Annotated in this window: 67 protein-coding genes and 1 pseudogene (1 of these 68 running past the window's edge); 41 read left to right on the top strand and 27 right to left on the bottom strand. The window is 44.6% G+C overall.

What is annotated here, in order from left to right; all coding sequences use genetic code 11:
* From HF974_11765 to HF974_11750, 4 genes are all read left to right on the top strand, one after another.
* On the top strand, positions 1–23 hold the final stretch of the coding sequence (locus HF974_11765) for an aminopeptidase (GenBank protein MBC2698985.1). It extends 913 nt beyond the left edge of the window; the window shows 23 of its 936 coding nt (coding positions 914–936); its start codon lies beyond the left edge, outside the window; the stop codon is at positions 21–23.
* A gap of 258 nt (positions 24–281) precedes the next feature.
* A complete protein-coding gene (locus HF974_11760; protein MBC2698984.1) occupies positions 282–1,172 on the top strand; it encodes a diadenylate cyclase in 891 nt (296 codons plus the stop codon).
* A gap of 19 nt (positions 1,173–1,191) precedes the next feature.
* Entirely contained in the window at positions 1,192–1,995 is an 804-nt protein-coding gene (locus tag HF974_11755; GenBank protein ID MBC2698983.1) for a hypothetical protein, read from the top strand.
* 295 nt (positions 1,996–2,290) lie between these two features.
* Positions 2,291–3,625, top strand: coding sequence for an ATP-binding protein (locus tag HF974_11750; protein ID MBC2698982.1), 1,335 nt, complete (start codon positions 2,291–2,293; stop codon positions 3,623–3,625).
* A gap of 148 nt (positions 3,626–3,773) precedes the next feature.
* On the opposite strand, the gene HF974_11745 is transcribed toward HF974_11750, so the two are convergent.
* The 12 genes from HF974_11745 to ccsA form a co-directional block, all read right to left on the bottom strand.
* Entirely contained in the window at positions 3,774–3,977 is a 204-nt protein-coding gene (locus tag HF974_11745; GenBank protein ID MBC2698981.1) for a hypothetical protein, read from the bottom strand.
* Positions 3,978–4,044: 67 nt separating this feature from the next.
* Positions 4,045–4,653: a cysteine hydrolase gene (locus tag HF974_11740; protein MBC2698980.1), complete on the bottom strand. Its 609-nt coding sequence runs from the start codon at positions 4,651–4,653 to the stop codon at positions 4,045–4,047.
* Between the two features lie 261 nt (positions 4,654–4,914).
* Positions 4,915–5,151 carry a hypothetical protein gene (locus HF974_11735; GenBank protein ID MBC2698979.1) on the bottom strand — a complete coding sequence of 79 codons (237 nt, stop codon included), beginning with the start codon at positions 5,149–5,151 and terminating at the stop codon, positions 4,915–4,917.
* Between the two features lie 15 nt (positions 5,152–5,166).
* On the bottom strand, positions 5,167–6,240 hold the full coding sequence (locus HF974_11730; GenBank protein ID MBC2698978.1) for a threonylcarbamoyl-AMP synthase: 1,074 nt from the start codon (positions 6,238–6,240) through the stop codon (positions 5,167–5,169).
* A gap of 255 nt (positions 6,241–6,495) precedes the next feature.
* Positions 6,496–6,936, bottom strand: coding sequence for a HEPN domain-containing protein (locus tag HF974_11725; protein MBC2698977.1), 441 nt, complete (start codon positions 6,934–6,936; stop codon positions 6,496–6,498).
* A complete protein-coding gene (locus HF974_11720) occupies positions 6,908–7,267 on the bottom strand; it encodes a nucleotidyltransferase domain-containing protein (GenBank protein MBC2698976.1) in 360 nt (119 codons plus the stop codon). Before HF974_11720 ends, HF974_11725 begins: the two co-directional genes overlap by 29 nt.
* A gap of 423 nt (positions 7,268–7,690) precedes the next feature.
* The gene (locus HF974_11715) at positions 7,691–8,713 is read right to left on the bottom strand and encodes a type II glyceraldehyde-3-phosphate dehydrogenase (GenBank protein MBC2698975.1); all 1,023 of its coding nucleotides are present in this window, start codon (positions 8,711–8,713) and stop codon (positions 7,691–7,693) included.
* Positions 8,714–8,764: 51 nt separating this feature from the next.
* Complete coding sequence (locus HF974_11710; GenBank protein MBC2698974.1) at positions 8,765–8,956, bottom strand: CooT family nickel-binding protein; 192 nt, start codon at positions 8,954–8,956, stop codon at positions 8,765–8,767.
* A 596-nt stretch (positions 8,957–9,552) separates the two neighbouring features.
* On the bottom strand, positions 9,553–9,702 hold the full coding sequence (locus tag HF974_11705) for a hypothetical protein (GenBank protein MBC2698973.1): 150 nt from the start codon (positions 9,700–9,702) through the stop codon (positions 9,553–9,555).
* On the bottom strand, positions 9,692–10,417 hold the full coding sequence (locus HF974_11700; GenBank protein ID MBC2698972.1) for a glucose-6-phosphate isomerase: 726 nt from the start codon (positions 10,415–10,417) through the stop codon (positions 9,692–9,694). The genes HF974_11705 and HF974_11700 overlap by 11 nt, the downstream gene beginning before the upstream one ends.
* 74 nt (positions 10,418–10,491) lie before the next feature.
* Positions 10,492–11,133 (bottom strand): hypothetical protein, encoded by a 642-nt coding sequence (locus HF974_11695; GenBank protein MBC2698971.1) that lies wholly within the window; start codon positions 11,131–11,133, stop codon positions 10,492–10,494.
* Between the two features lie 75 nt (positions 11,134–11,208).
* Complete coding sequence (ccsA, locus tag HF974_11690) at positions 11,209–12,240, bottom strand: cytochrome c biogenesis protein CcsA (protein ID MBC2698970.1); 1,032 nt, start codon at positions 12,238–12,240, stop codon at positions 11,209–11,211.
* A 476-nt stretch (positions 12,241–12,716) separates the two neighbouring features.
* Here ccsA and HF974_11685 point away from each other — a divergent pair, with 476 nt between their 5' ends.
* The 3 genes from HF974_11685 to HF974_11675 all read left to right on the top strand — a co-directional run bounded on the left by HF974_11685 (position 12,717) and on the right by HF974_11675 (position 14,870).
* Positions 12,717–13,643 carry a hypothetical protein gene (locus HF974_11685; protein ID MBC2698969.1) on the top strand — a complete coding sequence of 309 codons (927 nt, stop codon included), beginning with the start codon at positions 12,717–12,719 and terminating at the stop codon, positions 13,641–13,643.
* 79 nt (positions 13,644–13,722) lie between these two features.
* Entirely contained in the window at positions 13,723–14,400 is a 678-nt protein-coding gene (radB, locus tag HF974_11680) for a DNA repair and recombination protein RadB (protein MBC2698968.1), read from the top strand.
* 8 nt (positions 14,401–14,408) lie between these two features.
* A complete protein-coding gene (locus HF974_11675) occupies positions 14,409–14,870 on the top strand; it encodes a DUF2240 family protein (protein ID MBC2698967.1) in 462 nt (153 codons plus the stop codon).
* 223 nt (positions 14,871–15,093) lie between these two features.
* Here HF974_11675 and HF974_11670 read toward each other — a convergent pair whose 3' ends face one another.
* On the bottom strand, positions 15,094–15,765 hold the full coding sequence (locus HF974_11670) for a radical SAM protein (protein ID MBC2698966.1): 672 nt from the start codon (positions 15,763–15,765) through the stop codon (positions 15,094–15,096).
* A gap of 191 nt (positions 15,766–15,956) precedes the next feature.
* Here HF974_11670 and HF974_11665 point away from each other — a divergent pair, with 191 nt between their 5' ends.
* From HF974_11665 to HF974_11655, 3 genes are all read left to right on the top strand, one after another.
* Positions 15,957–16,055: a hypothetical protein gene (locus HF974_11665; protein ID MBC2698965.1), complete on the top strand. Its 99-nt coding sequence runs from the start codon at positions 15,957–15,959 to the stop codon at positions 16,053–16,055.
* 70 nt (positions 16,056–16,125) lie between these two features.
* Complete coding sequence (locus HF974_11660) at positions 16,126–16,263, top strand: DUF2683 family protein (GenBank protein ID MBC2698964.1); 138 nt, start codon at positions 16,126–16,128, stop codon at positions 16,261–16,263.
* 106 nt (positions 16,264–16,369) lie between these two features.
* A complete protein-coding gene (locus tag HF974_11655; GenBank protein MBC2698963.1) occupies positions 16,370–17,602 on the top strand; it encodes a histidine--tRNA ligase in 1,233 nt (410 codons plus the stop codon).
* 1 nt (position 17,603) lies between these two features.
* Here the strand turns inward: HF974_11655 and HF974_11650 are convergent, their stop codons facing one another.
* Complete coding sequence (locus HF974_11650) at positions 17,604–18,302, bottom strand: phosphoribosylformimino-5-aminoimidazole carboxamide ribotide isomerase (GenBank protein MBC2698962.1); 699 nt, start codon at positions 18,300–18,302, stop codon at positions 17,604–17,606.
* 203 nt (positions 18,303–18,505) lie between these two features.
* On the opposite strand from HF974_11650, the gene HF974_11645 reads away from it, so the two are divergent.
* On the top strand, positions 18,506–19,207 hold the full coding sequence (locus tag HF974_11645) for a (5-formylfuran-3-yl)methyl phosphate synthase (GenBank protein MBC2698961.1): 702 nt from the start codon (positions 18,506–18,508) through the stop codon (positions 19,205–19,207).
* Between the two features lie 45 nt (positions 19,208–19,252).
* Here HF974_11645 and HF974_11640 read toward each other — a convergent pair whose 3' ends face one another.
* A complete protein-coding gene (locus tag HF974_11640) occupies positions 19,253–21,061 on the bottom strand; it encodes an aldehyde ferredoxin oxidoreductase family protein (protein ID MBC2698960.1) in 1,809 nt (602 codons plus the stop codon).
* Between the two features lie 164 nt (positions 21,062–21,225).
* On the opposite strand from HF974_11640, the gene HF974_11635 reads away from it, so the two are divergent.
* Positions 21,226–24,627: a S8 family serine peptidase gene (locus HF974_11635; protein ID MBC2698959.1), complete on the top strand. Its 3,402-nt coding sequence runs from the start codon at positions 21,226–21,228 to the stop codon at positions 24,625–24,627.
* A gap of 79 nt (positions 24,628–24,706) precedes the next feature.
* Here HF974_11635 and HF974_11630 read toward each other — a convergent pair whose 3' ends face one another.
* The 3 genes from HF974_11630 to HF974_11620 form a co-directional block, all read right to left on the bottom strand.
* Positions 24,707–25,993, bottom strand: a complete 1,287-nt coding sequence (locus tag HF974_11630; protein MBC2698958.1) for a hypothetical protein — start codon at positions 25,991–25,993, stop codon at positions 24,707–24,709.
* 74 nt (positions 25,994–26,067) lie between these two features.
* Entirely contained in the window at positions 26,068–27,372 is a 1,305-nt protein-coding gene (locus HF974_11625) for a TrpB-like pyridoxal phosphate-dependent enzyme (GenBank protein MBC2698957.1), read from the bottom strand.
* A gap of 522 nt (positions 27,373–27,894) precedes the next feature.
* Complete coding sequence (locus HF974_11620) at positions 27,895–28,605, bottom strand: hypothetical protein (GenBank protein MBC2698956.1); 711 nt, start codon at positions 28,603–28,605, stop codon at positions 27,895–27,897.
* A 145-nt stretch (positions 28,606–28,750) separates the two neighbouring features.
* Between HF974_11620 and HF974_11615 the strand changes: the two genes are divergently transcribed.
* The 23 genes from HF974_11615 to HF974_11505 all read left to right on the top strand — a co-directional run bounded on the left by HF974_11615 (position 28,751) and on the right by HF974_11505 (position 43,853).
* Positions 28,751–29,074 carry a cupin domain-containing protein gene (locus HF974_11615; protein MBC2698955.1) on the top strand — a complete coding sequence of 108 codons (324 nt, stop codon included), beginning with the start codon at positions 28,751–28,753 and terminating at the stop codon, positions 29,072–29,074.
* A gap of 16 nt (positions 29,075–29,090) precedes the next feature.
* Entirely contained in the window at positions 29,091–29,717 is a 627-nt protein-coding gene (locus HF974_11610; protein ID MBC2698954.1) for a hypothetical protein, read from the top strand.
* A 149-nt stretch (positions 29,718–29,866) separates the two neighbouring features.
* Complete coding sequence (locus HF974_11605) at positions 29,867–30,475, top strand: hypothetical protein (protein ID MBC2698953.1); 609 nt, start codon at positions 29,867–29,869, stop codon at positions 30,473–30,475.
* A 41-nt stretch (positions 30,476–30,516) separates the two neighbouring features.
* Positions 30,517–30,924, top strand: a complete 408-nt coding sequence (locus HF974_11600) for a hypothetical protein (GenBank protein ID MBC2698952.1) — start codon at positions 30,517–30,519, stop codon at positions 30,922–30,924.
* On the top strand, positions 30,917–32,662 hold the full coding sequence (locus HF974_11595) for a DUF4332 domain-containing protein (protein ID MBC2698951.1): 1,746 nt from the start codon (positions 30,917–30,919) through the stop codon (positions 32,660–32,662). The genes HF974_11600 and HF974_11595 overlap by 8 nt, the downstream gene beginning before the upstream one ends.
* A gap of 12 nt (positions 32,663–32,674) precedes the next feature.
* Positions 32,675–32,917, top strand: a complete 243-nt coding sequence (locus HF974_11590; GenBank protein ID MBC2698950.1) for a hypothetical protein — start codon at positions 32,675–32,677, stop codon at positions 32,915–32,917.
* Positions 32,918–32,969: 52 nt separating this feature from the next.
* Positions 32,970–34,247, top strand: coding sequence for a 3-isopropylmalate dehydratase large subunit (locus HF974_11585; protein MBC2698949.1), 1,278 nt, complete (start codon positions 32,970–32,972; stop codon positions 34,245–34,247).
* Positions 34,248–34,616: 369 nt separating this feature from the next.
* Complete coding sequence (locus HF974_11580; GenBank protein ID MBC2698948.1) at positions 34,617–34,913, top strand: hypothetical protein; 297 nt, start codon at positions 34,617–34,619, stop codon at positions 34,911–34,913.
* Between the two features lie 44 nt (positions 34,914–34,957).
* Entirely contained in the window at positions 34,958–35,686 is a 729-nt protein-coding gene (locus HF974_11575) for a hypothetical protein (protein ID MBC2698947.1), read from the top strand.
* A 291-nt stretch (positions 35,687–35,977) separates the two neighbouring features.
* The gene (locus HF974_11570) at positions 35,978–36,274 is read left to right on the top strand and encodes a hypothetical protein (GenBank protein ID MBC2698946.1); all 297 of its coding nucleotides are present in this window, start codon (positions 35,978–35,980) and stop codon (positions 36,272–36,274) included.
* A gap of 84 nt (positions 36,275–36,358) precedes the next feature.
* Positions 36,359–36,706 (top strand): hypothetical protein, encoded by a 348-nt coding sequence (locus HF974_11565; GenBank protein MBC2698945.1) that lies wholly within the window; start codon positions 36,359–36,361, stop codon positions 36,704–36,706.
* Between the two features lie 86 nt (positions 36,707–36,792).
* Positions 36,793–36,984: a hypothetical protein gene (locus HF974_11560; GenBank protein MBC2698944.1), complete on the top strand. Its 192-nt coding sequence runs from the start codon at positions 36,793–36,795 to the stop codon at positions 36,982–36,984.
* Between the two features lie 223 nt (positions 36,985–37,207).
* On the top strand, positions 37,208–37,378 hold the full coding sequence (locus HF974_11555; protein MBC2698943.1) for a hypothetical protein: 171 nt from the start codon (positions 37,208–37,210) through the stop codon (positions 37,376–37,378).
* A gap of 45 nt (positions 37,379–37,423) precedes the next feature.
* Positions 37,424–37,714, top strand: coding sequence for a lipoate--protein ligase family protein (locus HF974_11550; protein MBC2698942.1), 291 nt, complete (start codon positions 37,424–37,426; stop codon positions 37,712–37,714).
* 21 nt (positions 37,715–37,735) lie between these two features.
* The gene (locus tag HF974_11545; protein MBC2698941.1) at positions 37,736–38,710 is read left to right on the top strand and encodes a radical SAM protein; all 975 of its coding nucleotides are present in this window, start codon (positions 37,736–37,738) and stop codon (positions 38,708–38,710) included.
* Positions 38,711–38,768: 58 nt separating this feature from the next.
* Positions 38,769–39,056 carry a hypothetical protein gene (locus HF974_11540; protein MBC2698940.1) on the top strand — a complete coding sequence of 96 codons (288 nt, stop codon included), beginning with the start codon at positions 38,769–38,771 and terminating at the stop codon, positions 39,054–39,056.
* The gene (locus HF974_11535) at positions 39,043–39,312 is read left to right on the top strand and encodes a hypothetical protein (GenBank protein MBC2698939.1); all 270 of its coding nucleotides are present in this window, start codon (positions 39,043–39,045) and stop codon (positions 39,310–39,312) included. The genes HF974_11540 and HF974_11535 overlap by 14 nt, the downstream gene beginning before the upstream one ends.
* Entirely contained in the window at positions 39,281–39,670 is a 390-nt protein-coding gene (locus HF974_11530) for a type II toxin-antitoxin system PemK/MazF family toxin (GenBank protein ID MBC2698938.1), read from the top strand. The genes HF974_11535 and HF974_11530 overlap by 32 nt, the downstream gene beginning before the upstream one ends.
* Before the next feature lie 198 nt (positions 39,671–39,868).
* Positions 39,869–40,867 (top strand): radical SAM protein, encoded by a 999-nt coding sequence (locus HF974_11525; GenBank protein MBC2698937.1) that lies wholly within the window; start codon positions 39,869–39,871, stop codon positions 40,865–40,867.
* A 173-nt stretch (positions 40,868–41,040) separates the two neighbouring features.
* Positions 41,041–42,009 carry a radical SAM protein gene (locus HF974_11520; GenBank protein ID MBC2698936.1) on the top strand — a complete coding sequence of 323 codons (969 nt, stop codon included), beginning with the start codon at positions 41,041–41,043 and terminating at the stop codon, positions 42,007–42,009.
* Positions 42,010–42,020: 11 nt separating this feature from the next.
* Positions 42,021–42,917: a M23 family metallopeptidase gene (locus HF974_11515; GenBank protein ID MBC2698935.1), complete on the top strand. Its 897-nt coding sequence runs from the start codon at positions 42,021–42,023 to the stop codon at positions 42,915–42,917.
* 39 nt (positions 42,918–42,956) lie between these two features.
* Positions 42,957–43,379, top strand: a complete 423-nt coding sequence (locus HF974_11510) for a glycine cleavage system protein H (protein MBC2698934.1) — start codon at positions 42,957–42,959, stop codon at positions 43,377–43,379.
* Positions 43,380–43,457: 78 nt separating this feature from the next.
* Positions 43,458–43,853: a glycine cleavage system protein H gene (locus HF974_11505; protein ID MBC2698933.1), complete on the top strand. Its 396-nt coding sequence runs from the start codon at positions 43,458–43,460 to the stop codon at positions 43,851–43,853.
* A 112-nt stretch (positions 43,854–43,965) separates the two neighbouring features.
* Here the strand turns inward: HF974_11505 and HF974_11500 are convergent, their stop codons facing one another.
* Complete coding sequence (locus tag HF974_11500) at positions 43,966–44,712, bottom strand: lipoate--protein ligase family protein (protein ID MBC2698932.1); 747 nt, start codon at positions 44,710–44,712, stop codon at positions 43,966–43,968.
* Positions 44,713–45,288: 576 nt separating this feature from the next.
* Complete coding sequence (locus HF974_11495; protein MBC2698931.1) at positions 45,289–46,641, bottom strand: FAD-dependent oxidoreductase; 1,353 nt, start codon at positions 46,639–46,641, stop codon at positions 45,289–45,291.
* Positions 46,642–46,902: 261 nt separating this feature from the next.
* Here HF974_11495 and HF974_11490 point away from each other — a divergent pair, with 261 nt between their 5' ends.
* Positions 46,903–47,508, top strand: a complete 606-nt coding sequence (locus tag HF974_11490; protein ID MBC2698930.1) for a nucleoside deaminase — start codon at positions 46,903–46,905, stop codon at positions 47,506–47,508.
* A 50-nt stretch (positions 47,509–47,558) separates the two neighbouring features.
* On the opposite strand, the gene HF974_11485 is transcribed toward HF974_11490, so the two are convergent.
* On the bottom strand, positions 47,559–49,151 hold the full coding sequence (locus HF974_11485) for an FMN-binding glutamate synthase family protein (GenBank protein ID MBC2698929.1): 1,593 nt from the start codon (positions 49,149–49,151) through the stop codon (positions 47,559–47,561).
* Between the two features lie 636 nt (positions 49,152–49,787).
* On the opposite strand from HF974_11485, the gene nuoE reads away from it, so the two are divergent.
* From nuoE to HF974_11460, 5 genes are all read left to right on the top strand, one after another.
* Positions 49,788–50,243 (top strand): NADH-quinone oxidoreductase subunit NuoE, encoded by a 456-nt coding sequence (gene nuoE, locus HF974_11480; GenBank protein MBC2698928.1) that lies wholly within the window; start codon positions 49,788–49,790, stop codon positions 50,241–50,243.
* Between the two features lie 17 nt (positions 50,244–50,260).
* Positions 50,261–52,111: an NADH-quinone oxidoreductase subunit NuoF gene (locus tag HF974_11475; GenBank protein MBC2698927.1), complete on the top strand. Its 1,851-nt coding sequence runs from the start codon at positions 50,261–50,263 to the stop codon at positions 52,109–52,111.
* Positions 52,112–52,116: 5 nt separating this feature from the next.
* Complete coding sequence (locus tag HF974_11470; GenBank protein ID MBC2698926.1) at positions 52,117–52,488, top strand: 2Fe-2S iron-sulfur cluster binding domain-containing protein; 372 nt, start codon at positions 52,117–52,119, stop codon at positions 52,486–52,488.
* Positions 52,489–52,542: 54 nt separating this feature from the next.
* Entirely contained in the window at positions 52,543–52,830 is a 288-nt protein-coding gene (locus HF974_11465; protein MBC2698925.1) for a hypothetical protein, read from the top strand.
* Between the two features lie 86 nt (positions 52,831–52,916).
* Complete coding sequence (locus tag HF974_11460) at positions 52,917–54,497, top strand: FMN-binding glutamate synthase family protein (GenBank protein ID MBC2698924.1); 1,581 nt, start codon at positions 52,917–52,919, stop codon at positions 54,495–54,497.
* Positions 54,498–54,613: 116 nt separating this feature from the next.
* On the opposite strand, the gene HF974_11455 is transcribed toward HF974_11460, so the two are convergent.
* From HF974_11455 to HF974_11430, 6 genes and pseudogenes are all read right to left on the bottom strand, one after another.
* Positions 54,614–55,261, bottom strand: a complete 648-nt coding sequence (locus HF974_11455; protein MBC2698923.1) for a DUF4013 domain-containing protein — start codon at positions 55,259–55,261, stop codon at positions 54,614–54,616.
* 612 nt (positions 55,262–55,873) lie between these two features.
* Positions 55,874–56,263 (bottom strand): 5-(carboxyamino)imidazole ribonucleotide mutase, encoded by a 390-nt coding sequence (gene purE / locus HF974_11450; GenBank protein MBC2698922.1) that lies wholly within the window; start codon positions 56,261–56,263, stop codon positions 55,874–55,876.
* Positions 56,264–56,510: 247 nt separating this feature from the next.
* Positions 56,511–56,798: a hypothetical protein gene (locus HF974_11445; GenBank protein MBC2698921.1), complete on the bottom strand. Its 288-nt coding sequence runs from the start codon at positions 56,796–56,798 to the stop codon at positions 56,511–56,513.
* Between the two features lie 28 nt (positions 56,799–56,826).
* A complete protein-coding gene (locus HF974_11440; GenBank protein ID MBC2698920.1) occupies positions 56,827–56,964 on the bottom strand; it encodes a DUF5371 domain-containing protein in 138 nt (45 codons plus the stop codon).
* A 200-nt stretch (positions 56,965–57,164) separates the two neighbouring features.
* Positions 57,165–57,338, bottom strand: a pseudogene (locus HF974_11435) (ribonuclease P).
* Positions 57,339–57,379: 41 nt separating this feature from the next.
* Complete coding sequence (locus HF974_11430) at positions 57,380–57,601, bottom strand: hypothetical protein (protein MBC2698919.1); 222 nt, start codon at positions 57,599–57,601, stop codon at positions 57,380–57,382.
* Positions 57,602–57,671 lie beyond the last annotated feature (70 nt).

Here is a 57,671-nt window from a genome sequence, read left to right as displayed (position 1 = left end):
AACCCATGCAGCTTCCGATTTGATGTGACACTCGGGAAACAATTCGGCTGATATCTGAGCAGACCTTTATGCGTACATATCAGGGATAGTGGGCATATCAGTGACAATGGACATATCAGGAATAGTGGACATATCAGGAATAATTGATAGTGAATATAGGTATAAACCAGTGGTATATTCCTGTGTATTGATGTGGAAAAAACAAGATTTAGGATTAATATAAATAATTTAAAGTTGATAAGATGAGCATCAAATGAACGAACAAGCAGGGGCAATTACTTATGGTTGAAAAAAGCTTTTTAATCCAAAGCGCAGTAAATATCGCCGAAGAGATATCTGCGTCTGCCATAATAATAATGTCAAACGACCTGCCCCTTGAGATTGATACCCATATCCCTGTCATGCTTGCTTCCACATCTGCAATGATGGCGGCCGATCACCTCCTTGAAGCCAGTAATGTGGAAGAAGGAAAAGATTCCACAGGGCGGCTCCAGGCCATCTCCGAGACACTTTATTATAAAGGAACATTGGGGTCAGAACGCATAAGTGATGCTTCAGTTATTGCATTTATTGCTAATATGCTGGCAGCAGACCACGTAGTGGGCATCGTCTCACACGGCGAAACAACCAGTATTGTCGTGCATGACCTGAAAGCCAATCCTGTAGTTAAAGAACTAAGGGCATGCTCGGAGCGGGTCAACCTGAATATCCTAAAATCTGTCCTGATGATCGCCATGGACCTGGGCGCATATGGCAGGGAAGGAAAACCTGTGGGCACTGCTTTTATAATCGGTGACATGGAAGAGGTAATGAAACGTTCCCACCAGCTTGTGTTGAATCCCTTTTTTGGCCATCCTAAAGAAGAACTCAATATCCGCGATCCTGCAAAATGGGAGACTGTTAAGGAATTTGCCCAGCTGGACGGGATATTTGTCATGGACAGCCACGGATATATCCATGCAGCTGGCCGGTATCTTGATGTCAATGCAAGGGAAGTGGAGATGGTTAAAGGCCTGGGCGGTCGGCACGCTTCAGCCGCAGCCATCACACGGGACACGGAAGCAATAGCAGTCACTACATCTGAGAGCGATGGAATAGTCAGGGTCTACAGGGATGGTATCCAGATAATCGAGATCGATCCCAGGGCCTCAAAAGTATCTCGATACAAGTAGGGCCCGGTGTCAATATACCATGGTAAACAGAATACTAAAAATTCTACTCCTGATTGCCCTGATAATGATGGCATTCACCTCAAATGGATGTCTGGGAAGTAAAGACCCGGAACAAATTCAAATTGACCCGGGTGATTTTTCTGCATATGAATTCAGTGTGCAGGAAGGTAAATTCACCAATTCCTCTACATTTTTTTTGTATACGAACAAGACAGTGAGGGCTATCCACACTGTTGTGAACGTACCAAGACTGGATGTGGTTTTGCTAAAAGACATTTCAGGTGTCAAGTCTGAAAAGGGACCAGGGATCGATAATCTGGTGATCATTGGCAATACTGGCAGATCAACGGTTTTTTCAAATATCAATCAATTTTCAAATGTCTCGCACAATGTATCATATTATGAATCCAGTCGTAATAAAAATATACATTTCGAATTTGCAGACACCATCAGTGGTTATGTCGCTTACACTTATTACGTGGAACAAGGCCTGTTCTATCATATCCTTTCCAGGAACGGGACTGTTAACGTGGTGTTGCCCAGGGGTTATGATACAGGCAATATAATCTTTGGTTCTCCAAAACCAAAACCGGACACCAAACAATTAGACGACCAGAACAGGATGTGGCTAATATGGGATAATCCCAATCCAAACCATCAGTTCATCCATGTAAAATATTACAAGTCATCACTACCTACTATAATGGGATTCGTGGGCCTGGTGCTATTGGTGGCGTCTTTGGTCACGACAATATATTTTAAAAATGAGATACGTAAGTTACGGAAAAAAAGGGAAATTATAGATAAGGATAAGGATAATTAATCAGGAGACGTTCGAAACCGGTCTCTCCAACTAACCTTGCTTTTTTTACGATACAAGAAGATATATCTTCATGAATTGTTTCAAGTGTAACGGTCATGCTTGATACACCTTCTGGTTTTTCGAATTAGATCAGGGCTTAAAATCGAAAAAAAGTAAAAAAAATTCACTGAGAGTTATTGTTAGACAGCCTCTATCAGGTATAACCAGATGTACTCCAAGTAAATCCGATCGAAATGAGGATTTTGTGCATTGTAATACACAAAATCTTAAATATTCATGTGTCATAATACAAACTATGCGAAAAGATGATATCATTGCAGTTCTTTCAAGATGGAACTTCTGGACCAATATCCCTGAAACCGGCAAAGAGAGATCGCAGCTTCAGCAGGCTTTAAAATACCTTGGATCAAAAGCAAATAAGGTCGTTGTGATATCCGGTGTAAGAAGAGCTGGAAAAACAGTTCTCACACGGCAGGTCGTAAAGAGGCTCATCGAAGAAGGACACGATGAAAAAAGTACACTAATTATAAACTTTGAGGACCCCTCATTTTCAGAAGAGCTCGATCTGAAACATCTTCAGAGCACCTACGAAGCATACCTTGAGATCATGCAGCCGTCGATGCAGCCTGTGGTGATACTGGATGAAATACAGGATATCCCAAAATGGGAAAAGTTCGTCCGGAGCCTGCAGGAAAGGAACGAAGCCCGCATCATAGTCACAGGTTCCTCGTCTGCCTTGATGAGTGGTGAATTTTCAACAGTACTTACTGGCAGAACGCTTGAGATAAACATGTACCCCTTATCTTTCAGGGAGTTCCTGGACTTCTCAGGCATGGAACTGAGAACACCATCTGATATAATTCTCAGAAAAGATGAGATCATAAGAAGCTTGAAAGTATACGAGGAGTCAGGCGGTTTTCCTGAGGTTGTGATAGAGACAAGCAGTGAACTGAAATTATTAATTATCAGGAAGATATACGAGGACATATTATACAAGGATATTGTAAAGAGATGGTCGGTCAGGAACATCAATAAACTGGAGTTCCTTGGCACATATTATCTAACTAACATCTCGTCGCCTATCACATTCAATAAGATCTCGAAATTCATAAAAATGCCAGTAAAGACCGTTGAAACCTATTCCAAATACCTTGAAGCTTCAAACCTGGTATTTTTCATAAGACGTTTCTCGTTTTCCCTTAAGGAACAGGAGAACTCCCCGAGAAAAGTATATTCAATTGACACAGGTCTTGCAAATTCGGTAGGGTTCAGGTTCCAGGCGAACTACGGGAAGTTCATTGAAAATACAGTAGCTGCACAGTTGCTGCGCAAAAGACTGAAAAATCCTTTTATTGATGTTTATTACTGGAAAGACTACCAGCATCGAGAAGTTGATTTCGTTGTGAAGGAAGGACTGGCTGTCAGGCAGTTGATCCAGGTATGCTATGACATTGACAATTTTGACACAAAAGAACGGGAATTAAAAGCGATTCTGAAAGCATCAAAAGAACTTGAATGTGGCGACCTGCTTGTGATCACATGGGATTACGAGGGCGAGGAAGATTTTAAAGGTAAGACGATCGAGTTTGTGCCGCTGTGGAAGTGGCTGCTGGGTCAGGAAATACACTGATCAGGAATAGGGCGCGCAGAACCACACCTTTGTGTACGATGCGCCCAGGCGCGCTGGTCGGATGGGTCTGATCGGGAATGCGTGAAAGTGTTTGATAGGGAGGTGGGAGTGATATATGTGTTTTTTGAGTCCCACAGAATCTCAAAGGTCATAAGAATTCCTTTTCAACTTCTTCCTGGGTCCGCATCTCAAAAATTGGTGTTTTGCGGGAATCTTCTATCTGTTTTTTGATTTCAAATGAGAGTTCCATTTTGTCTTCTTCAAAATATGATACTACCCCGCCAAACTCTCTTTTGAACGATAATATATCTTCATGAATTGTTTCAAGTGTAAGGGTCATGCCTAGTCCCATCCTCGCCACTCCGCAATGAATTGCGGGGCATCCTTGCCATTCCAGGATTGTTTTCTATCTTCACAGATTATGATGTAATCTTAAGTTTCTCTGCCGTCGTAACCTCACCCAGCATAGGAAAGATTACATTTATGGGAAACTTTTGTAACTCTTCATTCATCGTAGCAACACAGTCGCTGAGCACTATGGTATTATATCCCCTATTAAAAGCACTTCTCACGGTAGTTTCGAGACAAAGGTTTGTTGCAACTCCTGTAAAGATCAGGGTGTCACATTTTAAAGCCTTTAGTATTTGCTCTAAATCTGTATTATGAAAGCCATCCATGGTATTGTAGTTAGTGACTATATAGTCCTCTGGGTGAGGGGCGAGTTCCTCCACTATTCCAAATTGAAATTCGACTTCGCTGGGGGTTATTTTAGTGAAGTCGATCTCCTTAACCTGTTTCCAGAAACCGATATTTGGTAAAACCTGTGGTCTTATATCCAATTTGATATAAATTATTGGGACCCTTGCTTCTCTTGCCTTTTCTATAGCTTTCTTTGTATTTTCTATCATCCTTGTTTCTTTGGCATACTTCCAAACACCCCAAGCTGTATTTAGTCCTTTTTCATCAAGCATAAAATTTTGTGCGTGTCCGACGATAAATGCCGTTCCTTCTCTCTTCATATCGCTCATTTCTTTACCTCCTTATTATTTTAACTCCTTGTTGCAATAACTATCCCTGTACTAATAGTACAGGGTCTTCATATACTTAAATAAAACGATTTGTTGCTTTGAATCCTGCTTAATGGTTATTTGTCAGAGAGCTTGTAAAACATTAAATTATTTTCGTTCCTTTAATGCTGGTAGCTCTTACACACATATCCAGTCATACTCCACACCATCCTCCAAGTTAAACATCATCATTATTGAGGGCAGGATTGTGATAATGAAACATCATTTACCCAGATTTCGTAATATCCGTTTTGCCGTAAGATTAGAAAACAGTGTAAATACGAATATTACAATACCCACCCACACGATCATACTTCCAATTTCCTCAAAATGCGCCAGCGTGAGCAGCAACCCACTGCCAAGAATTATAAGATTTATTTTGGTCAACTTCCTGTTTCGAGTAAGTATGGCAATATATTTCTGTCTCTCAATCATATTTTCCTTTTTATCAGCCTTCACAAAGGTCACATCCTTTTAATTTACTTCAATTAATTCATCAGCAGCTTTTTTCAATCTGTTAAGGACTGCAGTTCCAATCCCGTCAATCACAATCGAACCGTCTGCTATGATCACATCAACATCTTCCAGATCCAGATATCTCAGACCAGCAAAAAGATTGCTGGCAATTGCAGAGGCATCATACCTGCTTCCCAGCAAGAACACACCATCTGCCGGCACACACTCAGACATCTCTTCAACCCCGGCAGTCTCATCGGTCACCAGCAGCCCCACCCGGAGATTCCGATCCCGGCACTCCCTGGCCAGCTCACTTATCGTATCCACAACAGCACTGCTGTTCCCCATAACCAGCACCAGCCTGGTCTCAGGCGAATAATGGGTATATTTCAGGCCGGGCGACCTGACAGCTTCACCTGCACCTGCTGGCCTGTCAGTATAACCAATAAGCACCTCACCCACATATTCCCTTATCTCGTCAATACTGACCCTGCCCGGTCTTAGCAGCACAGGAATTTCCGGGGTCATGTCCACCACCGTAGATTCCACACCCACGCGCACGGCCCCGCCATCGATCACCGCATCTATCCTGCCCGAAAGATCAGCAATAACATGCTCTGCCGTGGTTGGGCTGGGCCTGCCTGAGAGGTTGGCACTGGGTGCGGCAATGGGCGTACCTGCCTCTTTTATCAATCCCAGGGCTATGGGATTGTCAGGCATCCTGATCGCCACTGTATCCAGGCCGCATGTGGTAACGTCAGGCACAATATCCTTACGTTTGAATATCATGGTAAGGGGGCCGGGCCAGAATGCATCCATTAAGACGTGGGCACTATCTGGTACTTCCATGGCAACCATACCAAGCTGCTCTTGGTCCGCAATGTGTACGATAAGGGGATTATCCAGGGGCCGCCCCTTTGCCTTGAATATCTTCCTGACCGCATCCGGGTTCAATGCATCTGCACCCAGACCGTATACGGTCTCAGTGGGAAACGCAACTGTGCCGCCCTGTTGTATGATGCGGGCGGCTGTTTTGATAACCTCTTCCAGGTTGCCGGTGCCTATCTTAAAGACCTGTGTGCTGCAGTTCATAATCTTCCAATAAGTAAATTCAATTACCCTGTTACCCCCATTTATCCAGTGCTGCTTTCAATTCAGTACGGGTTTTTGCATATTCCTCAAGAGATATGCCATCAAGTGATACATCAACTGCATGCATGCGGTTGCGCCAGATACTGTCCCCATAGGATAGGTATGTATCCCGCCGTCGAACTGCATGATAACATCTTTGTCAACTCAGGCACCATCGTGGGTTCCAGCCCGCATGAAGCAACAGGGAACACAGGCTCAATCCTGCCCCGGTCCTGCTCCAGCATATGCAAAGCGTGGTTCTGTGGCACCGAATTTATCGTCTTCAATTTTCCTGATCAATTCCAATGATTTATTGTAAATTCTCTCAACCTCTTCCCGACTTAGTTCACTGCCAAAAAAAGGATAGCGTTCAAAAAAATAAAACGCAGTAGCTTCCTGTGATAGTTCCCTAAACTCTTCAAAGGACAGGTCATATTCAACCATTTTATCAAGAAGTTCTTCAAGATCGTGGGTTCGTTTAAGTCTCCAATTTTTTGATGGCAAAAACCCTTTTATATATTTTTCCAGCATCTGCTGGATCAGATAGGATGAAACTGATACACTACCGCCATGCTTCAACAGGATTTCAACTGCTTTTTTATCCTCGTCGCCTTTTTCGAACCAGTCTTCAGGCAGGCTTGATTCCTTCTCTGACATAAAGTTTCTTTCCTTTTAGTAGAATATCCTCAAAAAACGTATCTCCTTTCTTAAGCTGCCTATCAAGTTCCGAAGGGGTAATGACAAGAGGTGAAAAAGCAAAACCCCATCTCAAGTCAGATACTAATTTCCGGACATTAATCCACCGCTTAAGTGGTGATTCACTGGTATCTTTGATTATCAGCAGATCGATATCACTGTCATCGGTCGGCACCCCGTATGCATAAGAACCGAACAGGATCATCTGTTCAGGTTCATAGTCTTGCCTGAGCCTGCTTACGATATCATCAAGGATTTTTCTTGCTTCTTCAATTCGATTTAGCTTATCCATAGTTTTGTCACATTAACAAAGGATTCAAATACATTATAAAACTTCTTTTTATTTATTGCTACCTTCAATGTATATTAGAAGTATGATATTGTTCCGCCTACTTCCAACACAATTCCTTTCTCCACTTGCATGTGCTGCCCCCCTACACTTACCCGGCCGCCAATCCCTGGTGCTGCTGCCCGCCTTCGCACCTGATATGCTGTAGGAGCACCCTGGGATGGTAGTACAGGGTAGCGGGCACCGCTATGGCTGCTAAAAAATATAGTCTAGAACTGTGCTTCAAAAAGCGAAGCATAGACCATTGGTTTCACATTAACACATTGTGTCATGGCCAACGATTGATTGTCAACCCATATTTATTTTATGGTTAACAACAATGGGGTGGATTAAAATAATTTTAAAAGAAAATAGGGGATAATAGGCCTATTTACCTATCCCCATGGCCTTGTTGGTACTTGCTATGGACTTTGCCCCATCTGATTCCAGTTCGCACATGGCCCGGATCGCATCCACATTCTCAGGCACCACATCTGACTCCTGGTGGATGGCCTGGAAGAAATACAGTTCGCCGTGGTACTTGCTGATACTGTCCTTCCATATCACGTTCTCGAACATGTCACTGCGGCTGCGTCCCAGGTCCCTTGCCAGTTCCATGACCTCTGCCGTACTATTTATGTTATCTTCACCCGATACGAACCTGATACGTGGCCTGCCGGCATACAGGTCAATGATATCCTGTGGCTCGAAATCTTTTTCCAGCTCAACATTCAGTGCATGGAAATGCATGATAGTAGTGGACAGTTTCACAGCCACCGTTGCAATTTCGAGATACGGCATGATGGAATTTACATCCGGCCCGTGGTGGCTGGGTAAGCTGATAGGATTGGGTACAATAGCGTTTATCGGGCCGCTCTTGATATTTCCCGGGTCTGCCGCCCTTCGCATCAGGGTGACCCTGGACTTCTTGACACCGAATTCCTGGTCCAGGGGATACAGTGCCCTGGTCAGTCCGGTGGTGTTACAGCTGACCACGCGGGTCAGGTCCCTGCCAATGGCATCATCATAATTGGCTTCCGAGTTGAAACTAAATCCTGCCAGTTCATGTTCCTCACCGCCCTGCCAGATAGCCTTTACACCATGTTTCAAATACAGGTCCTTGTATGTGGCACCTACTTTGCCGGGGGTGCAGTCTACTACCAGGTCTGTCTTACCAAGTAGCTCGTCCAGTGTACCCGAAACTTCAATGCCTGCCTTGCTAAAGGCTTCTATCTTATCGGAAGTTGATGCATACAGGTCAAAACTCCTGTCTATTGCCAGTTTAGCTTCAAATGACGGGCGGGTTTTCACTACACCCACTATTTCCATATCATCCTGGGCAGAAACTGCATCTCCTACTCGCTTTCCGATGGTACCGTATCCATTAATAGCAATCTTTGCTTTTGACATTTTATTATCCCCTCATTTTTGTTATAGCAGTGGTCATTTTTTTGATGTATTTTAATCGATATTTTCTATCAATGCTTCATTTTTCGTCATATCCACGCGCAATATCCGTCCGGGTAAGGTCATGGTATCTCCAAAAATTCCTGTAATGGTAATCTCATTTCCATCCACAGCCAACCGTACAACATCTTCCATTAATGTTGTTTTATCCTTTCCGTCAATTAAAATGGCATTTAATTCACACATGATGATCAAATAACTGATACGTGGTATAAATAAAATCTTCGAAATCGCGCTTGATCTGTGCTAATATCCTTCAGTAAAAGCACCAGGTCTTGTTACATACACCAGCATGATAGGGCAATTTTGAGCATTAAGGCTATTGCAGTATTTCTTCATGTGTGCCTCATCTGGAAAATAATGACTTGCACTTGCTGTGCAGCGTGAACCTACTAAAAATATACATGTATAACCCGTATTATCTCACCTGGCCATATTTTGTTAATAATTTGCGATTACTAATTATGTCCTATGATTTGCTCCTTCAAAAAACTTTGTTTTTCTACCTCAATATCCAAAAACGAGATATTCTTGTTCTTGGGTGCAAACTCCATAAGTATCTGGTAGTGTTCTTCAAGTCCATTTTTATTAACGTATAGATAAAAGTGGGGTATCCACTTAACTCCCGAAACCTCATATAAGTGGAAGAGTTTAATATTGAGTAATGCCAAAAGCAGACATGGACTGCCCTAAGACATGGAACCAGTTTATGGACTGATTCTCAGATGAAATAGAACGGGAGTTAAATGGATACCCCATTTAGATAAATATATACCTTCCCTTTAAGCTGCCTGGAAAAACCCGGTACCTTGAAATATCATATTCGTATCGCCATACATCCATCCTGTTAACCAGCAGCCGTTTAAAGCGCTCCCGTTGACCAGCAACCGCTTAAAGAAGATCACGTTGACCAGCAGCTGCTTAAAGCACATCCTCGAACAACCACCCGAACTCCTGCGGCCTGTTAAGGAAATCCAGCTTACCCAAATCCTTCACAAGCCCGTAGATCTCCCTGCCCCGGGCCAGCCCCACGTCACTGAAACTCTTGGGCTTTACCTCCCTGACCTCAGGCACATCCCTGTAACCAGGGTTGGCAACAAAACCATCCTCTGTCAGATAGTAGGCCGCACCATACAGTTCCACGTATGGCTCATATACACATGCGAACTCCCTGGACACCCAGTTTGCCATCTTTAGTTCCTTATTGCTGGTATTGATGGTAACATGGCCGTAGTCCGGCGGAATGATCACTTTATCTCCGACCGATGCCCGTACCAGCACTACATCGATCACCGAACCGCCGCCTGTGCGCTTTTGCAGCAGGTAATGCCCCTCGCCAGCAAGTACCTCATACACTTCCGGATACGATATGTCAGTGCCGGGCACAGCAGGGTGGTAATGTCCTGCGGTCTTCACATATTCCCTGCCCAGCATGGCAGGTGGGATGATGGTGATATCATAGCGCAGGCCGTGTTCGAGCATGGTCTCGTGATCGCGGCGGCTCAGTGCCAGGTCCCGGTACATATAATAGAGTTCCCTGTCCCCGCCCCGGAGTATTTCCCTGTCAAGCAGGACAGCTTCAATATCAGACAGCATGCGGATATCCGGTTCCTGCGTCCTGCCCCCGAACGTCAGTGTCCTGTTCATATCTGGCCCCACAATTAAATTGTACACGATACTATATATTGTATTCGAACAGCCAGAAGCAGCGACACTGCACTTCAGGAACTCCTGCCGCCCGATCGCACTAACCTGGCAATGCTCCCGACTTCGCCCGGATAGAACGACAGCACCGTACCCACGGTTATCAGGATGGTTGCCACCCAGAACACTGGAATATGAAACTCGCTGCTGCGCATGCTAACGAAATCGAACACAAATATTACTGTGCCCAGGTGCAACATGGACGAGCCGGTCCGGACAAAATACCCTTCCCGCTCATAGGTCAGCCCGCCCCGCCCCAGCATGGTCAATACCATGACCGCTGCCTGTACCACTATGGAGATTGCAAGCAGGAATGCCAGGCTGGTGCCTATGTTGGTAATTAGTGCTATAAAGAAAGTAGCTGCCAGTATGCCGGTTCCCGCGGCCAGGAGCGACTGCCGGGGTAGTATCCGTTTGGGTATGCACAGTCCCAGTGCCACCAGCAGCAGCACGATGAACGGGTAAATAAGCTGGTTCATGCTGTCGATATAATCCCCGTACATTTGGGTCTGGGTCCACTGGGGTGCAGTCTCGTTGGTGTACGTATAATAGCCGATACCGTACAGACACACCAGACCTATCAACGCCAGCACCGCTGATGTGAGGATCATCAGGTAGAAGTCATAGGTCTTTGGTTTAATATTCAATTCCAGCGTCATAGTATATTCTCCAATTCTCCTTTTCCGGTCTTCCTTTCTTTCCCCTTCCTTTCTTCTAGTCTTCCACTTTCCTCTTCATTGTGTTATGGCATGTATCCCTGGCGCAATGTATGTCAGCAGGTAGGTGAAGACCAGTGACAGGAAGCAGATAATACCCAGTATGGCAGTGGCCCGCCACATATTGCGCCGCTTCAGGTATATCCGTGTATGCAGGTACGCACTGTACAGCACCCACATCATGATACTGCCGTTGATCTTAGGGTCCCACCACCAGTCCTTGCCGTCCCATGCCAGCACGGCCCAGGGGTAGCCGATGAGCATGCCTACTGTGAGCAGTAAGTACCCGACCTTGGCATGGCTGTATGAAATGCGGTCAAATATCTTCTCCCGCCGAAACAGCATGAACACACAGCCCACAAAGGTGACCACCAGGGATGCATATGCGATAAAAAGCATCGGCGGGTGGGTCCACATATACTCTGAATTGTAGAAATATATGATGCGGAAATACAACTGGTACAGTGCACCGTATAACACATTGGGGTCACCTACACCTGCGGCCTGGTACCAGCCTGTTATCTCAGAATGCAGGCCGGGCAGGGGTTCCCTGAAGGGGTTTGAGGTATAATATGTTAGTATACCAAAGGCTGCCAGCATGATGTTCAGGCTTGATGAGAACAGTGCTGTTATTTTTGTTTTTATGAAATCATAGCGGTAGTTGGTTACTGCAAGGAAAATGGACAGGCACAGGGTCCAGAAATATAATTTTTCGGTTTCTATCCATAGGGGCACGGCGAATCTCAGGGACGTTGCACTGATACCCATGGTACTGGCCATATAATTTGCCAGTTCAGGCGGGTAGACCAGTTCTATGGTCTGGTAGATTCGCAGGTGGAACCAGGCAATGATAATAAATCCTATGACCAGCAGTGCCGTATCGATCTCCCTTAACTGTGATGCCAGCCTGAAGGCGCGGCTGTCGTTTGAAAGCATGTGGTAGATAGCAATAATACCAAGGGCAAGCGAAAATATGAAAATGACAGAAATAACAGGCTGACCGATAGTGGTTACTGTTTCCCTGGCAGCAAGGTATTCCTGGTATGACATTTAAGGTTTAATAATTTTTATCTGATAAATAATATGCCAAATTCATAATTTCTGGAACAACGTCGTAATATCCTTCATATCCGGATATATCTGTATATATCCAGTTGTTTTCGTCTATATAGGCTGTCCAACAATTATTGTCAAATCAAACGTTGCAGTACAAATAATCACCATACTAAATTGATCTCCGCCTTTTTTGCCACAGAGCACACAGAGAGCACAGAGTTTTTCCTCTCTGTGTCCTCGGCGCTCTCTGTGGCTATCACTTTCCACAGGATTTTGAATTAATGGACAGCCTTTATAATGATCGTCTCATGGTTTGCGTTCCTGGTGTTCTGGTATTTGATTTGTATCAACCAAAAACCGACGTATGTTTTCCCCTGCTATACTATAATTTGACAAACTATTTCAATACAATTGAATATCAATATAGGAATACAATAACATAAAGTTTCATTCTGTGAATGGTGTTTGGTTTGAACGACAATACCTACAATGGCCTGTATGATGCAGTAAGTGAAATAGGGCAGTCCAGGACTGTGAGAACTGGTAATGAGTGGATACTGGTATTCAGGACCTTTACACAAGAACCAGATGTAATACAGGATGTAAAGGATGTGCTTGCCAGCCTGGATATCGAGGATATACGCTACATTGATTCACTGCTGCTTATCGGCAGTAAGAAGTCGGTAAAGGTTGACAGCAGCCTGGTGGAAGACCTGGTTGGGGACAGGACCAGATCGCCTGTGATAATCAGCAGCATGAAGGATGAGATCGATAGGGATTTTGGGTTCAAGGTCTATGACAGAGGTCCGCACAGACGGCTTGCAGCCAGGATACCCATAATCGAGATCAAGGATTTTAAGGATGAATTCACAGACAAGATAAAGGACAACATCCCGGATGACGGCAGCATTACCCCTGATACCCTGGATGATATACTTTCAGTTTACCTGATAGCAGATGAGACCTATGTCAGGATCGATCCGGGGACGTTCTTCCAGGAGATATTCGATCTTATGCCAAATGTTACGGCTAAAACCGATGGATCCGGAAGACTGACACCACCTGACCGGATAATACTTGGCGAATCACCCAGGGAATTAGTTGAACTGGCACTTAGCAGGCTAAAGCAACATGATATATACCGTGATGTGCAGTTCGTGGAGGCGGCAGGGCTGCCTTATAGCTTTGATGCACTGGCAGTGCAGGAAGATGACGGAGTGTTATTAAAATACATGGATGCCCCCTCGGATGATAATGTATTGCCTATGAAACTGTTTATGGAAGCGCTGGATGTCAGGCAAGGGTGGATACTGACAAGAATACCCGACGATGATGGTCAACCGCTCAATAAATGGGAAAAAGATAACATCTCTGTATTGACAATAAATGACCTGTGAACATAATATTAACAATACTAATAATACGAACGGAGTATTCATCCTGATGGCAGATAATGATACTGATAATGAAAAGAACATGGCCATTGATAAACGCATGCACTCGGGAAGCATGAACCTTGACGACCTGCTGGGAGGTGGGTTCGAACATGGTATTATCACACAGATATATGGTGCTTCCGCGACCGGTAAGACCAATATATGTATGCAGCTTGCTGTAGAGTGTATAAGGACCGGGGAGCGGGTAGTGATAATCGACACTGATGGCTTTTCTGCTGAACGCTTCAGCCAGATAGCGGGTAGTGATGCAAGGGAACTGGCAAAGGACCTCATCATCTACGAACCTGCTGATTTCCATCAGCAGTATTCTGCGATCACGGATGTTGAAAAACTGGCAGGTACCGGTATAGGGCTGATCATCGTGGACTCAGCCACACTTTTCTACCGGATGGGCCTGGTTCCGGATGATAACGGGAATGTACACATCAGGCGGCAACTGGTCGAGATGCTGGCAGGTCTTCACAGGCTGGCAAGGAAGTTCAACATGGTTGTGGTGATCACAAACCAGGTATATACTGACGTGGATAGCGGAGAATTGCAGCCTTTGGGCGGCAATCTCAGCGAACATCTGTCAAAGACTATTATCAAAATGGAACGAGCAGGCCGGGATAAGCGCAGAGCTATTCTGATCAAGCACAGGTCAAGGGCTGAGGGGCAGTCTGTGGAGCTTACTATTTCCGAAAAAGGTGTAGAGTAGGGATTGCAATGAATGAATTGTTGTTTACTGCTGCTATGCCTTTTAAGCGCAAAGGGACAGATGCCATTAAAGAGACCGAGTTTGTAATGGCTCTTTCAATGGACCTGGGCTGGTTCAAACCGGATACTGCCAGGGATTTTATCAATTCAGCCATTGAAAATGGTATTATTTCCAGGGAAGGAGACATGCTCAAGGCACAGTTCGGTATCAGTGACGTACAGATACCTATGGGTTTTAAGCCCGATGTCTCCAGGTTCCAGAAGAAAGAGGTGTTCGAGCAGATCATTGAACGCATCATGATGAATACAGGACTTGAAAAGCAGACGATCATTGCCAAGATCAATAAAAGCCGAAACGAAAAAGGGGGGATGTTCACTATTGAGGTGCTGGGGATACTGATGGCAAGGGAATATGGCATCCAGGTTGATGACCTGATCGGGAAATCTTATATGCGTTTATTGAATGGATAAATATCAGAAATTGGAGTAGGGGTTAAGTTAAGAATTTAGGTAGGAGTAAAGATAAATAAAATTGGGGGATGGGGGAAGGATTGTATGACGGATACGAGGGGGTTGTTTTATCCAATTCCTTCCCGCTTGTTTATTGTACGATTAATGATTGGGCTTTGAGTAAATATACTCGAGCCAAGAGCGGGGTGAAAGTAATAGGGATTGCCGGGGAAATTCCTGCTCTTCAGGAAAAATTTATAATTTTACGATCAACCGGATGGCTCCTGTTCTCAATGGAACTGGAAACATTCCCGAGATACTTGCGTGCCGTTTTTACTGCATCCTGTATCTCCTGCACTCCGGGTCTGCTTGAAAAATTATTGGCTGGTACATACCTGATGATCTTGTATTTGATATCCCCGACCCCTGACAGGAAGCGGGCGATATTCTCGATCTCCCTGGTCTCCACAATTCCTGGAATGTAGACCGTGCTCACTTCAAAATCGAAATCAAGGTCATGGAGCATCCGTATTGCCTCCATCACAGTAGCATTATCTTTTCCTGTGTACCACCTGTGCAGTTTTGGGTCAAGGGCTTTCAGGTCAATGTGTACGGTGATACCGCCAAGGTTCTCCAGCAGTGACCTGTCCAGCAGGTATCCGTTTGTAGACAGGATTACCTTTTTTGCGTCCAGTTCATGTATAAGTGACAGCAATTCCTGCCTGTAAAGGGTGGGTTCGCCTCCTGCCAGCATTACTTCATTTCCTGACGGAATGTGTCCGGCTATACGGGCCGCAGATACTTCTACGTCGCCGTTGTGCCGTTGGTTACTGAAACAGCCCCGGCAATTGAAGTTGCAGCCCGGTATCTGCACTGTGCATCGTGTATCTGACAGGGCAAGGTAGGATATGCGCATTATGTGGAGGGTAATACCTGATAAAATATAACCTGTTCGTCTACTGCTTGATATTTACGGGAAAGCGCTCACTCGTTCGCATTTTCGGGTTTTTTCTTGAGTTTGATGTAAGCAGCCATAATCAGTCAGTAAAAACGTCGGAGAAAATGTCGGAGAAAATGTCGGGGAAAACGTAGGGAAAAATACTAGAGTTGATCAACTCAAATAACCAAATTACCATACCTGAGCTTGCAGGGGAAATTAGCATGACAAAACGCTCGATTGAAAGAATCATCCAGAAGTTGCAATAAAATGGCAAACTTATAAGGATTGGTCCGGCTAAAGGCGGGCATTGGAAAATTATAGAAGGATAAGTTACTCATGGCAACGCAATATGAAGAGAAAATACTCGAACCAGAACTAAAACCTGAATATGTAGAAAAGGCCAGGAAAATAATGCGCCATAAGCCTGTTGATGTGAGTAGTATTGAAAACTTGAGGACCAGGCTGGATATTTGATCTTTATGTACAGCTTAAAGATAAGCCCGACATTGGAAAGACCACCCATAACAAAACCTATTTCACATAACATCCTAATCACCCCACATACAACGGAGACCCACACATGAAGATCAACAAACCCAGAGGGACCAGGGACTTCCTCCCAGAAGATACCCGCAAACGCAGATACATCGAAAACAAACTCCGCCAAACCGCCAAACGATGGGGCTACAACGAAATAAAGACCCCAACCTTCGAGCACATCGAACTATTCACACTAAAATCCGGCGAAGGTATCCTGGGTGAAATATACAACTTCAAGGACAAAGGCGACCGCGAAATAGCCCTGCGCCCCGAACTCACAGCCCCCGTCATTCGGCTCTACGTCAGCGAACTTACGCGCGCACCCCGCCCAATCAAACTCTACTACTTCGACAACTGCTTCAGGTACGAGCGTCCCCAGAAAGGCAGGTTCAGGGAATTCTGGCAGTTCGGCACCGAGGTCATAGGCAGCCCCAGGCCCGAAGCCGACGCCGAGGTCATAGCCCTGGCCTGCCGGATGCTCCACGAGGCAGGCGTGGACGGCGAACTACATGTCGGACATCTGGGTATAATCAGAACCCTGTTTACGGGGCTGGACACCGACACCCAGGGGCAGATAATGCGCCTCGTAGACAAGAAGGACGACAAGGGCCTGGAGGACTACCTGGAAGAGATCGATGCAGATATCGGGATGAGGGAAAAACTCTTCGAACTCATAGGACTCACCGGCAGCAGTGCAGTAGATGAAGCAAAAGCACTTCTGGGCGACATAGAAGAACTGGAAACATTCCAGACCCTGCTGGAGCTGCTGGACACCCACGGCCTTGACTACACTGTTAACTTTGGCATTGCCAGGGGCCTGGACTATTATACAGGCATGGTCTTTGAGATATACAGCAGCGGCCTTGGGGCTCAGAACCAGGTCTGCGGCGGCGGGTCGTACAGGCTTGCCCACCTGTTCGGCGGAAAAGAAGTGGAATCCACAGGTTTTGCGCTCGGGTTTGACAGGGTAATGGAAGTATGCACGACAGAGCCCCCTGCTGAAGATCGGGCTGTTGTGGTCTGCTTTGACGAGACCCGAAAAGAAGGTATACACATCGCCGACTCCCTGCGTGAACACATAATTGTAGACGTGGACGTTATGGGTAGAAGTTTTAGTGCCCAGTTAAAATTTGCCAATACTGTCAGGGCCAGGTGGGCCGTGATAGTCGGCGAGGATGAAGTGGCACAGGGTAAGGTGGCGCTGAAAGATATGGAATCAGGCAAGCAGGAACTACTGGATCCAGACGAACTTATTCTCCGCTTAAAAGCCTGACCTACCGGATCATATCCAGGGGCAGCGCACCGTTATGCACCGCAGTCGCCACCAGCACACCTGCCAGGCCAATATCCTTCAGGTGGCTGATATCATCCGTATTCCTTATACCACCGCCCAGTAGTATGTTATGGTTCGAATGATCCACAACCTGCTTCAGGAACTCTGTATTAATACCGCTTGATGTCCCTACTTTGCTCAGTTCAAGTATGACCAGGTCATTAATATCATATCCATTCAGCATCTTGATCAGGTCGATGGGCGGAATATTAAAGGCCGGTTCATTTGTTAGGATGTTGCCGTCCTTGAAATCAATGCTCAGGTTTATTGACCTGGGGTAGAAGTTTGATGCACTTTCCACCAACTCAAAGGTTGCAGTTTCTGTTCCCAGGATTACGGAGCCTGCCATCTCCTGACCCAGGTGTACATCATCCATAGTGGATGCTCCAAGGTCAAGCATTAAACTGGTCTTCCAGCCCAATTGCTCGATGACCTCATCATTATTTCCATTACCCTCCAGCCGGTTCAGGTCTGCTATATAGAGCTCCCTGGGTGAAAGATCATCCACGATCTGCAGGGGGTCTGAAGATTCACAGACTTTACTGAAATTATGTACAGGGCCGTATTTTTCCCGTTCCCCTTTTACGGCATGCACTACCTTTCCGTTTAAAATATCCAGTACAAATATTATTCTAAACATGGAATCTTGGTAAAAATGTTAAAACCGGTTATTCTTATAACTTTTCTTATCAGTCAATATGGCTATTCATATTATTAATATTAAAGTCTTATGAATTGAATGAAAGATAATTGACCACACTGGCAGAATACTGATTGAACGATATAGCAACATATATATTACGATAGGGTAGTATTTGTCTCACGAATCAGAGGTATAAGGATATGAAATTACTGGTAAGTCCTATCAATCTAGAGGAAGCTAAGGCTGCTTACAACGGTGGAGCAGACATCATAGATGTCAAGAACCCAAAAGAGGGGAGTCTTGGTGCAAATTTCCCGTGGGTCATTCGTTCAGTCAAAGAAGCAATGGGCCCTAAGACCCCGGTCAGTGCAACTATCGGGGATATGAACTACAAACCCGGAACAGCATCCCTTGCATCCTTGGGTGCTGCTGTATCCGGTGCTGACTATGTGAAAGTGGGATTGTTTGATATCCAGACCACTGAGCAGGCCATTGATATGGTAGAGCATGTGGTGAAATCTGTAAAGGATTATGACCCTAGTAAGAAGGTCGTTATTTCAGGCTATGCTGACTATAAACGTATAAACTCCATCCCGTTACGTGAACTGCCTTCTGTTTGTGCAGATTACGGCGCAGATGTGGCAATGATGGATACGGGTATAAAGGACGGTCGTTCAACATTCGAGTTCATGACCAATGAGGAACTATCGCAATTCGTGGAATCTGCCCATGACCTGGGACTTGTTACTGCCATTGCAGGTAACATAAAGTTTGAGGATATAGAGGCAATAAACCAGATAGGTCCTGATATTATCGGGATAAGGGGATGTGTGTGTGGCGGCGACCGCAACTCTACTATCCAGCAGAAACTGGTGGAAGAGTTGAGATCTATGATGGTGTGATCCGGTTCACTTAATCGGTTCACTCAATCAGTTTACAAAATTAGTTCACTTGATCCCAAGTTCTATTAGTAGCTGTTCGGGCACAATTCCATCACTGGTGAAACCCGACGCATAATAGAATTCATCCAGCATAGCATCCAGTTCCAGGTCTGTTACCGGATTGCTGCTGCTTTTCATTACCCTGTCAGGCAAGGTGTCTTGATCCCTGCCAAATCCTTCCCTGTTGTTAAAAGCACGGGTAAGTACTGCCACTCTCCTGCCTACTCTATCGAATTCGTCATGGTCCATATCAAATCCGGTCGAGGCAGTATATAGTTCTAATAGCTCATCCAATCCGGCAGCGTATGTAAAGAACTTGCAGATTCCTATAGAATCATAGATAGCGTTGCGCTGCTGCCCGTCCCAGACCATCTTACCTTTTCCGGTCGTGGCCATTGGGTCCAGTTGTCCCCCCCTGCCAAGCACTTCCTTTCCGTAGGTCCATGGACGCAGGTGGCAGGCACCCCTGTCTGATACGGCATAGGCCAGTGCCTGGCCCTTTGCGGTTTGGGGCAGGTATGCAGGTATCTCCAGGCCCTTGACGTTCATAGCGAAATCTTCTGTACCCTGCCCTATTCTTTCAGAGGCATCCCTTGTGCCGTTTGCAGCAAATGCCAGTGCCCCTTTACCTGACCCCATCATGTGGATGGTTTCTATCAGCGCATCGACACTGCCGAAGGTAAGTTTTAGCCCGTTTGTTTCCTCCTTACTGATCAGCCCTCGTTCATAACATTCCATTAAAAAGGCGATAGTGCTGCCCGTGCTAATGCTATCCAGTCCGTATGTGTCGCACAGGTGTTCAGCAGCCGTGACCGCCGCCGGGTCATCGATACCGCAGTTAGAACCCAGCAAGGTAATGGACTCGAACTCTGGCCCGTCGTGTGTCAATCCGCGATATTGCCCCTCCTGCACCACTGCCAGGTGGCTGCACTGTATGGCACAGCCCGGGCAGGGCCGACGTCTGCTGCCGCCATCCCACAATTTCTCTTTTATGGCAAAACCGTCCAGGTGCTCTGATAGTTTGTCATCCCGCCCTGATGTATAATTGCGATTACTCCAGCCATCGGTTTCATTTACTATCTCCACAAGTTCTGAAGTACCCATCTTCCTGAGGTTTTCCACGCCTGTACTTGTCCTGACCTTCTTGTTGATCTTTTTCCTTATGGCTCTGAATGCTTCAGGGTCTGCGGGTTCAAATTTCCCGTGCCCGGACACCACTACGGCCTTCAAGTGCTTGCTGCCCATGACTGCACCCAGTCCACCACGGGCAGCTGTGCGGTTCTCTGCAAATATGACTGCCAGTTTTGCCATTCGCTCGCCTGCGGTCCCGATGGTCATCACCCTGGCCTCACGGTCAGTAGAATGGCGTTTTTTCAAGACGGCCTGATTTGAGAACGTATCCACACCCCACAGGTCGGAAGCATCCAGTATCTCCACTTTATCATCCACAATGTTGATGTATACCGGGGAGTCGGCCTGTCCACTGATGATGATACCCATATACCCGGCACGGCGCAGTTCAGTGCCCCACCAGCCGTTGCAGTGGCTGTCGTTCCAGGTGCCTGTGAGCGGGCTTTTGGCACAGACTGAGAAGTTGACGCAGTTGGTGGCGGGTGCGCCGGTCAGGGGCCCGTTCATGATGGCAAGCAGGTTGTCAGGGGTCAGGGGGGCGCAGCCGGGCGGGTTCTCGTGGTAAAGGTAGTGGGCTGCCAGGCCCTTGCCGCCCATGAACTTGCGGAGGAGGGGGGCAGGTATATTTTCACATTTGACTTTTTTGTTAGATAGATCAATTCTTATTATAGTGGGAGAAATCATAAGCATCCTTTTTTTTAAACTTTGGAATATATATTTATTAAACATTCTACAAAACTATGATAATATCAACCGCAAGTATTATAAATTGTTATACATAATTCAGAATATATATTAATGGGAGATAAAATTAAATTTTGCATCAGAATCATTACTTGGTGGTATAAATGAAAATTATAAAGAAAACACTTGTGGTATTAATCTTATGTTCTTTTATTGTGGGAACAATACCTATATCGGTATTAGCAAAGCAAGACAGACTTGATAACAACATTTTAGAACATACTGAGCCAGATATTCCTGAAGGTGTTGAATATGCTACAGATCAAATCATCGTCGAATTCAAAAAAGGAACAAGTGATGCGACAATATCTATGATAAACTCAAAAAACAATGTCGTATCATCAGAAAAGATCATAAAGAAAAAACCAAAATCAGTTGAAAACGAGAAGACAAAGATTCTCAAAAAACACGGTCTTGACATGATTTATATCTTAAAATTACCCAAGCAGACAGATATTAATAAAATAATCAACAGTTACAAGAAGAATTCGAATGTGGAATATGCAGAACTAAATTACATAGTTCAAATTGATGCAGTACCAAATGATCCATATTTTTCATCTCTGTGGGGCTTGCAAAACACAAATGACGCAGATATAGATGCATCTGAAGCATGGGACATCGAAACGGGAAATTCCAATGAAGTAGTGATTGCAGTAATTGACACAGGCGTGGACTATAACCACGAGGATTTGGCTGCGAATATGTGGTTAAATGAACACGAATTAAATGGTGTTGTCGGTGTTGACGACGAAGGAAATGGTTATATTGACGATATAAAAGGCTGGGACTTTTTCAGCGACGACAATGATCCTTACGATGAGAATGGTCATGGAACGCATTGTTCTGGAACAATAGCTGCTAAGGGAAACAATGTCAAGGGCGTTGTTGGAGTAAGCTGGAATGCAAAGATTATGCCATTAAGATTCTTAAGCCCGGAGGGGGGCTACACATCTGATGCTGTACTTGCAATCAATTATGCAATTGATAATGATGCACACATAATGAGCAACAGCTGGGGTGGTGGAGGTTTTTCCCAAGCTCTGGAAGATGCTATCTCTGCTGCTAATGACGCAGGAATACTGTTCGTTGCTGCAGCTGGAAATGGAGGAGATGACCTGATTGGAGACAATAATGATGTAATCCCTTATTACCCATCAAGCTACGATGTCCCAAATGTAATCTCTGTGGCAGCAACAGATAGTTCCGACAATCTGGCATATTTCTCAGACTATGGATTAATTTCAGTTGACCTTAGCGCTCCTGGCGTCAGCATTTTTTCAACAGAGCCCGAAAACAGCTATGGCTATAAAAGCGGAACTTCTATGGCAACCCCACATGTAGCAGGTGCAGCAGCTTTGATTAAAGCTCAATATCCAGAAATTTCAAGCGATGGGATAAAAGCACGGTTACTTGGTTCAGTAGATTCAATTACATCCTTGTCTGGAATAACTGTGACTGGAGGAAGACTGAATGCTTATAATGCCTTAAAACTTGATAACACTGCCCCCTCTACCATCTCTTCCCTGACAGCTGCTAGTCCTACTTCAAGTACGATTACATTAGATTGGATCGCTCCAGGTGATGATGGGATTAGTGGAACTGCGAAATTATATGATGTCAGATATTCCACATCTAATATAGAAACAGATGCAGACTGGGAAGCAGCAACTCAAGCAACTGGTGAGCCAAAACCACAATCTTCGGGATCTGCCGAGACTTACACAGTTACCGGATTGTCATATAATACAAATTATTACTTTGCTGTTAAAGCGATTGATAATGTTGGCAATCCCTCATTATTATCAAATGTTATTTCTGAAAACACAGAGGATCTAATAATAATATTTTATGATGATATGGAACATGGAACAAATGGATGGACACATTCAGGATCCGGTGATAACTGGGAATTAGGTCCTCCAACATCAGGTCCAAACAGTGCTTATTCTGAGCCAAATACATGGGCCACCAATCTTGATGGAAACTATGATATAAATTACATGAATGCCCGATTAGTATCGCCGCCAGTTGATCTTAGTGGAATTATATCAACACAGTTGACATTCATGCATTATTATTTTACAGAGAGTTACTATGATGGTGGTATCGTTGAAATATCAACTGATGGTGGTAGTTCATGGGTTCAGATAACGCCTGTTGGCGGATACCCGGAAGATGCATTATCTTCTTACAATCCGCTCGGTCAAGTGCCTGCATATAGCAGTAATTATGGTTACGGATGGCATCAACAGGTTTTCGATCTCTCTGATTATAATGGATACAGTAACGTAAGAGTTGGTTTCAGTTTCGGAACTGATTATTCTGTAAATTCTTACCCTGGTTGGTATATTGATGATGTAACTGTGTTGGGTGATTCGGGAGAGTCAAATAGTCCACCTATAGCAAACGCAGGTGGCCCGTACTCTGGTACTGAAGATACTGCAATATCATTTGATGGGTCCGGTTCTTCTGATACTGATGGAAGTATTGTCTCTTATAACTGGAACTTTGGGGACACAAATACAGGAACAGGAGTGAGTCCCAAACATACCTATGCTCAGAACGGATCATATACAGTAACACTAACGGTCACAGATAATGATGGAGCAACGGATACCAGCACAACTATGGCAACCATAGGAGATATCGATCCAGTTGCAGATTTTACAGCTACACCTACCTCAGGACCAGAACCATTAACTGTCTCTTTCAGTGATACTTCCACATCATATGACGGCATTACTGCATGGGAATGGGATTTCGAGAATGACACTGTAATAGATGACACAACCCCGAACCCGAGCCATATGTATTCTATTGATGGCGTGTATACAGTGACCCTGACTGTTTATGAGGCCGATGGTGATAGTCAGACCGATACCAAGACCGACTTTATTGTTGTATCAAATCTTAACCAGCCACCGACATCAGATCCGAATGGACCTTACACAGGTACGGAAGGATTGGCAATTACCTTTAACGGGTCAGGTTCATCTGATCCCGACGGCAGTATTGTCTCTTATGACTGGAACTTTGGGGACACCAATACAGGAACCAGAGTAAATCCCACCCATACCTATGCTCAGAACGGGACTTACACAGTCACGTTGATGGTCACAGATGAAGATGGGGCCACTGATACAAGTACAACAACAGCAACTATTACCGAGGCAACTTCATTAGAAATGCATGTCCATAGCATCAACATGTCGACGAAAACTCGTGGAAAAAAAACAAAAGCTATAGCTACAGCTACAGTAACAATTCTTGATGCTTATAATAATAAAGTAGTGGGAGCAACAGTATCAGGTCATTGGGATGGCCTAACAAGTGACAGTGATGTTAGAATCACTGACATAAATGGAGCTGTTTCTTTAAAATCTAACAAGGTCAAGCGTGCAAGTGGAACCTTTACTTTTATTGTTGATGATGTTACACATTCAGTTTTCACCTACAATGCCTCAGCCAACGTTGAAGATCAAGGCTCTATAACTGTACCATAAAAAACACATAGGAATCAGAAATTACTAAACCAGGCGTCCATTCCGGGCGCTACACATCTTTTTTTTCAAGTCCTGACGATCAATATCCCACTTCAATATCCTTCCCAAAAATCTCACTCAGATCAGAATCCAATCCCGACTTCAATTCCTCAACTTCCTTCTTCAGCCTTGCAACTTCCCTCTTCTCAGCATCCAGCTTCTGCCCGGTAGAATCCATCACATTCCGGCACTCAGAAATCCTATCTTCAACCTGTGTTTTCTCCCTGTAAACAGTAAGTCCCTCTAACTCCACCCGCACCCCGGTAAGTTTAGAAGAATATCCCTCCCTTTGACTTTTAAGCCTTGACAGGACATCAGTTCCAACCAACCTATCGATCTGCTCAAGCGTCTTGTTCATCTTCTGCTGCTTAAGACCCAGACTCCCATCCTCAACCCTGGTCTTCATTTCAACCAGAAAACCAGTAAGGTCAATATCAAGCGCAGACACCGGCTCATCTTTCAGTATCTTCAGGACCTTCCTGCTATCAGCAGACATAATATGCCGCCCGCTCCCATCCTGTTTCTCCATCCTGGAAAGAGCCTTGGACAATGGAGCAAACAAACCCACCAGATTCGAATCAACCTCAGATATCTGACCCTTAAGGGTTCGGGCCTGCTCTTCCAGTTCCCGTGCCCTGGTAAACTCATCACCAGCCTCTATCTCTTCCAGCCTCGCCTCTCCAGAACCCAGTTCAGCCTTCAATGTCTCGTACTTGCCAGTGAGCTCATTGATGTTCTTCTGCCCTGCCGGAATCTGCTGCTGCATCTGCCTGATTAGTTCAATATCCCCGGGCAGCTTATCATATGCCTCCAGTTCATCCTTTACCTCATTGATAGGAGCAACAAGCTCATCCAGCAGGACATCCAGGTGCTTCAGCCCGCCCCAGATATCCTTATATTCCTCAGGAAAAAGCGCCTTGACATACTGCTGGCTCCTAACAGCGTTCTCAAGACAAGTATTCAATACAGATTTAGCATCCAGGTGGAATTGGTATGCTTCAGACGGGTCCGTATCCTCAGGGATTGCAGTCTTCTCTATAATAACATCCAGGTTCTTTACAAGATTATCCCGGTTAGATGCACCAGCCTTGGCTAAGCGCTTATACACCTTCTCACCAAAAGACGCATCCACCAGGCGATCTTTTGCTTCAGATAGGTCTTCAAGGGCATTACTGATCTCAGTATACTTATGCCCGATATGTGCCCCAAGCTCAGCAAATGTACTCTCGCCCTCCTTTTCCAGCCAAGCCGCAAGCTCATTGGACTTAAGAGTCAGTTTGGAAGGTGCTACTTCCTTTTTCCCGAAAATCTTCTTAATGAATTTCAAATATATTCAGGCTAAAAGGGTATTCAAAAATTAAAAAGTTATGGGAAGGATACCAGTCAGGCATCCGTCTCATATTATTCGTTTGTCATTTCACCACTGAAATAAGTGTCGTATGCAGCCATATCGAAATGACCGTGACCGCTAAAGTTGAACAGGATGCTCTTTTCCTCGCCAGTCTTCTTGCACTCAAGGGCCATATCAATAGCACACTTGATAGCATGGGCCGATTCCGGTGCAGGTACAATACCCTCCGTTCTGGCAAAGGTCACAGCAGCATCAAATATATCGGTCTGGTGGTATGCAACAGCCCTCATTATACCATCCGCATACAGCTGGCTAATGATCGGGGACTCACCATGGTATCTCAGCCCGCCTGAATGTATTGGAGGCGGCACAAAATCATGTCCCAGTGTATACATCTTAAGCAGGGGTGTCATCTCTGCCGTATCCCCGAAATCATACCTGAAATCTCCTCCTGTCAGGCTGGGACAAGCCGTTGGTTCAACAGCCACAATGTCAATGTCCCTGTTATCCTTCATCTTATCGCGAACGAATGGGTAGCTGATACCTGAAAAGTTACTACCTCCACCCACGCAGCCAATAATAACATCCGGATAATCATCCACCATATCCATTTGCAGTTTCGCTTCCAGGCCGATCACTGTCTGGTGCAGCATAACGTGGTTCAACACGCTACCCAGTGCATACTTGGTATTGTCATGGGTTGCGGCATCTTCCACAGCCTCGCTGATGGCAATCCCAAGACTGCCTGAAGTATCAGGATGTTTTTCAAGGATAGATCTGCCAGCCTGTGTCTCGATACTGGGTGAGGGTATGACATTAGCACCCCACAGGTTTATTAGGGATTTACGGTAGGGTTTCTGGTAAAAACTTGATTTGACCATATATACCTTACATTCAAGGTCAAATAAAGAGCAAGCGAAAGACAGGGCACTGCCCCACTGTCCAGCTCCGGTTTCGGTGGAAAGGCGTTCTACACCCTCTTTCATATTAAAATATGCCTGGGCGATAGCTGTATTGGGCTTATGGCTGCCTGGCGGGCTTACTCCTTCATTCTTATAATATATCCTGGCAGGCGTCTTGAGGGCAGCTTCCAGGCGGTGTGCCCTGTATATGGGAGAAGGTCTCCACAGGCGGTAAATATCCCTTACCTCTTCCGGGATGTCGATGAACCTGTCCTGGCTCATTTCCTGTTTAATGAGACTCATTGGGAATATGGGTGAAAGGTCGTCCGGCCCGATAGGCTCGTTGGTCGCAGGGTTCAGTGGCGGTTCAAGGGGAGTCTGAAGGTCTGGCAGTATGTTGTACCATTGATTAGGAAGCTCGTTTTCGTCAAGTATGATTTTTGTTTTTTCCATGTTAAATCACAGCCATTTCGAATAATAGATTTGAATATTTTGGCACTGTTTTAAAATACAGTTATTTTGGCATTTGTCGCATACTCATATTATCTGGACTTATGCCGATACAAATCGAAATCGGTGCAAATCACTGTTAATTGATGCTTTATAATAACTGGAAATTATATTGTGCTATATATTTGTAATAACATTATATTAATAATAGTATATTAATGTAACTTTTTATAATCTCACCTACTTTTATATATAGATTGAAACTTTAGGAATGTACATGTAGATACGCTTTAATCATTATGATTGGAGCACTTATGATTGGAGCACTTTTACTCAATTTGGAAAACCAATATAGGAATATTTTACACTCCCTTTTTTTCCACAAAATTACAAGAAAAACCTCCCATCACCCGGATTTACCTGAGTACGTAATCTTAAAGATCTATACAGTAAGAAAATGTATACTAATTCGGAAGCAAGGGTTTTATGAAGTACTAATTTTTTATTTTCCTGGTTTAGCCACCATTAACCCACACAATAAGTAACCATCTTACGGTCCTGCTTCAAATCCTCTGGGTCGTCCTCCACGTCTACATGTGGCACCCCGTACTCATCGTTCATCTCTGCCACAATTGTCTCAAAATCCGACCCTGCCATCAATTCCCTCAACAGTACCACAACGGGCCCGATAATAATATAATTGCAGAACCACTGATGCAGTATCAGGTCCACCCCTTCATACCCCACATACTCCCGGAACAGGTCCCTGTAATACATCTCACTCTTGCAGCAATCAAGGTAATACAACTGGTATGATTTCCTGTCCGGATGACTGAATCCTTCCTTCATGGCATCGGTAAAGCAGTTCACATCATCGCTCAGGCTCAAGTGTTTCCCGTATCCTGCATGGCTTTTAAGATATACCATGTCCTCATACGCCAGTGATTCCCGCCAGAGTTCCTGCAGATCCCCTGAATAACTCCGGCCATGGACCAGTCGTATTCGTGCCCTGATACTGTTACCATTATAGTTAAACACAGTTTCAAAGGTATCCATCCCGACCTTGTGTCCGGTAAGTTCAAAACCGTTTTTCTTAAGTTTGAGCCTGGCCCCCTGGAAGACACTATAATCATAAAAAGCACCGAAAGGGTCAGGTCCTATCAGGAGAGTGGCGTTGAATTTGCCGTCACCAAACATCACATCATATCTGGGGGCAGTACGGGCAGTTTTTTTCATTTCGTGGCATTTTGTCTATTTTTTACAAATATAACATTAACGTTCAATGAAAAACTGGAGTGTTATCCTGATAAAAACCCTCCTGACTTCAGGATAATATTATAATTAAGAAGGTATTGATTGTTTAAGAAACGGAGAATTGTAGATGGATATACAGGTCATTGATTTTGAAAAGGAAGTAAGCAAACTGGAATCGCCCCGCTGCCCCCATGATATGGTGTTCATTGACGACTCGCTGCTTCGCGCCGTGCTTTGTGAGGGTAAAGGCAAATGGTACGTCCACGATTACGACGAGTTCTTCCTTCACCAGAAGGGAGAAGTTGTCATTGAATCAGACAATTCTACCATTGAGCTGAAATCCGGCACTGGTATACTGGTGCCTGCCGGAGTGCGGCACAGGACCAACTCAGAAAAACCGGCCGTGTTCCTTGTATTCAGGCACAAGCAGACTGCCTGCATGCTGGCGTAGGGCAGGATGGAGGGGCATGGGCTACCTAAAAAAACTTGAAGACATTAATCTTCCCATAGTCCTGCTCCTGGCCCAGCTGGTTACATATCCCTTTACCATCGGCATCAGGAACCATGAGGATCCGGTTGGCAATGTTATCAGTGCCCTGCTCATCATAATTCCTGTATTTGCCATGCTGGGCCTTATCCTGAGGCTATTCTTCAAAAGGATACATACGGGTAAAAATATGGTGATTTTTCTTGACCACAGGGGAGTCAAGCTCAAAGAGATTCCAGGTCTTATCGGCATCATGATACCTATGTCGTTCGTAATGCTCCTCGTACTGCTTTACGGCATTATCATATTCATCTATTTTTTCTTTATTACCATACCAATGTACCTCATCTTCAGGTTCGCTAAGAAAAAGGGCATGAGGAGTCTGCTGAAATGGCTGTTCAGACTGGAGGCAAAGGTATGCATCAGGCTTAAGCGGTACGAACGTGTGGGATATGTGCTGCCGTTTGTTTTCGGCACCCTGTTCTCGCTGGTACTGACACAAGGGCATGTGGCGCTGGGAGTGCTGTACCTGCTGATACTGTTGCAGTTCTCCTTTGTAGTGGCACTGTATAATGTAATCGGGCAGCAGGAAGTTATTGCCGTGTAAAGAATTTAATCAGTATTTTGCCTGATCGAACGCTGTTATAAAATTATCACAAGTTCTAACAAATAATCAAATCAATCAAAAGATATAAGTATTTAAAAATCTATAATTATTACACAAATTAACTAAGTTGTTTTAAGGAGAGTTAAAGAATGGTTTCAGTTGGACAAGAATTATTAAACGTTCCCTTTGGTGAAATGATAAGAGAAATGGCCCTCGCTATTGCAGAGGGACAGATGGCCCTTGATATGAACTCAGTAAAAGTCGCGCAGGCACTCGCAGACACGGAACTGGAAGTAGGAAGCGTGGTGATGTACATTGAAGAAACTGTTGATGACGACGGCAATGTCACAGCAACTGATGTGGTTACTAATGATGCGCCCATGTCATTGCTCACCTATGGTCTTGAACCCAGGTTCTATGAATTTACTGAATCTATCATTGAGGTAAAGATGGCTATCTCAATGAAAAGGGAAATGTCGACTGAGAAAAAATACGGAAGGGAATTCAATTTAACGAACACAAGTAAAGTAAGCGGTAAGATTAGTACTGGTGGTTTGACCAGTTTTCTGTTCGGTAAAGCATCTACAAAATTTGAAAATACCACAACTGTGGCATATTCATCAACCTACGATGCAAAATACAATTCCAAGTATTCATTCAAAGAATCGGGCACAAGCCTGCTGCGTACCACATTAAAGCCTGTACCCCCCCCATCCAGAGTAATACCCACAGTAAAAGTAATCGAAGCATCCGCATAACAGTTATCTCCTCCCCATTTATTTTTTTTGGAGATACAATCATGGCCAATAGTAATACAAAGATAATCTCGGAAGTATTGGTAAATCCATTATCCAGGATAATCACAGAAGTCGGGAAATCCATTTCCGAAACACAACAGGCAATGGATAGAAATTCCATTGACACCCAGCTTGCTATTGATAACGATGAGATTTTGAGCCAATATGACATCCAGGCTACATGGCATCATATTCCTGAGGTAGAACTTGAACTCAAAATGGCACTCACAATGAAATATAAAGAGGAAAAGGATTCAAAGGGAGTAGTTCGTGGTTATCGGTCTAAATTACATGCAGCACCATTGAATGCATCATATAAAAGCTATCATGAATATGATGTGGAAGGGGCAAGTACTGTAAAAGCCAAATTTGTTTCAATCCCGCCTTCCAGCCAAATTGTGAATGAATAGATACAGGTACGGTAAGGATGATATGACTTTCATTACTAATCTTCGACAAAACCTGGAAAACCTACGGGCTGCAAAGGAAATTGATGAGACAAGTCTCATCGAAGTCCGCAATACCATTGATAATGTGGAAGTTGAGCTGCAAAACAAGGATACACTGATAAACGAGCTGAGAAATAATAACAATACTATCATATCTGAGAAAATCGTGCTCGAACAGGAGAACATTGTCCGGTCGAACCAAATTGCCGGATTGTTAGAGGAAAAAGCAAACCTCGAAAATAATATCCGGATACTCCAGCAAGAGCGAGCACAGATTCCATCGAGAAATCTGGTAACCACGTTCAGGCAATCCCTGGACAGCATGGCCGGAAAACTTACTGAACCAGAGTCAAAAGCAAACTACATTATCAGCAGCATGAATGTGAAACTAAGGACAAACCTTTCCTTAGAAGATAATGAACTCCAGTTCCAGCTGCCTAAGCCGGATGATATCATCCCTCCTGAAAATCTCAGCACGATTGAATTCACAATAAGATCAACACCTAAAGAACCTGATCTTTCTGAATATATTGAAGTACCAGACCTCACAGGAATGACCCTGGAAGAGGCAGAGTATGCAATAACTGATGCTGGTTTCAAACCGGGTACGACCAGTGAGAAGAATAGTAATTCACCTCAAGGTACGGTCATTGACCAGATGCCCTCAGCTTGCTCATTAGCAATGCCCGGGGCTGCCATTGACATAACTGTCTCGAAGATCATTTATGTGGAAATGCCAAATATCGTGGGGCTTGATATTGACAGTGGAGAAGAGGTTCTTATAAACAGCCAGCTTGAAGTGGGAGAAATTACAGAGCAATCATCAAAATCCACATCAGGAACCATTCTAATCCAAAGTATTGAGGCAGGAACAACCACATTGATTGGTACACATGTTGACATTATAATAGCAGCGAGAGAAACTGTAGAGGTTCCCGGACTTATCGGTAAAAAGCTGGATATGGCAAAATACCTGATACGTTCAGCAAAACTGAAACCTGGGAATATCGTAAAGCAGGTCAGTACTGAAAAAGCAGATGCGGTACTTGAACAGGACCCGTCAGCAGGTACAGCGGTTCTGGAAGGTGAATGTGTGGATCTGGTAATCTCTATTATTGAAGCCCTTAAAGTTCCGGATGTCACTGGAAAGCTCATCAATGAAGCCAGGACCATACTGGAAAACAAGGAATTGAGAATAGGAAGGATCATTAAACGCACAAGTACCCTGGGTACAGGTACTGTCCTGGACCAGAATCCAAAGGCTGGTACAGAGGTTGATGCAGGAATGCCATTGGACCTGGTAGTGGCAAACCAGGATATTGAAATGATCGAAGGTATCGGACCTGAAAGAGGTTCAAAACTGAAGGACATAGGCATCAATACCATCAAAGACCTGGCTGTTGCAGATACTGAAACTGTGGGTGAACTGGTTGGCAAAAGTACTGCAACGAAATTCATTTCCATGGCAAAACTCATTGACAGCGCTTCACAACTTGGCAGTTTGGGGATTGACAGGCAATCAGCCGAACTCCTGGTAAAGGCGGCTGGGATATATTCTGTTGATTCGCTGAAGAATGCAAAAGCCGGTGACCTGTACAATTTATGCAAAGAGGCGATTGCTTCAGGTAAAGTAGAGGTTCCCGTGGATTATTCCCTTAAACAGGATGCAGTGAATCGATGGGTTGAACTGGCACAATAGGATACATAAACCATGGTTTTTGAAACCTATTTGATCAGCCTTAATGATAGTATTTCTCCTACTGAAGTGGAACATATTCTTAAAACACTTACAAGTTTAGGCGGGAATGTCAATATGGTTGTGAAACGTAGTATCATTGCCAGTTTCGATAGTGCCCATGTGGATATCATCAAGAAAAAACCAGGCGTCAAACTGGTAGGCGGCATTAATTTCAAGGGACGAAAGGTAAGGAAGATCGTGAAAAGAGAGTCATGATCAACCGTGCTGCAATAATTTTATTATATTTCCGCCCCTATATATTCATCCTATGACTACTGATAATCTCACTATTACAGAAAAGATCTTTTCAAAAGCTTCAGGCAGGCCAGTCAGGGCCGGCGAATTTGTTATGGCAGACATTGACTGCGCTATGACCCACGATATCACCGGACCTCTGGCTGTGCAGGGTTTCAAGGAGATCATGAAGGACAAAGCCGAGCCAAAGGTCTGGGACCCTGACAAGATCGTGATCCTGTTCGACCACCAGGTACCTGCCGATTCGCTGAATGCGGCAGAGAACCATATCATGCTTAGAAAGTTCGCATCCGAACAGGGCATCACCAACTATGACGTCTTTGAGGGTGTGTGCCACCAGGTTGTGCCGGAAAAGGGCTGGGCCAAACCCGGTGACCTTGTGGTGGGCAGTGACAGTCATACCTGTGCTTACGGCTCGCTGGGAGCATTTTCCACAGGCATAGGAAGTACGGACATGGCTGCGGTTTTCGCTACAGGCAAGCTGTGGTTCAAGGTGCCGCAGACCATCAGGTTCGAGGTGAACGGACGTCTGCCTGATAAGGTGTACAGCAAGGATATCATCCTGCACCTGATAGGGGATGTGGGTGCCGATGGTGCTATGTATATGGCGGCAGAGTATGGCGGCAAGGCAATAATGAGCCTGGATATCAGCCAGCGCATGACCATCAGCAACATGGCAATTGAGATGGGCGGCAAGGCTGGTATTATCGAGCCAGACGCTACTACTGAAGATTACCTGAAAGAACGCATTCCCGGCTTCACTCTTGACTCCAACTGGAAGAGCGATGAGGGGTGCGGATATGCCGAGTTCCGTGAATATGACATCTCAGACCTGCCGCCCCAGGTGGCATGTCCCCATAATGTGGACAATGTGAAATCTGTGGAGGAAGTGGAGGGCACCCATATCGACCAGGTACTTCTGGGTTCCTGCACCAATGGCAGGTTCGAGGATATCAAGATCGCAGCCGACATCATGGGTGATGAGCCTGTGGCAAAAGGTGTGCGGCTGCTGGTCATCCCGGCGTCCCGCACCGAGTATATGAAGGTGCTGCGTGCTGGACTGGTCGAGCAGTTCATGGAGGCTGGCGCAATTGTTGAGAGTCCCTGCTGCGGACCCTGTATGGGCGGCAGTTTCGGGCTGCTGGGTGACGGCGAGGTAGGGCTTGCCACGTCTAACCGTAATTTCCAGGGCAGGCAGGGCAGTGCCAAAGCTTTTGTGTATCTTTCTTCTCCGGCCACTGCAGCGGCGTCTGCACTTACGGGCGAGATTACTGACCCGAGAAAGGGGTGACTGGGTGCTGGTGGTTTCATAGTTAGGGGGAAATTATGAAAATCTGTATTAACGGACGAAATGGAAAAACGGGCGGCAGGTATTTTGTACAGGCATACGGTAGTTAAGTCAAGGGTATAGTGACTGCAGGATGGAGGATTTCTGTTTAGATAATTGTAAAAGATTAAATTGAGTATATACCTATTATTATAGGCAATAAATAATTAAAATATTCAATAGCATTAACTATTTTTATAAAATATTTGAGAGCCGATAAATATTTACGGCATTAGCTTCATAATAGATTATAGGCTATGAAATTTTATGTAATTCAATATCTATGCATTATATTTTATAATTTCGTTATGCCTATAATTTGGAGAAATATAAATGAGTAGAATAAACGGATACACTCAAGAATGGAATAAGGTGTTAAAGCATCTAATGAGAATGTCTGATTTCCCAATATGGATTGAAGATGAAAAAAATTGGAAAACACCAGGAATGAGGGCGATGAAAGCTTATGTTGAGACTTTAGAAGGAAAGCGACTTCCTATAAAATGGGTTTGGAAAGAAATATTAGGTCCATTTGGAATAATACAGCAAGATTTATCAACTTCTCAAATAGAACTTTTTTTTAAGAATATTGGCTTTAGTACTGGAAGTTACGGAAGAAGTAGTAAATAGAAATCAGAAAAATCAAGCAACTCAGAATTAATAAATTTAATGATATGAAAAAGTCATATAAAAAAAAGCATTTTGGAATTGAAAATATGCCACCGAAACAGAGTGAAATTTTTGATACAATGAAACAATGTATATATGAAATTGAATGTTGTTTTATTAAAGATCCTTTTAAATATTTTAATGAAAAAGACATTCATTTTAAGCTTCAAGAATGTTTAAAGAAAAAAAATCCCAAAGGTCCCATCCATATCCGCCGAGAATATCCTGTTCAAGTAAAGGGGGATGAATATGGAGACGGACAAGAGAAGAAAAATAAAACTGCATACATTGATCTAGCTATTACGATGTTGAATGGAAATCAAGAGGAGCCTATATTTGGACTAGAGATGTTTCTTGGTAAGTTTATCGATGAAGGGCTTATGAACCTCAATTCACGAGAATATTTTCTAAATAGGAGCACCCAACAAGCAAAAACGGCAGTAAAGCATTTAGAAAAAGACTTATGGAAACTAAAAAAAGCAGTGCCAAATAAGTATTTCCTACTTTACTTTATTGTTCATTCATTCTATAGAAAAACATCTGGATACCGAAATGAACGGATTAAGAGAATTTCAGAAATAACAAATAAGCTTCGCAAAAATAAAAACATCGATCAGAATCGTCTTGTGATAATTGAGGTTATTTTCGAGAAGGGTGAAAGAACAAATAGAATTGATCTTGGATTGAATGATATTGGACCACCTGAATCTTTCAATGATGTTAAATTCCAATAAATTATTATAATTTATGAGAATCTGCTCGGATGCCCGGGACAAAGCGAAGCGGAAGTCCAAGGTCGTTGACTTTAGATGGTAGATTCATGCTCTGAAAGGTTATGAGAAGCCAAAATAACAATCTTCAAATTGAAATTCAGGGGCCTTTGGACAAAATTATTTTTGGATCCAATACGTTGCGGCTTTTTTTGACAGATTTATCGCAAAAAACTACCGCTATGTGTCGGCATTTTTGTCCCAAGTCCAAATTCAGGCGCATTTTTAAATACTAAAAACTACCTTTTTTGTACGATGCTTAAGGGCGAATCGTACAATATAGTACATCTGGATACTGAAGAAAAGAAGCAAATCCGGGAGCTCATAAAAAAATTAGCATCTGAAGAACGCATCGGTATTGATGAACATATCTATAAAAACAACAGGGCATATGATAGATGGGATATAAACCCTTTTCAGTTATTTGAGTTTATAAAGCAGATTTTGATAAATCCCGAGATAAAAAGAAAAGAACTGCATGATACTGAATATTTTCCAACAAGATACCTATGCGAATCGGAATTTAATGAGCATATCTATCATGTATTATAGGCATCGAAAAGTCAGATCAAGGTCTTATTGTTGTGATAACTTTGCTCAATCGAAAGAAAAAACGTACATTACGGAAGTGAAAATATGGAAAATAATGACGAGTTTGAGGAAGTATACGAAGATGTTGTAATAGAGAACTATGGCATTCCTATAGTTTTTACAGACGTTCTTGTAAGAAAGCACAAAAGTACGGGAAGAAATATATACTTCAATCATCCGGATTCCATACACAAAATAGAGAAAGGACTAAAATCAGTGCTTGGCATTGCACCCAGAGGGCATGTTTCATACAAAAGAAAAATAAGCGAGAATGGACAAGTACTACTGTTACGGCTCCCAAAGGAGCTTCGAGAGTCGTATCATATTGAAAAGGGTACGCAGGCTTCAATAACTCCGATCGGTGCAAAAAAAGCTATTATAGAGTTTGAATGATCATCAAATTGCGCCTGAATTGAAACGTTCAAAACTGCACATACGGTTCACTTGGTGCTTTTTCCACAGGAAGGCTGTGGTTCAAGGTGAACAGGCGCCTGCCTGATAAGGTGTACAGTAAGGATCTCATCCTGCACCTGATCGGGGATGTGGGTTCCTGTACCAATGGCAGGTTCGAGGATCTCAAGATATTAGCTGACATCATGGGTGATGAGCCCGTGGCAAAAGGCGTGCAGCTGCCAGCAATTCCCGTTTTGTTTCCAACCGCATTTTTTTGATCTTACTTATTGAATTTTTAGTCTTGCATTAAGTATGCAGAAAGTATAAAATGTTTTAAATACATATCAATGAATTAATATATTTTGAATTTTGCGAGGAAAATCACCGGAAATGCTATATCCACCAGTAGATGGGGGGTCAAAATCAAATTCATCATCACATAATGTTTCTTAAAATGCACATTGTCAAATTATTTATCAAGAAAATCGTGTGAAAGGGATTTTGAAACGCGGATTTGAGGATGCGCTCGGGGTAGAGGCGCGGCGCAGTGTGCTGACGGGGGCGGAGATCGAACTGCCGCAGCGTTTGAATGAAAAGCACAGGAGCAGGGACTTGATCTACAGGATGGAGGATAAGAGGCGGAGGCAGAGAAACAAACCGCAAGTACATTAAAATAGCATAACCATAATTGAACTACAACAACTCCGGAGGCACACCATGAGCTACGAAGGATACAAAGAGGGCAGACACAAATCCAAAGGCGGTCTCATCCGCGCATTCGTCAAGTTAGAAGGCAACCAAATCGAAGACATCGCATTTTCAGGAGACTTCTTCCTTTTTCCCGAAACCGCAATCGAACAGATCGCACAATCCTTAAAAGGTGCCAACGCCACTTCTGATTCCGTACTCTTTGCCGTGCGCTCGGTCTATGAATCCGAAGGTATAACAGCACCCGGGACTGCTCCCGAAGACTTCACGACATCCATCATGCAGGCAGTCGAATCGTAAGAACAGCGGCAGCATCCGGATATGAGCAGCCTGAACCCTGACATTGATACGCTTGACCCTGCTATCCAGAAGCGTATGCGTAAATCTAAACAGCAGTCCCTTGTAAAGTCAGGTAGTAAACTCAACATCTTCATCACATCGAACAACTTTCCTTCCATATCACTCACAGGCAGCAGGTGCCAGTTGAACTGCAAGCACTGCGGCGGCAGGCTGCTCTCCCGCCTGATCCCTGTGGGTCCGCCTGAAAGGCTAGAGCAGATTGCACGCAGTCTTGCAAACAACGGTGCCAAAGGTATGCTCATAACAGGCGGGTGCGACACAAAAGGAAAAGTCCCCACAGCGGCTGCGGCCCAATACATCAAAAGTATCAAGCAGCAGACCGACCTGATCGTGATCGCTCACACCGGATTCATTACACCTGACGAAGCGCGCGCTTTAAAGGACAGCGGTCTTGACGGCATCGCATTCGATGTGGTCGGGAATGCCGGTACTGTGCGGCGGGTGTACGGCCTGGACGTTACCGAGGATGACTACTTAAAAAGCCTTCAGGCTATTTCCGATGCCGGGATCAATATCTTCCCGCATGTGTGCGTGGGTCTTGATTTTGGTAAGATGTGCGGGGAACTTCGTGCGCTGGAACTCATCCGGCACATCAAAGCGACCACGGTCGTAATAACAGGACTCATGTCGGTTGCAGGCACAGCAATGTCATCGGTTAAACCCGACCCGTACGACTTTGCAGAGGTCTTCTGCCGGGCCTGCGAACTGTTCCCTGATATCCCGATAACACTCGGCTGCGCCCATTCGAGCGGGCGCGACCGCGAACTGATAGAACGGATTGCACTTGAGAGCGGTGTTTTTAATGTTGCACTTCCCACGCGCAGCTTTGTCAAATATGCACATGCAGAAGGGTACGGGATCGAGTATTTCGGCACCTGCTGCGGTGTCCTGCCGCAGGATTCGACCCGCATAGATGGGGATTTACATTTGAAATGACAGTTTCCTGCTTGAATTTCATATAATTTTATATAACTTAATAACAAAACAAACTAGAATGGCAAAAGCTGAAAAGGTCTTAATTGAAAACAAATTGTTAAATTCAATATTTAAAAAAGAATTTCTTGAGAGAATTTCCAAATTTGAGACAAAAATTTTTCCGATAGCCGTTGTATTTATTAACGAAATAAAAATTGATGGTGAAAAAAAAGGAATTCCAATTATATTATCGCACCACACCAGTGAAGAAATCAAAAAACAACAATTACACATTGAATCCCAAAACAGCGATATAATGGAATTTTTCATAAAGTTCATGGAGGAGGATTTTGATGAGTCTTGCTAAAACATTAAATCCAGAGACTTTATTTATCGATAATAGCAAAGTGGACAATGAGATATCTTATGAAGTTACGAAAGAATATAAAGTAACTGTAAAGATATCATTCGATAAAGAAGATATTATTCCATTTTTATTTTCTGAAATAACGAAATTAAAAGAGAAAGTAGAACATTTAGAAAACGAGAAATCACCAATCGCAGAGAACGCATTAATTAAATTTTGGGATAATGAATACGATAACCAGTGGAATGAATGTTAACCAAGGGGATATAATTCTAATTCCATTTCCTTTTTCAGATCTGTCACAAACGAAAAGAAGACCCAGTATAATTATTTCAAATCATGAATATAATTCAAATAATGAAGATGTAATTTGTTGTGCTATTACAAGCAATCCAAGAAATTATGATCAGAGTGTAAAGATTGTAAATGAAGATTTAGACAGCGGTAATTTGTATTATGAAAGCAGAGTAAAGCCAACAAAAATATTTACCTTAAATAAAAGAATGATAGTGAAAAAACTAGCACAATTAAATATTATTAAAAGTAAAGAAATTGTAAAAAATTTAACTAATTCTATTGAGATTAATGACCGTGTAGCCACAGATATAAACTAAACACTGAACATATGTCTTCATAATATGTTACCTTTTTTACTGTAAACCTCATGCCCCTTGAGATGCCCCGGATATGAACGTTAGCAAAATCCAGGCTTCGTGACATCTTACATCCATCTGCAGTCAAAAACTTTATAAAATATTTGAAAGTAAAATAATTTTTAATCAACCGATCATCAACCAATCCAGTGATCCATTATGCAAACCTCACCACTCACCAAAAAAGTACGCGCCTCCATTGGCACGCTCGGAGTGCTCGGTATAGAACTCGTGCTAATGGATGCGCCGCCTACAACCGCATATCTGCAGATATACACCGATAAGCGCTGTCAGGCAAACTGTCGCTTCTGCTCGCAGGCGGCGGGTGCTAATGGGGATATGAAACAGATCGCACGCGGACAGTACATCCCTTCAGACCTTGACGAAGTGGTGCGAAGGCTGGGGATTGCATACGAGCGCGGCTACCTCATGCGTGCGTGCATCCAGACCGCAATGTATGCTAAGATGTGGCAGGATACGACGTACCTCATCAGCCGCATTCGAAAAACAAGCCAGATCCCGATATCGCTATCCGTATTTCCGTTAAGTGATGAAAAATACGCTGCATTAAAGGGCATGGGAGTTGATGAACTGGTGGTCCCGCTGGATGCGTGCAGTCCTGAGCTGTTCAGTAGGATCAAAGGCAAAGAGGCAGATAGTATCTATAACTGGGATACCCACCTTGACGGTATCAGGCGCGCGGTTCGTATCTTTGGCAGGGGATCGGTTGGCACGCATCTTATCATCGGCATGGGAGAGAGTGCCAGGGATGCGCTCGGGGTAATAGATGTACTGCACGCTGATGGTGTTTATTCAGCACTGTTCGCATATACGCATCTGCCCGGAACCCGGAACGTGCCTGCAAACCTGAATGTCAATCACTACCGCACAGTGCAGTTAGGCGCATACTTGATCCGCAAGGGGTTGGCATCCTTTGAAGATATGACCTTCAGGGACGGGAAGGTGGTGGATTTCGGGATATCCCGTGCCAGGATATTGCACTATGTGGAGGTAGGGGATGCATTCAAGACAACAGGGTGCCCTGACTGCAACCGCCCGTATGCCACAGAGACGCACCATGAGACGTTCAATTTTCCAATGAATCCGGATGCGGATGAGATCAAGATGATAAAAGAGCAGCTTGGAATAGTGGAATAATGGTATCCACTTCAAATATAAGGTTAATTTAAAAATTATTAGACAGGATTAACAGGATCGACAGGATATACCGCAACGTCAACATCCTGTAAATCCTGTAAATCCGGTCAAAATACCATGCTTATTAAAATGGATACGAATAATGGAATTGTGAAATAGTGGAGAGACGACGAATGACAGCATCAGACGGCGGGGTGTACCTTGACCGTGTTCCGGAGAAAATAAAAGGTCTGGATATTAGCGAAGCAGCAAAAAAAGAGATGTTGAGATCCTTTAAGATCAGACTGGACTCATTTTCAAACACCATACTCTTTTTCAACGAGCCATTCACCCCGGTCTCAGTCACAGGCACCGACTGCGAATTGAACTGCAAACACTGCGAAAAACACTATCTTGAACACATGCTTGACGGCAGTGGCGGCAAGCTCCGTGCCGCAGTTGTAAATCTTGCAAAGAGGGGACGCAGCGGGGTCCTGCTCTCAGGCGGCAGCAAACTTGACGGCTCGGTTCCGACATACGAACTTTCAGATGAGATCAGGCAGATCAAGGATGACACTCATCTGAAAATGAGCGCCCACACTGGCATTATCACACAGGAGCAGGCAAGGTCCCTTGCCACATGGCTGGATATGGCACTGGTTGACTGCATCGGGAGCGATGCCGTAATCTCAGGGATACTGGGTTTGCCGAATACGGTAAGCGACTACGAGAACACGCTCAGGTTTCTTACCGATGCAGGGATACCCATCGCACCGCATATCATCGCAGGATTGAACAACGGGGCGCTTGACTGCGAGTTCAGGGCGATTGAGATGATCAAGAAATACGATCCGGATGTTGTCGTTATAGTGGTATTTATTCCCACAAAAAATACAGCTTGTGCAGATACACTGCCTCCTGCGCTTGAGGATGTTGTATCGGTGATCGCAAAGGCGAGGCAGGAATTCCCGCAAACACCCTTGTCCTTAAGCTGCGTGCGCCCTGGCGGGAGATACCGCTCCCGGCTCGATGAATGTGCGATATTGAGCGGGATCGACAGGATCGCAGTCCCGAGCCGGAGCGCGTATCAATTATGCGCTGAGATCGGGCTGGATATCCATGAGGTCGATAACATGTGTTGTTCCTATAATGTGGAGTTGTAAGAGGTGATTTAATGAAACTTGCAGCTTCATATCAAAACATCGAACTAATGGCGCCGGATGACGCTGCACTCTCGTTTTTCAAAAGCCCGTTTGCGGCACACGAGACAGGCAGCGCGGTAGACATCGCATACGGCGACTTCGGTTCGGCTGCGTACTCACCTGTTGACGGTGAGGTTGTGAATATCAGGGAATTCGATACTCCCACACCCTTCAAGGACCGCGATTTCAAGGAATACTTAACTGCGATTAGCTGCAAGGGGTTTATTGTAAAGATCATGCATGTGAAGCCGGATGTGGAAATAGGGGACCGCGTGCGCACAGGTGAAGAGTTTGGCACATTCATCAGAAGCGGTTACTACTATTTCTGGAACTTCCCTCACATGCATGTTGAAGTGCGCACGCCTGACGATTATGTGCGTGCGAGCAACAACATGCTGCTTGATGTGCCTGTTGGTGCGGTTAAAAAGGTTGGTTGTGGCATGGCTGAAGATGGTAATGTCTTTGGTTTTACAGGTGAAGTGGTGTTTTCCGATAGGCGATTTGCACTTATCGACTGCCCGGATCACAGTCGCAGCGGCGCTATCAATGGTTATGCTGTTGGCGGTTACCTGCTCGATGGATTCATCCCGACTGGTGAGCACGCCCTGCACAGGTTCGCTTTGATCGGTGAAAGCAGGACTGTGCCGCCGTTTGACACCTTTAAAAGCAGTGGGAACTGGCACATGGTACACTCATCCAGTGTGGATTTAAGGGTATCAGATGGAAAAAACCGCATGATAGATGCCGCCGGGGTATCGTTTATCTTATTTTTCGGTAAGCCTTTAATAAAATTAATTCCTACTCGGTATGGTGAATACCTGCCGCAGTGTGGTGAGACGCTTAGCATTCAAATCGAAACAAAAAAATGATGGTGTAGTAAGTAAAAGAGAAAAGCAAGAGGCTAATTCATGAAAGTTGAAGATTTTGAGTTCCCTGAAAATAGATTGTATTTAAAAACACATGTGTGGGTAAAGCCTCATGAGGACAGGTTTCAGCTCGGTATCACAGAACTTGGGCAGTCGCTTTCAAAAGAGATCGTACACATCGACCTGCCTGAAGTCGGCGAGGTGATTCCGAAGGATGACTTGATAATCGCATATGAGACAATCAAAGCTGTATCGCAGATATCACTTCCGTTTGAGTCTACTGTTGTGAGCGTCAATGAGGATCTCTGGGATGACCCGAACATTATTAACAGCGACCCATATAATATCGTCATGGTCGAGGTCAAGGGTGATCATGAGGGCACCGGCTTGATGACTGCCAGTGATGCGGCTGCGTATTACGGTGAATTGATAGCAAAAGAGCGGGAACGCTATGCAGGATATTAATTGCGTACATATGAAAACACACCAATGATCTATCTATAGATAAAGGAGGATAATTCAATGGAGATCGAAGGATACAAAATGCCTGATGACCTTCATTATACTAAAGACCATGTCTGGGCAAAGGTTGAGGATGACGGGAATGTGAGAGCAGGAATGGATGCATTCGGCGCCACCGCTGTCGGAACGATTGAGTTTATCGACCTTCCGGTGGAAGATGATGAATTCGAAGCCGGTGAAGCATTCGGGTCACTGGAATCCGCAAAATGGGTGGGCGGGCTTACCATGCCTGTTAGTGGCACGGTTATTGAGGTGAACGAAGATATCGAAGACGACCTTGAACAGATGGCAGAAGACCCGTATGAAGAAGGTTGGCTGATTGTGATCGAGCCATCTGATATGGAGACTGATCTGGAAAAACTCGTGCATGGGGATGATATTAAACCGTGGTTTGAAGAAGATCTTGCATCAAGATGATAAGGCAGATCTCCTTTGTTTTTTTATAGCAATTCACTTGATGCATGAACTTTATTGTGAAATAATAGCTAATCCAAAGAGCTACTGCTTTTTTATTTTTACTTCATTTACTTTACAGCCTGTAGTTCCATTTCTCTGATTCGTACTTAGGTAACAGTTCCTGCGCCATCTTTACCTCGCTCTCGCTTGGTTTTGAATCGATCAGTTCCACACCGAATATCTCCCCGAATTTGCGGCGTATTACTTTCTTGACCTCTCTCATATCCACTTTTTCAGGGAGTTCCTTATCCATCCATGTCATCCCTTCCTCAATAGAGGCAACCTGTTTATCGCTTATCTTCTCAAGCGGGATATTTGTGAGGCGAAGCATTTCCTTAATATCGAAATCCAGTAGTAGTGTACCATGCTGGAGTAGTTTTCCACTCCATCTGGTCTGCGCATTACCAGATATCTTCTTGCCGTCAACAACAATGTCGTTTATGGGTCTGAAAGCCGCATTCAAGCCGTACTCGCGCAGGGTCTCTATAAGCATGCCAAGTATCTGATGGTACGAGTCCGTAACATCGATCGGGAACCGTTTATCGTCTATTGTCCCGATAACACCATAGTTGATCTGCCGTCCCCGATCATCCGAATACGCGAAACCACCGCCGCTTGTGCGGCGTACGATCGTGTAATCCTTGCACCGCTCAAGGTTTAGTTCCACATCAGCCTTCTGGAAATACCCAAGGATGATGGATTTTGTGGGGTCCCAGAATATCAGGGTGTTTCCCTCATCGCATTTCAGGATGGCTTCGTTCATTGCCATCATATACCTTATGTTAACCTTTCCAAAATCAATGACCCGCCATTTTTCCATATGATCACCGGTTTCATTTTACGTAGATAATAGTATAACAAAGTTTCTTATTCTCGATTCCATCTTTTTATCAGAGGCTGAACAAGACTATTTCTAGCTCTCTTTTACATTGAGTGGGTATGATAGCCAAACTATTGGATTCTTCGCGCCATTTGCGGACTTTGCGGTGTTATATGATAAACTTAGTCGTCTTCATTGATGTTTAGATTAATTCACCGCAAAGGGCGCTAAGAAGGCAAAGATAATTTTATCCTCAACAGCTTAAATCGTGTAAATTTGCCCACACTATCTAGTGTCAAGTCAACATCAAAGTGTCAGATTATGAAGGGAATAGGGCACAATTCTAAAATCAAATTATTTCAATAATAATATTAGACTCAGATTTACACTGATACATTCACTTCCGCGGGAAGTGAATGCCTGCTACGCCTTAAGGGCGTGCAGGTTACTCAGATGCAACCTTAAATCTGCGTAAATCAGTGTAAATCTGCGTCTTAAAAATAACTGGGAAATGGAACAGTGTCAGATAATATATCTAGCGATATTGTATTGTTGACTTGACACTAGAAGAAATATCTATTTCTTCATCTTGCGTATAGCGAACTCACATGCCTTTGACAAAGGATCATAGGTCTCAGACACAGCAGGACAGTATGCAAATTCTGCGCCATAGAGGTCGTGCAGGTCCATATTACCTTTGATCGCAAGCGATATCAAATTCACCCGCGATGCTGCGCCTTCTTCACCGACTGCCTGACCGCCTATTATCCTTGCTGTTCTGGCATCTGCCAGGACCTTGACTGTGATTTCCTTTGCCCCTGGATACCACTCAGGTCTGGTTAAGCCGCTTGCCTTTCCGGCGACAACCTCATATCCCGCGGATTTGGCAAAGAACTGGTTAAAACCGGTTGCTGCAATTTCCATCGAACCAACGACTGAAACAAAGGTCGTAAGAGACCCGTCGTACGTCTCATATCCGCCAGCCGCATTCGCTCCTGCCGCGATCCCCTGGCGGTATGCAGTTGTTGCAAGCTGTGACATCCATGGTTTGTGGTTTATCGGGCTTACGGTCTCTACACAGTCACCTGCTGCGTATATCCCGGCAATGCTGGTCTCCATTTTTGCATTTGTCTTAATACCCCAGTTTCCAGGTTCGCATCCCACATCCTTTGCCAGGTCCCAGCTGGCACGTACACCGGATGCCATGATAACCATATCAGCAGGGATGCTTTTACCATTTACAGTTACAGATGTTACCCCATCATTACCTGAAACCTTCTCAACAGTGGCGCTCATCATGAGCTTGATGCCGGATTTCTTCAGTGATCTCTCTAGGACTTTTGCAATATCAGGGTCGATCGCTCGCGGGAATGCATGGGACAGCATCTCCACAACTGTCAAATCAATATTATGTGCTGCAATTGCGGCAGCAGTTTCAAGACCGATCGCACCCGCGCCGACTACAACGGCACAGGATATGTCCTTTGAGTAATCAACGATCTGTTTTGCATTTTCGGGGTTGCTTACCACAAAGACTCCCTTATTCAACAGTTCATGTGCACCCGGGATCGGAGGTATGAATGGAAAACATCCTGTTGCGATTATTACCGAATCGTAGGGAATGGTTTTTTCTTCGCTTGTTTCAATATCCACAGCAGTTACGAACTTGTTCCCGGAATCGATGGACACTGCCCTGTGCTTCAAAAGTTTGACCATGTTCATTTTTTCCAGCGGGAGGCTGTGTATGAGTTCATCGAACTCATCGATTACACCCTCCATCACAAAAGGCAGCCCGCATGGCGAAAACATGTCATACTCCTTCTGGTCGATTATCGTTATCTGCACATCGGGATTTACTTTCTTTGCAGTCTTTGCGGCGATAAAGCCGCTTACGCCAAGACCGATGATCACGATTTTTGTGGCTTTCATATTAGTGTAGTTCTCCTTTATTCCAACTGGCAAATTTGCTGTAAATTTTATCTGAAAGACATATTACAACTTTTTATAACAAAGTGTCTTCGGTTTATATTATGGGTCATTTGGCCGAGATGTAAATGTTTAGTTAATAAGTGGTGAATCGTAAGATTTTTATAACGTCAGGGTATGATTTATATCATAAAAACTATATTATTTGCACAACAGATTTGTCAAAGGTGTTGTTACACATGATTACATGGGATGGGTTTTACAATGACTGATGAACAGATCATCGAATCAGGGTTAAATGAACTTGCGCAAATCGATCCAACGACCGACCGAATTGAAAAATGGAAAAGTCAGCTAATGGATTATCAATTCAATCACGAATACACAGATGATATTTACATATGGCTTACGAATGTGCTGGCATTGAGGGCTGTGAACGATGGTAATTTTGGCGTTGGATGTGTTTTGATAGATGGGAGTGGAAATGTGGTTGTTCAAGGTCACAACGAAATTTTCAATCCATATTTTCGTAGTGATCGACATGCTGAAATGGTGGTTATGGATAAGTTTGAAGACACTCACCAAGATCTCACTGAACTGGAAGGCTACCAACTGTATTCGTCCCTAGAACCTTGTCCCATGTGTTTGGTACGGCTAATAACTTCAATGGTCAACAAAGTTTTATATGCAGCGCCTGATATGTCGGGTGGCATGGTTCACGAAATGAAAAGCGTACCTCCATTTTGGATCGAGTTAGGTGAGGGAAAGGTTTTTACTCAAGCTAAGTGTTCCCAAGAACTGATCAAAAGTGCTAATGATATTTTCCTTCTCAATGTCAACGAACTCTACGAAAAACTTAAAAATATGTAAAAATATATATAACAATATTTCCAAAAGAAAAAAATAAACCAGTAGAAATCCTACTGGTTCAGGATGGCTTCTGCTTCTTCCCTGTATGCATTCATCACGTACGGAATACCCGAGACCTTTGCAGCCTCTTCGGTCAGGCACATAACGTCTTTCCTGGAAATGGTGGACAGGTTAAAGTTCCTGCTGCCAGCCATCAACTGCTGTAGTCCGGTCCTGGTCTTCTGGCAGTAACTGTAGATACCCAGGGCTCCCAGCGGTATGTCCTTCACATCGCTGCCGAACCTGTCAACAAGTTCCTCATAATGGACAAATATCTCTTCGACCCTGCGCCCGTACTGGGACACCGTCTTGGGCAGGTCGTCCTCCTCGATCCATTTGGCGATGTTCTTACCCACCATGCCCGGTATCATCAGTCCGCGACCCATGCAGACTGCCTTCACATCAGGTGCGCCCATTGCAATGGCCTTGAATACGCCGTCCTCGCTTGAAAAACCGCCAGCCATTGCAAGATCAGGTACTCTCTTACCCTGTGCCTTTAACTTCTCTGCAAACTCGTAAACCTGGCTCTGGAGGTAGAATGTGGGTGTGCCCCATTCGTTCATCATAGGCCACGGGCTCATGCCGGTACCGCCCGGTGCACCGTCAAAGGTGAGCAGATCGATCTTTGCTTCTGAACTGTAAGCCATGGCCATGGCAGTCTCCACCATCGGGTATGCTCCAGTCTTCAGAGTGATGCGCTTGAATCCCAGGTCTCGCAGCCTGTCGATCTCTGCCATGAAATCTTCCTTTGTGACAAATCCCAGGCGGGAGTGCCTCTCGAACTCGCGTATGGCACCGATCTTATATGCTTCCCTGATATCGTGTGCTTCGGGGTCAGGAGTAACTACGTATCCCCTTTTCTTCAGTTCAACAGCCCTTTCGATTTCCTTTACCTTGATCTCGCCGCCGATACACTTTGCACCCTGGCCCCATTTCAGTTCAATGGTTTCCAGGTTGTGCTTACTGCCCACATACTCGGCCACACCCAGGCGGGTGTCCTCTACATTCATCTGGACAAGTATCTCGCCGAATCCCTCGTGGTACTTATTGTAAGTCTCGATCCTGCGGTCCATCTCAGGTGATTTGCTGATCTTGCCCTCAGCGTTTAGTTCCAGTTCAGGATCAATACCGCAGACGTTCTCGCCGCAGACCAGGGTGATGCCTGATATGGCTGCACCCACTGCGAAATGTTCCCAGTTCTTACGTGCGATCTCTGTGGAACCCAAGGCTCCTGTGAAGATGGGCACTTTCAGCTTGACCTTTTGGTCCCAGCCATATTCTGTCTCAGTATCCACGTTGGGGAATATTGCAGTATCCGGTCCCGGCTCTACGCCTTCGGGCAGGCCGAATGCTCCCACTGCATATCCCTGGATGTTCACATGTGAATAGTCGATCGGATAGTTCTTGTCTGCTCCTGAAGTGCTCTCGCCAAAGGGTCCGGGATACAATACTTCCCTGCCCCGAAATGTTGCCTTGAATATCTCACAGTTGCCTCTGCACCCGTCCACACAGCGGGTACATATTCCTGATACCGGTGCCACGTTCCTGGAACGGTTGGATGTCCCGGTAGCTTCATTTGCGTTTGGTGTTCTAAGATTCACGATTTTGCCTCCTGCTTATTATTTTTTACGGGCTTGGCTGATCATGATAAAATTCCCTGCCTAACCCACTCAACCCAGATCTAAGGTTATTGATCCAATTAGCCTTATATATTGGCAAATGTTGGCACATTTTTAATGAAACCTGTATTCTGTTGAAGGGCTGCAATTTTTTGGTATTATCAGGAATTTCCATGAATTTTTTGTTAGTCATTAATAGGTAGCCGACATCAGACTATAGTGTTATGATATATATTATTATCGTTCAAATTAGTAAACTACTAATATTAATTAAAAGAAGTAAATTGCCTATACCATTTTTACAGTTAAGTCTTGTGTAGATAAATTTTAATATTACTTTTAGACATAGGCTATCCTTTTCCTAACATCTGAAAAAAGGTTATATTTAAATAAGATATGGTCAGTAAATGGCTGACTATATCCGTATTGGCATAACTATACAAGGTGATATCTTATCCATATCGAGCCACACTATGTAGATCAGGTTATTTGCAATAGATACCAACCTATTTTTTTTCAATTATTTAGTATGGAACATTCTATTGCTTTTTGCAATATCCGATAACCAAATTATAGTAAGAAATTATAGTAAGGAAAATAAAATGAAACAGGAGGAATCAGATGACTGCTAACGAATCCAAACTGGATTCAATAATAGATGAGTATAATGCCGAACCAGGTTCGCTGATATCCATATTACAGGACATCCAGGCAAAGTACAATTACCTGCCTGAAGAGTCACTGGAATATGTGGCTCAGAGATTGGATATCTCCAGGGTCCAGGTCTTCGGCGTGGCTACTTTTTTCAAGGCGTTCAGCCTAAAACCCAAAGGCAAGCAGCAGATACACGTATGCATGGGTACTGCCTGCCATGTCAGGGGTTCGAAAAAAGTGCTGGAAGAACTGGAGCGAAAACTGGAGATCAAGGCAGGTGATACCACAGCCGACGGCGAGTATACACTTGAGACCGTTAACTGTGTAGGTGCCTGTGCCCTTGGTCCGGTGGTTGTGGAGAACGAAGAATACCATGGGGAGATGACACCCATCAAGGTCGAGAGTCTGTTAAACAGTAAATAGGTCTGAAGGTGAATTAATTGAAAGTAACATCGGTAAATGAACTGGAAGCCATTCGCAGTGAGATACTGGCCGGGAAGGACCTGGATAAGCCCTGCATTGCTGTTTGCGGCGGCCCGGGCTGTCTGGCAAATCAATGTCTGGAAGTGAGGGATGCATTTGTTAACGAGATAGCAGCAAAAGGCCTGACCGACAAGGTGGATGTCAGGACGACAGGATGCCATGGTTTTTGTGAATGCGGACCCATAGCATTGATCTATCCACAAGAGATTTTCTACCAGGGATTGTCCATAGATGATATTCCTGAAATAATCGAGGAGACGATTATCAACAACAAGACCGTTGACAGGTTGCTATATACTGATGACAAAGCAGGACAGCTTGTTGAGACTGAAGGCGAAGTTCCGTTCTATAAAAAACAGATGCGGCTGATTCTTGGCAATAACAGCAAGATAGACCCCCACAGCATAGAGGATTATATCGCCATCGGAGGTTATTCTGCCCTTGCAAAGGTGCTGGGTGGAATGCAGCCCATGGATGTGGTTGATGAAATTAAGAATTCTGGCATAAGGGGCCGTGGTGGAGGAGGTTTTCCAACCGGACGAAAATGGGAGTCCACCCGTAATGCACAGGGTGATATCAAATATGTCATCTGCAATGCAGATGAGGGCGATCCGGGAGCCTTTATGGACCGCAGTATCCTGGAAGGGAATCCACACAGTGTGCTGGAAGGAATGATCATCGGCGCTTATGCCATTGGCTCCAATGAAGGGTATGTCTATGTCAGGAACGAATATCCACTGGCGCTAAAGAACATCAACCTGGCAATTAAGCAGGCACGTGAAGCAGGTCTGCTGGGAGATAATATACTGGGTTCAGGATTCAATTTCGACCTGAAGGTCAACCGTGGCGGCGGCGCGTTCGTATGCGGTGAATCCACTGCACTTATGGCCTCACTGGAAGGAAAGCCTGGTGAGCCAAGAGCCAAGTACATCCACACATCAGATAAGGGACTCTGGGACCGCCCGTCCAGTCTCAACAATGTGGAAACCTGGGCCAACATTCCCCTGATCATTAACAACGGCGCAGACTGGTATTCTGCTATCGGTACCGAGTCCAGCAAGGGTACCAAGGTGTTCAGCCTTGTCGGCAAGATCAACAACACCGGCCTGGTGGAAGTGCCAATGGGCATGACACTGCGTGAGATCATCTTTGATATTGGCGGCGGCATCCCTGATGGCAAGGCGTTCAAGGCCGTCCAGACCGGCGGGCCCAGCGGTGGGTGCATACCCGAATCGCTCATCGACCTGCCCGTGGACTACGACCGGCTGACCGAAGTAGGGTCCATGATGGGGTCCGGCGGTATGATAGTGATGGACGAGGACACCTGCATGGTGGACGTGGCACGGTACTTCATCAACTTTTTGATGGAAGAGTCATGCGGTAAATGCGTACCCTGTCGCGAGGGACTGCTGCGCATGGGCGAGATACTTACAGACATAACAGAGGGCAGGGGCAGGATGGAAGACCTTGACCTGATACAGGACCTGTCCGAAGTGCTGAAGGACGCATCCCTGTGCGGTCTGGGCCAGACAGCACCGAATCCGGTGATGTCCACCCTGAAGTACTTCAGGGACGAGTACGAGGCACATATCAAGGACCACAAATGTCCGGCAGGTGTGTGCACTGAACTTATTACATACAATATCGATGCCGGTAATTGTACAGGCTGCGGCCTGTGTCTTAAGAAATGTCCGGCAGAGGCCATTACAGGAGAAACGAAGCAGCCCCATGTACTGGATACTGGGAAATGCATCAAATGCGGCATCTGCTATGACGTGTGTAAGTTTGATGCCGTTAGAAAGGAGTGATCCGGATGTCACAAAATTCACAAACACCACGAGGAGAAATGGTGAAGATCATGCTGAACGGTGCCGAAGTGCAGGCAGATCCTTACTGGAGCCTGCTTGAGGTTATACAGTTCTACGGGATAGATATCCCCACGCTATGCCACGACGAGGGGCTTACACCTTACGGTGTATGCAGGCTCTGTGTTGTTGAGATCGGTAGCGGGGATAAGACCAAACTTGTCGCTTCGTGCATGCATCCGGTATGGGAAGGACTTGAGGTGCGAACCCACAGCAACAGGGTGATAAAGACCAGGAAGACTATTCTGGAACTGCTTATTGCACGGTTTCCAATTTCAAAGAAATTGCAGGACATGGCTGCATTGCTGTTACTAAAATAGGTCAGGTTCGAACCCCTGAACGACGACTGCATATTATGCGGGTTGTGCGTGCGCATGTGCGAGGAACAAATGATGGCCAAGGCCATCGGGTTCGCTGGCAGGGGTCCTGACCGCTACATCACCACACCTTTTGACATGAATTCTGAGGATTGCCGTAAGTGTGGTGCCTGTATGTATATCTGCCCGGTCTGTGAACTGCGGTGCCAGGGACCACAGGCAGATACCGTGCTGTGCAGCGGGTGTATCAATACCGAGCCGGTGTGTGCCCCGGATTATGGTGATGCTATGTGCTTCATGGTACCGTGCCTGTCATGCGTGAAGGGACCTGAGGATGTGAAATAACTGGAATATATCTTGAATGAATTTATCTGGATAAATTGAATAATTTGATAATAAAAGTCATTGAACACAAAATTTGGAGGAAAAATATGTCATTAACAAGAATAAATGCAACAGCTGCAACGCTGACAAAGAACAGGACCGAAGATTCGGTAAGCCCTATCAGCGGCATGTGTACCACCTGTGTGGACGGGTGTATCGGCATGTGCGAGATCGGTAAGTCAGCTTACCGCGGACACGAGGTCATCTACCCGCAGCCGTATGGGATTACTACCTCGGCATCTGAGAAGGACTATCCACTGGATTTGAGCCATTTCAATATTATGGGGACGGCCGTGGGTGCCATTGGCATCGAGGCAGACAGCGATAAGGCCATTTTCCCGAATGTGGACCTTGAGGTAAGGATCGGTAAGGACAAGGAAATCAAACTGAGACTGCCCTTCATCATCCCGGGTCTCGGCAGCACTGCCGTGGCCAAGAACAACTGGGACGGGTTAGCCATCGGTTGTGCCATGGCTGGAGTGCCCCTTACCATCGGCGAGAACGTTTGCGGTATGGACCCTGATTCCGTAATTGAGAACGGACGTGTAGAACATTCACCCGAGCTGGCCAACAGGATCAAATTGTACAGGGATTGGCAGATGGACGGATACGGTGATATCATCTTGCAGGCCAATGTGGAAGATACTGTCTTAGGCGTGCAGGAATACGGACTTGTGAAACTGGGTATTGAGACTGTTGAGTTGAAATGGGGACAGGGTGCCAAGGACATCGGCGGCGAGGTCATGCTGAACACACTGGAAAAGGCACAGCTGCTGCGCAGGCGCGGGTATGTGGTGCTGCCTGATCCATTGGACCCGGACGTGATCGATGCGTTCAATGCGGGAAGTTTCCATGAGTTCGAAAGGCACAGCCGGATCGGCATGGTGACCGAAGAGGGGTTCATGGACCGTGTTGAAGAGCTGCGAAATCTTGGTGCCAAGCATGTCTTCCTGAAGACCGGTGCATACAGGCCCGCTGACCTGGCAAGGGCAGTGAAGTATGCCAGCAAGGCCGAGATCGACCTTTTGACTGTGGATGGTGCGGGCGGTGGTACAGGTATGAGCCCCTGGAGAATGATGAATGAATGGGGTATGCCGCAGGTGGAGATATACTCCCTGTTGCACCAGTACATTAAGAAACTGGACGACCGCGGTGAGTATGTGCCTGATGTGGCTGTTGCAGGCGGTATCACGCTTGAGGACCAGGTTTATAAGGGACTGGCGATCGGTGCTCCGTACAACAAGCTTATTGGTATGGCAAGAGGTCCGCTGGCGGCTGCCATGGTGGGTAAGACCATCGGCAGGAAGATCAATGAGGGGCATGTACCTGTGTATATCAGCAGGTTCGGCAGTAGTATCGAGGAGATCTTTATCGCCGCACCTGAACTGAAAAAGATTTATGGCGACAGGTTCGCTGATATCCCAACCGGTGCTATTGGTGTGTATACGTACTTCCAGCGGCTGGCCCAGGGTATGCGCCAGTTGATGACAGGGAACCGGAAGTTTGCTCTCCAGTATATCGAGCGGGATGATATTGCAGCTATTACGAGAGAGGCTGCCGAAGTTTCAGGAATTCCACATGTAATGGATGTGGATAAAGACGAAGTAGAGCAGATCCTGAACGCCTGAACTTTTCTGTGAAGTGTATTAGCCGGCCGGAGATGCCTGGTCGGCTCTTTTTATTTAATCAAAATTGCCCTGAATCCAGTTACATCTTACATCCACTTTAGTATATCCATGTTGTATTAATTTTGAGCTTTTGATTGGTCGTAAACCTTGCCATACATACTTGCTGCCACAACTAATATGTAGAATTTACCTAATAAAAATATCAGCCAGCCAAAAAATGGAACACTGGCTATCATGCCCAAAATGAAGAAAAGAATGAACACCACAACAATTACTATCAGGTAATCCCTGAGAACTGATTTGATCCTGGACAGTAATTCCCCGATATTGAAGGCTGCACCTATGGAGTCTTCTTTGATATACATTGACAGGGCCATGGGAAGTATAAAGCTGGAAATCAAAAGTAGTAAGATGCTTACTAAAAAACCTCCCATTGCAGCTCCAATAATTTCCAGGTCCATAGTGCTGGTGGAAATTGCACTAATTACAAGTCCTCCTAAAAATAAAGACGTTACAATGACCGGTACAAGAAAGTAAATCGTGCAAATTATGAATACGATCAAACCACTGATGAACAGATTACCCCAATCGTCCCATTTTGGTAATTCTGGAGTGTCTTCACTGGCTGCTTTTAGCACTTTCATGTAATATCCATATACAAAAAAATTGATGATGGGTACTGTTCCAAGGAAACCTCCTATGAGGACTTTTGGAATCCATTCATTATCCGTAGAAGGGAATTTAATTTCTTTAATTATATCCATTTGAATCCCCCTTAGTAATATCAATACATGTGATTATTGGATGATTAAAGTTATTAATGGTTAATCATTTTATATTGTATAAACTTTATTACCTCAGAAATAAAAATCAAAATTGTAACACTTGATTTTTTGTTTCACCGTATTATTTACTCAACTCCAAATGACTGGTAGGTCTCTACACTTGCCGTAATTTGCTGGATTGATAGTGTATTTCCACAGGGGATTTTGATGTAAGTTGTGCCTTGGTGTGGAAAATCAACGAAATTAGCGCTATTGCTGTTGATCTTAATAACTATACCCTGCAGCTCTGTTGCGGTTGGGTGTGCCGTTGAAACATTGGACTTATTAAAAAAATTGACTTGTTGAAGGTGTGTTCATGTGTAATCGGTTAAGAGTAATATTGTGATAGAAGACGGATTGTACAGATGACACGGATGCGCGCGGATACGAAAATAAATCCGTGAAAATCCGTCTAATCCGTGTTCTATTCAAACTAAATTGGTCAATCATAAAAAATCATTGGTTATTTGGAAAACAATCCATATCGAGCCAGTCAAACTCCTTAACCGATGACTAATGAAGGTGTGTTATACTGCAACGTTTGATATTATTCTATTTTCTCAAATTCAGTATCCTGATAGCCAGCAGTGCAGCATTGACCCCATTATCGATCCCTACACTGGCAACAGGCACACCTTTAGGCATCTGGATGGTCGAGAGCAGTGCATCAAGACCTCCAAGTTTGCTGCTTACAGGCACGCCGATAACTACTTTTGAAGTCCTGGAGGCAATCACCCCTGGAAGGGCTGCCGAAAGGCCGGCAATGGCAATGAAAATATCAGCATCTGAATTTTTCAGGTATTTATCCAATTCTTCCGGATTTCGGTGTGCTGAAATTACCTGTAGGTCGTACTCTATGTTGTCATTTTCCAATATTTCTATGGCACCTTTGGCAATGTGCCGGTCAGATTCTGAGCCCATGATCATGGCAACGTCTGTCATGCTCACCACATAGGATTAAATCTATATTAATTAACCGATGTAACCAGGTAAACAAGAAAATCTCCCCTTCAGTCGGATTAACTTGTGTACATGATCTTATAGATCATATAATGCAAAAAAGCTGGAGCAAGTTGTACTTAATGTAAAAAAAAGGGATCGACAAGCTGTCCCAAAACCAAAATTGACATCATTTGATTTGTATACATGCTTTTAGTTTTGGGGCAGCCTGTAGGAGGAAGGATAATCGTTATTCTTCAATTTCGACTTCCATTATGGAAGTATCTTCCATGTGCCTGGTGAACATTGATAGCCAGAGACCCTGTTTGCTGTATAATAATTCACCCTCATTTGGATATGCTGATTCGGTTATTTCCTGGGAATAGATATCCTCATCCGATTTAACAGAGTCAACAAAGCAGAGATTTACATCACCGTCTTTCCCTACATTCAGCGTGATCTTCACCATCTTTTCAAGTTCAGTATTTCCTCCAATCTCCATTGGAGCCGCTGCCATATATCTTAAACTGGATTTCATTTTATTCACCAACTTTGTATACTAATATTTATTCTACAAACTGACAATCGAGGTAATGATATACTGCTTTTGAAATGGCCTCCTTCGTGGAAGATTCGCCCGTTTTTATTTTCAATGTAATAATATCCTCTTCTGGCAAGACCGATTGAACATGCGTTATTTTCATTTTGACCACCTTTTTTTTATTTTCTGATTGTCATCTGGTAATGCTAAATACCTCATCATCATTAGCATTATTATAATGATGAGTACGTCATATTAGTATAAATAGGTTATTGAGAATTTGATGAAAAATAAATTGAGAAATGAGAATAATTTTTATGTAAGTTAGAACGGTCTTCGTGAACTTGCACCACATTCCAAACATTAGGCAATCACTCGACTGCCTCTTATTTTTACCCTGCACATTGCGCCAGGGATAAGATAAGTACTCCATCCTTTGCACACCTTGCATTTGAGATGGGCTGGCAGCCTGACTCGGTGGCGTACACCTATCCTGCGAGCTAAAAAAACATACCGTTTGCTTAAACAAGGGTCATTATCAAAGGATTCCCTACCAGGTTAAACACCCTTGCCATTGTCTACGCTGCCATATCCTGCATCCATAACTTCTTGTCTTTGCGACACATCTGACACCCAATTATGCATACACCAGATAAAAACTTAGATAATATGCCTGCCGAACCGGAATTGATATAATTCACAGCAACCCGGCCCTCCACCAGCATATACCTGTCAGATTCTAACCCCATGATTGTGGCAACGTCCATCATACTCACCACATAGGATTTAATCGGATCCATTCAAGATCGTTTGGGTAAATTTTCATTATTTAAGCTGCTGGATAAAAGACCCCAGACCATCCATGTAACC

Source organism: ANME-2 cluster archaeon (assembly GCA_014237145.1).
GTDB lineage: Archaea > Halobacteriota > Methanosarcinia > Methanosarcinales > Methanocomedenaceae > Methanocomedens_A.
The sequence above is the reverse complement of the archived record's forward strand: the minus strand, read 5'-3'. Positions and strand labels throughout refer to the sequence as shown.

Bases quoted from the DNA above. Each gene is read 5' to 3' on its own strand.
- HF974_11760 (MBC2698984.1), top strand. From the start codon at position 282: ATGGTTGAAAAAAGCTTTTTAATCCAAAGCGCAGTAAATATCGCCGAA.
- HF974_11755 (MBC2698983.1), top strand. From the start codon at position 1,192: ATGGTAAACAGAATACTAAAAATTCTACTCCTGATTGCCCTGATAATG.
- HF974_11750 (MBC2698982.1), top strand. From the start codon at position 2,291: ATGCGAAAAGATGATATCATTGCAGTTCTTTCAAGATGGAACTTCTGG.
- HF974_11745 (MBC2698981.1), bottom strand. From the start codon at position 3,977: ATGGGACTAGGCATGACCCTTACACTTGAAACAATTCATGAAGATATA.
- HF974_11740 (MBC2698980.1), bottom strand. From the start codon at position 4,653: ATGAGCGATATGAAGAGAGAAGGAACGGCATTTATCGTCGGACACGCA.
- HF974_11730 (MBC2698978.1), bottom strand. From the start codon at position 6,240: ATGAACTGCAGCACACAGGTCTTTAAGATAGGCACCGGCAACCTGGAA.
- HF974_11725 (MBC2698977.1), bottom strand. From the start codon at position 6,936: ATGTCAGAGAAGGAATCAAGCCTGCCTGAAGACTGGTTCGAAAAAGGC.
- HF974_11720 (MBC2698976.1), bottom strand. From the start codon at position 7,267: ATGGATAAGCTAAATCGAATTGAAGAAGCAAGAAAAATCCTTGATGAT.
- HF974_11715 (MBC2698975.1), bottom strand. From the start codon at position 8,713: ATGTCAAAAGCAAAGATTGCTATTAATGGATACGGTACCATCGGAAAG.
- HF974_11710 (MBC2698974.1), bottom strand. From the start codon at position 8,956: ATGTGTGAATTAAATGCCATTTTAATTGACGGAAAGGATAAAACAACA.
- HF974_11705 (MBC2698973.1), bottom strand. From the start codon at position 9,702: ATGTGCTTTAAGCAGCTGCTGGTCAACGTGATCTTCTTTAAGCGGTTG.
- HF974_11700 (MBC2698972.1), bottom strand. From the start codon at position 10,417: ATGAACAGGACACTGACGTTCGGGGGCAGGACGCAGGAACCGGATATC.
- HF974_11695 (MBC2698971.1), bottom strand. From the start codon at position 11,133: ATGACGCTGGAATTGAATATTAAACCAAAGACCTATGACTTCTACCTG.
- ccsA (MBC2698970.1), bottom strand. From the start codon at position 12,240: ATGTCATACCAGGAATACCTTGCTGCCAGGGAAACAGTAACCACTATC.
- radB (MBC2698968.1), top strand. From the start codon at position 13,723: ATGGCCATTGATAAACGCATGCACTCGGGAAGCATGAACCTTGACGAC.
- HF974_11675 (MBC2698967.1), top strand. From the start codon at position 14,409: ATGAATGAATTGTTGTTTACTGCTGCTATGCCTTTTAAGCGCAAAGGG.
- HF974_11670 (MBC2698966.1), bottom strand. From the start codon at position 15,765: ATGCGCATATCCTACCTTGCCCTGTCAGATACACGATGCACAGTGCAG.
- HF974_11660 (MBC2698964.1), top strand. From the start codon at position 16,126: ATGGCAACGCAATATGAAGAGAAAATACTCGAACCAGAACTAAAACCT.
- HF974_11655 (MBC2698963.1), top strand. From the start codon at position 16,370: ATGAAGATCAACAAACCCAGAGGGACCAGGGACTTCCTCCCAGAAGAT.
- HF974_11650 (MBC2698962.1), bottom strand. From the start codon at position 18,302: ATGTTTAGAATAATATTTGTACTGGATATTTTAAACGGAAAGGTAGTG.
- HF974_11645 (MBC2698961.1), top strand. From the start codon at position 18,506: ATGAAATTACTGGTAAGTCCTATCAATCTAGAGGAAGCTAAGGCTGCT.
- HF974_11640 (MBC2698960.1), bottom strand. From the start codon at position 21,061: ATGATTTCTCCCACTATAATAAGAATTGATCTATCTAACAAAAAAGTC.
- HF974_11635 (MBC2698959.1), top strand. From the start codon at position 21,226: ATGAAAATTATAAAGAAAACACTTGTGGTATTAATCTTATGTTCTTTT.
- HF974_11625 (MBC2698957.1), bottom strand. From the start codon at position 27,372: ATGGAAAAAACAAAAATCATACTTGACGAAAACGAGCTTCCTAATCAA.
- HF974_11620 (MBC2698956.1), bottom strand. From the start codon at position 28,605: ATGAAAAAAACTGCCCGTACTGCCCCCAGATATGATGTGATGTTTGGT.
- HF974_11615 (MBC2698955.1), top strand. From the start codon at position 28,751: ATGGATATACAGGTCATTGATTTTGAAAAGGAAGTAAGCAAACTGGAA.
- HF974_11610 (MBC2698954.1), top strand. From the start codon at position 29,091: ATGGGCTACCTAAAAAAACTTGAAGACATTAATCTTCCCATAGTCCTG.
- HF974_11605 (MBC2698953.1), top strand. From the start codon at position 29,867: ATGGTTTCAGTTGGACAAGAATTATTAAACGTTCCCTTTGGTGAAATG.
- HF974_11600 (MBC2698952.1), top strand. From the start codon at position 30,517: ATGGCCAATAGTAATACAAAGATAATCTCGGAAGTATTGGTAAATCCA.
- HF974_11595 (MBC2698951.1), top strand. From the start codon at position 30,917: ATGAATAGATACAGGTACGGTAAGGATGATATGACTTTCATTACTAAT.
- HF974_11590 (MBC2698950.1), top strand. From the start codon at position 32,675: ATGGTTTTTGAAACCTATTTGATCAGCCTTAATGATAGTATTTCTCCT.
- HF974_11585 (MBC2698949.1), top strand. From the start codon at position 32,970: ATGACTACTGATAATCTCACTATTACAGAAAAGATCTTTTCAAAAGCT.
- HF974_11580 (MBC2698948.1), top strand. From the start codon at position 34,617: ATGAGTAGAATAAACGGATACACTCAAGAATGGAATAAGGTGTTAAAG.
- HF974_11575 (MBC2698947.1), top strand. From the start codon at position 34,958: ATGAAAAAGTCATATAAAAAAAAGCATTTTGGAATTGAAAATATGCCA.
- HF974_11570 (MBC2698946.1), top strand. From the start codon at position 35,978: ATGCTTAAGGGCGAATCGTACAATATAGTACATCTGGATACTGAAGAA.
- HF974_11565 (MBC2698945.1), top strand. From the start codon at position 36,359: ATGGAAAATAATGACGAGTTTGAGGAAGTATACGAAGATGTTGTAATA.
- HF974_11550 (MBC2698942.1), top strand. From the start codon at position 37,424: ATGAGCTACGAAGGATACAAAGAGGGCAGACACAAATCCAAAGGCGGT.
- HF974_11545 (MBC2698941.1), top strand. From the start codon at position 37,736: ATGAGCAGCCTGAACCCTGACATTGATACGCTTGACCCTGCTATCCAG.
- HF974_11540 (MBC2698940.1), top strand. From the start codon at position 38,769: ATGGCAAAAGCTGAAAAGGTCTTAATTGAAAACAAATTGTTAAATTCA.
- HF974_11535 (MBC2698939.1), top strand. From the start codon at position 39,043: ATGAGTCTTGCTAAAACATTAAATCCAGAGACTTTATTTATCGATAAT.
- HF974_11530 (MBC2698938.1), top strand. From the start codon at position 39,281: ATGAATACGATAACCAGTGGAATGAATGTTAACCAAGGGGATATAATT.
- HF974_11525 (MBC2698937.1), top strand. From the start codon at position 39,869: ATGCAAACCTCACCACTCACCAAAAAAGTACGCGCCTCCATTGGCACG.
- HF974_11520 (MBC2698936.1), top strand. From the start codon at position 41,041: ATGACAGCATCAGACGGCGGGGTGTACCTTGACCGTGTTCCGGAGAAA.
- HF974_11515 (MBC2698935.1), top strand. From the start codon at position 42,021: ATGAAACTTGCAGCTTCATATCAAAACATCGAACTAATGGCGCCGGAT.
- HF974_11510 (MBC2698934.1), top strand. From the start codon at position 42,957: ATGAAAGTTGAAGATTTTGAGTTCCCTGAAAATAGATTGTATTTAAAA.
- HF974_11505 (MBC2698933.1), top strand. From the start codon at position 43,458: ATGCCTGATGACCTTCATTATACTAAAGACCATGTCTGGGCAAAGGTT.
- HF974_11500 (MBC2698932.1), bottom strand. From the start codon at position 44,712: ATGGAAAAATGGCGGGTCATTGATTTTGGAAAGGTTAACATAAGGTAT.
- HF974_11495 (MBC2698931.1), bottom strand. From the start codon at position 46,641: ATGAAAGCCACAAAAATCGTGATCATCGGTCTTGGCGTAAGCGGCTTT.
- HF974_11490 (MBC2698930.1), top strand. From the start codon at position 46,903: ATGACTGATGAACAGATCATCGAATCAGGGTTAAATGAACTTGCGCAA.
- nuoE (MBC2698928.1), top strand. From the start codon at position 49,788: ATGACTGCTAACGAATCCAAACTGGATTCAATAATAGATGAGTATAAT.
- HF974_11470 (MBC2698926.1), top strand. From the start codon at position 52,117: ATGTCACAAAATTCACAAACACCACGAGGAGAAATGGTGAAGATCATG.
- HF974_11465 (MBC2698925.1), top strand. From the start codon at position 52,543: ATGTGCGAGGAACAAATGATGGCCAAGGCCATCGGGTTCGCTGGCAGG.
- HF974_11460 (MBC2698924.1), top strand. From the start codon at position 52,917: ATGTCATTAACAAGAATAAATGCAACAGCTGCAACGCTGACAAAGAAC.
- HF974_11455 (MBC2698923.1), bottom strand. From the start codon at position 55,261: ATGGATATAATTAAAGAAATTAAATTCCCTTCTACGGATAATGAATGG.
- purE (MBC2698922.1), bottom strand. From the start codon at position 56,263: ATGACAGACGTTGCCATGATCATGGGCTCAGAATCTGACCGGCACATT.
- HF974_11445 (MBC2698921.1), bottom strand. From the start codon at position 56,798: ATGAAATCCAGTTTAAGATATATGGCAGCGGCTCCAATGGAGATTGGA.
- HF974_11440 (MBC2698920.1), bottom strand. From the start codon at position 56,964: ATGAAAATAACGCATGTTCAATCGGTCTTGCCAGAAGAGGATATTATT.
- HF974_11430 (MBC2698919.1), bottom strand. From the start codon at position 57,601: ATGGATCCGATTAAATCCTATGTGGTGAGTATGATGGACGTTGCCACA.